This window comes from Fibrobacter sp. UWS1, from assembly GCF_002300445.1.
Classification (GTDB): Bacteria; Fibrobacterota; Fibrobacteria; order Fibrobacterales; family Fibrobacteraceae; genus Hallerella; species Hallerella intestinalis.
Genome location: NZ_NSGW01000002.1, coordinates 747333 through 802287 on the forward strand (window position 1 = coordinate 747333; position 54955 = coordinate 802287).

64 protein-coding genes (2 of these 64 only partly in view) are annotated in these 54955 nt (G+C 49.9%); 43 read left to right on the forward strand and 21 right to left on the reverse strand.

The genetic code is table 11. From position 1 onward, the window contains the following. The 10 genes from BGX14_RS13420 to BGX14_RS13465 all read left to right on the forward strand — a co-directional run. On the forward strand, window positions 1–1993 hold the 3' portion of the coding sequence (locus tag BGX14_RS13420) for a hypothetical protein (protein WP_095880150.1). Its footprint begins 692 nt before the window's first position; only the last 1993 of its 2685 coding nucleotides appear in the window; its start codon lies off the left edge, out of view; it ends in the stop codon at window positions 1991–1993. A gap of 15 nt (window positions 1994–2008) precedes the next feature. After that, complete coding sequence (locus BGX14_RS13425; RefSeq protein WP_095880151.1) at window positions 2009–5962, forward strand: hypothetical protein; 3954 nt, start codon at window positions 2009–2011, stop codon at window positions 5960–5962. 18 nt (window positions 5963–5980) lie between these two features. Beyond that, complete coding sequence (locus BGX14_RS13430; protein ID WP_073302545.1) at window positions 5981–6736, forward strand: geranylgeranylglyceryl/heptaprenylglyceryl phosphate synthase; 756 nt, start codon at window positions 5981–5983, stop codon at window positions 6734–6736. Window positions 6737–6866: 130 nt separating this feature from the next. Further along, entirely contained in the window at window positions 6867–7103 is a 237-nt protein-coding gene (locus BGX14_RS13435) for a hypothetical protein (RefSeq protein WP_095880152.1), read from the forward strand. Next, window positions 7100–8014, forward strand: a complete 915-nt coding sequence (locus BGX14_RS13440; protein WP_078775675.1) for an ABC transporter ATP-binding protein — start codon at window positions 7100–7102, stop codon at window positions 8012–8014. Before BGX14_RS13435 ends, BGX14_RS13440 begins: the two co-directional genes overlap by 4 nt. After that, window positions 8001–8804 carry an ABC transporter permease gene (locus tag BGX14_RS13445; RefSeq protein WP_095880153.1) on the forward strand — a complete coding sequence of 268 codons (804 nt, stop codon included), beginning with the start codon at window positions 8001–8003 and terminating at the stop codon, window positions 8802–8804. Before BGX14_RS13440 ends, BGX14_RS13445 begins: the two co-directional genes overlap by 14 nt. Then, window positions 8801–10372 (forward strand): ATPase, T2SS/T4P/T4SS family, encoded by a 1572-nt coding sequence (locus tag BGX14_RS13450; RefSeq protein WP_143394258.1) that lies wholly within the window; start codon window positions 8801–8803, stop codon window positions 10370–10372. Before BGX14_RS13445 ends, BGX14_RS13450 begins: the two co-directional genes overlap by 4 nt. Continuing rightward, window positions 10372–11388, forward strand: coding sequence for an ATPase, T2SS/T4P/T4SS family (locus BGX14_RS13455; protein ID WP_095880155.1), 1017 nt, complete (start codon window positions 10372–10374; stop codon window positions 11386–11388). Before BGX14_RS13450 ends, BGX14_RS13455 begins: the two co-directional genes overlap by 1 nt. Then, window positions 11357–13543 (forward strand): hypothetical protein, encoded by a 2187-nt coding sequence (locus BGX14_RS13460; RefSeq protein ID WP_095880156.1) that lies wholly within the window; start codon window positions 11357–11359, stop codon window positions 13541–13543. Before BGX14_RS13455 ends, BGX14_RS13460 begins: the two co-directional genes overlap by 32 nt. Before the next feature lie 57 nt (window positions 13544–13600). Continuing rightward, the gene (locus BGX14_RS13465; RefSeq protein ID WP_073302557.1) at window positions 13601–14644 is read left to right on the forward strand and encodes a DUF5683 domain-containing protein; all 1044 of its coding nucleotides are present in this window, start codon (window positions 13601–13603) and stop codon (window positions 14642–14644) included. Window positions 14645–14652: 8 nt separating this feature from the next. On the opposite strand, the gene BGX14_RS13470 is transcribed toward BGX14_RS13465, so the two are convergent. Next, window positions 14653–15297, reverse strand: a complete 645-nt coding sequence (locus tag BGX14_RS13470) for a histidine phosphatase family protein (protein WP_095880157.1) — start codon at window positions 15295–15297, stop codon at window positions 14653–14655. 368 nt (window positions 15298–15665) lie between these two features. On the opposite strand from BGX14_RS13470, the gene BGX14_RS13475 reads away from it, so the two are divergent. Next, entirely contained in the window at window positions 15666–20615 is a 4950-nt protein-coding gene (locus BGX14_RS13475) for a cadherin domain-containing protein (RefSeq protein WP_095880158.1), read from the forward strand. 4 nt (window positions 20616–20619) lie between these two features. Here BGX14_RS13475 and recQ read toward each other — a convergent pair whose 3' ends face one another. The 4 genes from recQ to BGX14_RS15645 all read right to left on the reverse strand — a co-directional run bounded on the left by recQ (window position 20620) and on the right by BGX14_RS15645 (window position 25634). Continuing rightward, window positions 20620–22428: a DNA helicase RecQ gene (recQ, locus tag BGX14_RS13480; RefSeq protein WP_095880375.1), complete on the reverse strand. Its 1809-nt coding sequence runs from the start codon at window positions 22426–22428 to the stop codon at window positions 20620–20622. A gap of 130 nt (window positions 22429–22558) precedes the next feature. Beyond that, a complete protein-coding gene (gene htpG, locus BGX14_RS13485) occupies window positions 22559–24442 on the reverse strand; it encodes a molecular chaperone HtpG (protein WP_073302563.1) in 1884 nt (627 codons plus the stop codon). Between the two features lie 356 nt (window positions 24443–24798). Continuing rightward, complete coding sequence (locus tag BGX14_RS13495; RefSeq protein ID WP_073302567.1) at window positions 24799–25464, reverse strand: MauE/DoxX family redox-associated membrane protein; 666 nt, start codon at window positions 25462–25464, stop codon at window positions 24799–24801. Further along, on the reverse strand, window positions 25464–25634 hold the full coding sequence (locus BGX14_RS15645; RefSeq protein ID WP_158222070.1) for a hypothetical protein: 171 nt from the start codon (window positions 25632–25634) through the stop codon (window positions 25464–25466). The genes BGX14_RS13495 and BGX14_RS15645 overlap by 1 nt, the downstream gene beginning before the upstream one ends. 226 nt (window positions 25635–25860) lie before the next feature. Between BGX14_RS15645 and ilvD the strand changes: the two genes are divergently transcribed. Both ilvD and BGX14_RS16215 read left to right on the forward strand, forming a co-directional pair. Next, window positions 25861–27708 (forward strand): dihydroxy-acid dehydratase, encoded by a 1848-nt coding sequence (ilvD, locus tag BGX14_RS13500; RefSeq protein ID WP_095880159.1) that lies wholly within the window; start codon window positions 25861–25863, stop codon window positions 27706–27708. Between the two features lie 266 nt (window positions 27709–27974). Further along, window positions 27975–28919: an AgmX/PglI C-terminal domain-containing protein gene (locus BGX14_RS16215; protein WP_233126556.1), complete on the forward strand. Its 945-nt coding sequence runs from the start codon at window positions 27975–27977 to the stop codon at window positions 28917–28919. 625 nt (window positions 28920–29544) lie between these two features. Here BGX14_RS16215 and BGX14_RS13510 read toward each other — a convergent pair. Genes BGX14_RS13510 through obgE form a run of 4 tightly spaced genes read right to left on the reverse strand, consistent with a single transcriptional unit; the run spans window position 29545 to window position 32665 of the window. Next, window positions 29545–30792, reverse strand: coding sequence for an N-acetylmuramoyl-L-alanine amidase (locus BGX14_RS13510; RefSeq protein WP_233126557.1), 1248 nt, complete (start codon window positions 30790–30792; stop codon window positions 29545–29547). Between the two features lie 50 nt (window positions 30793–30842). Continuing rightward, complete coding sequence (smpB, locus tag BGX14_RS13515; RefSeq protein WP_095880160.1) at window positions 30843–31325, reverse strand: SsrA-binding protein SmpB; 483 nt, start codon at window positions 31323–31325, stop codon at window positions 30843–30845. Further along, window positions 31315–31668: an HU family DNA-binding protein gene (locus BGX14_RS13520; RefSeq protein ID WP_095880161.1), complete on the reverse strand. Its 354-nt coding sequence runs from the start codon at window positions 31666–31668 to the stop codon at window positions 31315–31317. The genes smpB and BGX14_RS13520 overlap by 11 nt, the downstream gene beginning before the upstream one ends. Before the next feature lies 1 nt (window position 31669). Then, window positions 31670–32665 carry a GTPase ObgE gene (gene obgE, locus BGX14_RS13525; RefSeq protein ID WP_073306189.1) on the reverse strand — a complete coding sequence of 332 codons (996 nt, stop codon included), beginning with the start codon at window positions 32663–32665 and terminating at the stop codon, window positions 31670–31672. Between the two features lie 269 nt (window positions 32666–32934). On the opposite strand from obgE, the gene BGX14_RS13530 reads away from it, so the two are divergent. From BGX14_RS13530 to BGX14_RS13550, 5 genes are all read left to right on the forward strand, one after another. Next, window positions 32935–33354: an SPOR domain-containing protein gene (locus BGX14_RS13530; RefSeq protein ID WP_073306184.1), complete on the forward strand. Its 420-nt coding sequence runs from the start codon at window positions 32935–32937 to the stop codon at window positions 33352–33354. Between the two features lies 1 nt (window position 33355). Next, the gene (locus BGX14_RS13535) at window positions 33356–33598 is read left to right on the forward strand and encodes a hypothetical protein (protein WP_073306183.1); all 243 of its coding nucleotides are present in this window, start codon (window positions 33356–33358) and stop codon (window positions 33596–33598) included. Window positions 33599–33624: 26 nt separating this feature from the next. Continuing rightward, on the forward strand, window positions 33625–34350 hold the full coding sequence (locus BGX14_RS15380) for a hypothetical protein (protein WP_143394259.1): 726 nt from the start codon (window positions 33625–33627) through the stop codon (window positions 34348–34350). A 64-nt stretch (window positions 34351–34414) separates the two neighbouring features. Further along, window positions 34415–34753, forward strand: a complete 339-nt coding sequence (locus BGX14_RS13545) for a YARHG domain-containing protein (RefSeq protein ID WP_158223334.1) — start codon at window positions 34415–34417, stop codon at window positions 34751–34753. A gap of 103 nt (window positions 34754–34856) precedes the next feature. Then, window positions 34857–36569: a polysaccharide lyase family 1 protein gene (locus BGX14_RS13550; protein ID WP_158223335.1), complete on the forward strand. Its 1713-nt coding sequence runs from the start codon at window positions 34857–34859 to the stop codon at window positions 36567–36569. Between the two features lie 368 nt (window positions 36570–36937). Here BGX14_RS13550 and BGX14_RS13555 read toward each other — a convergent pair whose 3' ends face one another. Next, entirely contained in the window at window positions 36938–37774 is an 837-nt protein-coding gene (locus BGX14_RS13555) for an undecaprenyl-diphosphate phosphatase (RefSeq protein ID WP_073306188.1), read from the reverse strand. Window positions 37775–38425: 651 nt separating this feature from the next. Between BGX14_RS13555 and BGX14_RS13560 the strand changes: the two genes are divergently transcribed. Together BGX14_RS13560 and BGX14_RS13565 are read left to right on the forward strand one after the other, a co-directional pair. Next, a complete protein-coding gene (locus BGX14_RS13560) occupies window positions 38426–40033 on the forward strand; it encodes a minor capsid protein (RefSeq protein WP_095880164.1) in 1608 nt (535 codons plus the stop codon). Between the two features lie 112 nt (window positions 40034–40145). Then, window positions 40146–40412 (forward strand): hypothetical protein, encoded by a 267-nt coding sequence (locus BGX14_RS13565; RefSeq protein WP_073306177.1) that lies wholly within the window; start codon window positions 40146–40148, stop codon window positions 40410–40412. On the opposite strand, the gene BGX14_RS13570 is transcribed toward BGX14_RS13565, so the two are convergent. The 10 genes from BGX14_RS13570 to BGX14_RS13615 form a co-directional block, all read right to left on the reverse strand. After that, window positions 40366–40881, reverse strand: a complete 516-nt coding sequence (locus BGX14_RS13570) for a hypothetical protein (RefSeq protein WP_073306176.1) — start codon at window positions 40879–40881, stop codon at window positions 40366–40368. The two genes, BGX14_RS13565 and BGX14_RS13570, sit on opposite strands and share 47 nt — an antisense overlap. A gap of 222 nt (window positions 40882–41103) precedes the next feature. Next, window positions 41104–41412, reverse strand: coding sequence for a hypothetical protein (locus tag BGX14_RS13575; RefSeq protein ID WP_073306175.1), 309 nt, complete (start codon window positions 41410–41412; stop codon window positions 41104–41106). Then, window positions 41409–41627 (reverse strand): hypothetical protein, encoded by a 219-nt coding sequence (locus tag BGX14_RS13580; protein ID WP_073306174.1) that lies wholly within the window; start codon window positions 41625–41627, stop codon window positions 41409–41411. Before BGX14_RS13580 ends, BGX14_RS13575 begins: the two co-directional genes overlap by 4 nt. A gap of 135 nt (window positions 41628–41762) precedes the next feature. Beyond that, window positions 41763–42254, reverse strand: a complete 492-nt coding sequence (locus BGX14_RS13585; RefSeq protein WP_095880166.1) for a type II toxin-antitoxin system HicB family antitoxin — start codon at window positions 42252–42254, stop codon at window positions 41763–41765. Between the two features lie 40 nt (window positions 42255–42294). Beyond that, entirely contained in the window at window positions 42295–42693 is a 399-nt protein-coding gene (locus tag BGX14_RS13590) for a helix-turn-helix domain-containing protein (protein ID WP_073306172.1), read from the reverse strand. Continuing rightward, complete coding sequence (locus BGX14_RS13595; protein ID WP_073306171.1) at window positions 42653–42925, reverse strand: hypothetical protein; 273 nt, start codon at window positions 42923–42925, stop codon at window positions 42653–42655. Before BGX14_RS13595 ends, BGX14_RS13590 begins: the two co-directional genes overlap by 41 nt. Window positions 42926–43111: 186 nt before the next feature. Then, window positions 43112–43393 carry a hypothetical protein gene (locus tag BGX14_RS13600; RefSeq protein ID WP_073306170.1) on the reverse strand — a complete coding sequence of 94 codons (282 nt, stop codon included), beginning with the start codon at window positions 43391–43393 and terminating at the stop codon, window positions 43112–43114. A gap of 13 nt (window positions 43394–43406) precedes the next feature. Then, window positions 43407–43829: a DUF2442 domain-containing protein gene (locus tag BGX14_RS13605; protein ID WP_073306169.1), complete on the reverse strand. Its 423-nt coding sequence runs from the start codon at window positions 43827–43829 to the stop codon at window positions 43407–43409. A 2-nt stretch (window positions 43830–43831) separates the two neighbouring features. Continuing rightward, the gene (locus BGX14_RS13610; RefSeq protein WP_073306168.1) at window positions 43832–44077 is read right to left on the reverse strand and encodes a DUF4160 domain-containing protein; all 246 of its coding nucleotides are present in this window, start codon (window positions 44075–44077) and stop codon (window positions 43832–43834) included. A 293-nt stretch (window positions 44078–44370) separates the two neighbouring features. Further along, window positions 44371–44658, reverse strand: coding sequence for a helix-turn-helix transcriptional regulator (locus tag BGX14_RS13615; protein WP_143159507.1), 288 nt, complete (start codon window positions 44656–44658; stop codon window positions 44371–44373). Window positions 44659–44743: 85 nt separating this feature from the next. Here BGX14_RS13615 and BGX14_RS13620 point away from each other — a divergent pair, with 85 nt between their 5' ends. From BGX14_RS13620 to BGX14_RS13640, 5 genes are all read left to right on the forward strand, one after another. Then, window positions 44744–44956, forward strand: coding sequence for a hypothetical protein (locus BGX14_RS13620; RefSeq protein ID WP_095880167.1), 213 nt, complete (start codon window positions 44744–44746; stop codon window positions 44954–44956). Continuing rightward, the gene (locus tag BGX14_RS13625) at window positions 44910–45614 is read left to right on the forward strand and encodes a hypothetical protein (RefSeq protein ID WP_143394260.1); all 705 of its coding nucleotides are present in this window, start codon (window positions 44910–44912) and stop codon (window positions 45612–45614) included. Before BGX14_RS13620 ends, BGX14_RS13625 begins: the two co-directional genes overlap by 47 nt. 155 nt (window positions 45615–45769) lie before the next feature. Then, window positions 45770–46078 (forward strand): hypothetical protein, encoded by a 309-nt coding sequence (locus BGX14_RS13630; RefSeq protein ID WP_095880169.1) that lies wholly within the window; start codon window positions 45770–45772, stop codon window positions 46076–46078. Beyond that, window positions 46062–46289, forward strand: coding sequence for a hypothetical protein (locus BGX14_RS13635; RefSeq protein WP_095880170.1), 228 nt, complete (start codon window positions 46062–46064; stop codon window positions 46287–46289). Before BGX14_RS13630 ends, BGX14_RS13635 begins: the two co-directional genes overlap by 17 nt. 27 nt (window positions 46290–46316) lie before the next feature. After that, window positions 46317–46595, forward strand: coding sequence for a hypothetical protein (locus BGX14_RS13640; RefSeq protein ID WP_095880171.1), 279 nt, complete (start codon window positions 46317–46319; stop codon window positions 46593–46595). Here the strand turns inward: BGX14_RS13640 and BGX14_RS15385 are convergent. Further along, window positions 46566–47069, reverse strand: coding sequence for a hypothetical protein (locus tag BGX14_RS15385; protein ID WP_143394261.1), 504 nt, complete (start codon window positions 47067–47069; stop codon window positions 46566–46568). The two genes, BGX14_RS13640 and BGX14_RS15385, sit on opposite strands and share 30 nt — an antisense overlap. A 24-nt stretch (window positions 47070–47093) precedes the next feature. Here BGX14_RS15385 and BGX14_RS13650 point away from each other — a divergent pair, with 24 nt between their 5' ends. The 18 genes from BGX14_RS13650 to BGX14_RS13725 all read left to right on the forward strand — a co-directional run. Next, window positions 47094–47573 carry a hypothetical protein gene (locus tag BGX14_RS13650; RefSeq protein WP_143394262.1) on the forward strand — a complete coding sequence of 160 codons (480 nt, stop codon included), beginning with the start codon at window positions 47094–47096 and terminating at the stop codon, window positions 47571–47573. After that, window positions 47574–47783 carry a hypothetical protein gene (locus BGX14_RS13655; protein WP_095880174.1) on the forward strand — a complete coding sequence of 70 codons (210 nt, stop codon included), beginning with the start codon at window positions 47574–47576 and terminating at the stop codon, window positions 47781–47783. Between the two features lie 2 nt (window positions 47784–47785). Then, window positions 47786–48721 carry a hypothetical protein gene (locus BGX14_RS13660; RefSeq protein WP_095880175.1) on the forward strand — a complete coding sequence of 312 codons (936 nt, stop codon included), beginning with the start codon at window positions 47786–47788 and terminating at the stop codon, window positions 48719–48721. A gap of 123 nt (window positions 48722–48844) precedes the next feature. Further along, entirely contained in the window at window positions 48845–49138 is a 294-nt protein-coding gene (locus tag BGX14_RS13665) for a SpoVG family protein (protein WP_233126558.1), read from the forward strand. Next, window positions 49138–49626, forward strand: coding sequence for a hypothetical protein (locus tag BGX14_RS13670; RefSeq protein ID WP_095880176.1), 489 nt, complete (start codon window positions 49138–49140; stop codon window positions 49624–49626). Before BGX14_RS13665 ends, BGX14_RS13670 begins: the two co-directional genes overlap by 1 nt. An 11-nt stretch (window positions 49627–49637) precedes the next feature. After that, the gene (locus BGX14_RS13675; protein ID WP_095880177.1) at window positions 49638–50057 is read left to right on the forward strand and encodes a hypothetical protein; all 420 of its coding nucleotides are present in this window, start codon (window positions 49638–49640) and stop codon (window positions 50055–50057) included. Then, window positions 50057–50227, forward strand: coding sequence for a hypothetical protein (locus BGX14_RS15650; RefSeq protein WP_158223336.1), 171 nt, complete (start codon window positions 50057–50059; stop codon window positions 50225–50227). The genes BGX14_RS13675 and BGX14_RS15650 overlap by 1 nt, the downstream gene beginning before the upstream one ends. 90 nt (window positions 50228–50317) lie before the next feature. Further along, the gene (locus BGX14_RS13680) at window positions 50318–50728 is read left to right on the forward strand and encodes a hypothetical protein (protein ID WP_095880178.1); all 411 of its coding nucleotides are present in this window, start codon (window positions 50318–50320) and stop codon (window positions 50726–50728) included. A 299-nt stretch (window positions 50729–51027) separates the two neighbouring features. After that, the gene (locus tag BGX14_RS13690; protein ID WP_095880180.1) at window positions 51028–51405 is read left to right on the forward strand and encodes an ASCH domain-containing protein; all 378 of its coding nucleotides are present in this window, start codon (window positions 51028–51030) and stop codon (window positions 51403–51405) included. A 45-nt stretch (window positions 51406–51450) separates the two neighbouring features. Continuing rightward, on the forward strand, window positions 51451–51930 hold the full coding sequence (locus tag BGX14_RS13695; protein WP_095880181.1) for a hypothetical protein: 480 nt from the start codon (window positions 51451–51453) through the stop codon (window positions 51928–51930). Continuing rightward, on the forward strand, window positions 51927–52457 hold the full coding sequence (locus tag BGX14_RS13700) for a hypothetical protein (RefSeq protein ID WP_095880182.1): 531 nt from the start codon (window positions 51927–51929) through the stop codon (window positions 52455–52457). Before BGX14_RS13695 ends, BGX14_RS13700 begins: the two co-directional genes overlap by 4 nt. A gap of 2 nt (window positions 52458–52459) precedes the next feature. Next, window positions 52460–52687, forward strand: coding sequence for a hypothetical protein (locus BGX14_RS13705; RefSeq protein WP_095880183.1), 228 nt, complete (start codon window positions 52460–52462; stop codon window positions 52685–52687). Then, a complete protein-coding gene (locus BGX14_RS13710; protein WP_095880184.1) occupies window positions 52687–53007 on the forward strand; it encodes a hypothetical protein in 321 nt (106 codons plus the stop codon). Before BGX14_RS13705 ends, BGX14_RS13710 begins: the two co-directional genes overlap by 1 nt. Continuing rightward, window positions 53004–53177, forward strand: coding sequence for a hypothetical protein (locus tag BGX14_RS15655; RefSeq protein ID WP_158223337.1), 174 nt, complete (start codon window positions 53004–53006; stop codon window positions 53175–53177). The genes BGX14_RS13710 and BGX14_RS15655 overlap by 4 nt, the downstream gene beginning before the upstream one ends. After that, window positions 53174–53362 (forward strand): hypothetical protein, encoded by a 189-nt coding sequence (locus tag BGX14_RS15390; RefSeq protein ID WP_143394263.1) that lies wholly within the window; start codon window positions 53174–53176, stop codon window positions 53360–53362. Before BGX14_RS15655 ends, BGX14_RS15390 begins: the two co-directional genes overlap by 4 nt. After that, window positions 53359–53667: a hypothetical protein gene (locus tag BGX14_RS13715; protein ID WP_143394264.1), complete on the forward strand. Its 309-nt coding sequence runs from the start codon at window positions 53359–53361 to the stop codon at window positions 53665–53667. The genes BGX14_RS15390 and BGX14_RS13715 overlap by 4 nt, the downstream gene beginning before the upstream one ends. Before the next feature lie 4 nt (window positions 53668–53671). After that, window positions 53672–53881, forward strand: coding sequence for a hypothetical protein (locus tag BGX14_RS13720; protein ID WP_073306216.1), 210 nt, complete (start codon window positions 53672–53674; stop codon window positions 53879–53881). A gap of 22 nt (window positions 53882–53903) precedes the next feature. Beyond that, window positions 53904–54955: the 5' portion of a site-specific integrase gene (locus tag BGX14_RS13725; protein WP_073306215.1), read on the forward strand. 22 nt of this gene lie beyond the right edge of the window; only the first 1052 of its 1074 coding nucleotides appear in the window; the start codon lies at window positions 53904–53906; the stop codon falls past the right edge of the window.

The window sequence follows — 54955 nt, forward strand, 5'->3', positions numbered from 1 at the left end:
CGTTATTTTGGAAAAGGGTGTCGGGCATTTTTCTGTGCGTTCCACCTCTGCGGTTTCGGGAGCGCAGTTTACGGCGAGCGGACTTGTCAATCCCAGTGACAGTTCTTTTTTCGTCCATTCGACTTTTCCGGGAAATTTGACGTTTGAAAATCCGAATTTGCCCAAGTTGGACAGTGCTTTTATTTATGATGCCGACGGCGATGGTATAGGCGACAGCATTATCGCTTATTTTTCGGGCAAGACGGATTCTGTGTCTTGGGACAGTATTTTCTACAACTGGCCGAATGGCGGCTCATTGAAACAATTTGCGGGCGAATACAATCAGAATGCAAGCTCGACCATCATGGAATTGATGAATGTGAAGACTTCGCTCTCCAAGGATTCCGGCAAAGGCGATTTGAAAGTTTATGTGACGTCTAAACTCAGCGGGTCAAGCGCTCCTCTTTCTTCTCCGATTGTCGATAGAATCGGGCCTGTCATTCAAAAGGTCGCTCTGATTTCTGGAGCGGGCGGTGCGGATGATACGCTGGTTGTGGATTTTAATAAGGACCTGGATACGGCTTTTGAAAAAGGAGCCGCTTTACAGCTTGCCAATGGGGACAAGGTTTTTGTGAAGGCCGTTGCAAAAGACGGAAACCGCTGGACATTTACCGTGGAAAGCGGAACGGTCGCCGTTGGGGATTCGCTGTCCCTTGTGCGTGGACTGGGCGATGTCGGGCTGGTCGCTGCGGACGGGAATGTGCCGGGATTTAATCTGCCTGCCAAAGTCACCAATTCCGGGCGCGTGTATTTTTCAAATGAAAACAACGGCTTCTTTGATACGGATGCAGACGGCAAAATGGATTCGGTTTCGGTCGGTTTTGAAAATCCGATTTCCGAAGAGGATTTGGAGAATTTCCGTTTGCAGTTCTTCTGGAAGGATTCGGCGGGAAACGTCTTGATTATCCAGCCAGAAACAAAGGATTTGACTCTTTCCAAAGACGGCAAGGTGGTTTCGTATAAACTTACAGAAGAAGAAATTGCAAAAGTGCAGCCGAATTTGACATCTATCGATAATGAAGATGAATATGGCTATGCGGCTTTGGAGAATATCTCCGATGTGAATGGCGATACGGTTTCCCTGTATCAGTATTTGCAAATGAACGATCGAATGGCTCCTGTGATTACTTCTACGTTCCTTTCGCCGGAATCCAAGAATAAGAATTCGCCGGACAAATTGACTTTGCGCTTTTCGGAACCTGTGAATGTTTCGGCGATGACGAATCCGAATTTTATCGGATTTGTTGTGGGTGGCGATACGGTTTACTTTGATTTCTCTTTGGCGGATTGGAATGATTCCTGTACGCAGGTTTCTCTCCGTTTGGGATCCGAAGTCAGTCTGCTTTCTCGGGCAAATCCGAACGATTCCTTGTTTATCAATCCGGAGGCGAAGGTTTCGGATTTGAACGGAAATGCGGTCTCGGCGAATACGAAGACAACGAATATTGTCGGCGATCCTCGAGTCCTGATGGAGACCGTTTCGTTGGTCGGAGTGGACAGGGTGGCTTTAAGTGCCGATGGTTCCATTTTTACGGAACGCTTTTTCCCTGCGGGAACTTCGGCTGAAAAGGAAATGGGAAAATCGCTGGGTGTCATGCTGGATGTGGCTTTTGCGACGATTTTTGACGATTCAACGGGAGAATCTCTCGATTTGGAAAAGGTCGGATTGCGTTGGACCATGGACATTTACACGAATATGGGGACGTTTGTGGCTTCGGGCAGCGGTAAAGTGCGTTGCGATGATCCCGGTTTTGAAGGGAATTGCTTTGAAAATGCCAAGCGCCTTTATTTGCGCTGGAATCTGCTTTCCCATGATGGGCGGAAAGCGGGAGTCGGTGCTTATCTCGTGCAATTCTATGTCAAAGTGTATGGGAAAAAGCACTCGTTCACCTACGATAAAATTTTTAAATGGGGAGTTCACGGCGGCAAGCATGGCCTTACGCTGGAGGACTAACCGGAGGATACCGATATGAAAAAGATCGAAAAACTCTTCCTTTCCTTGACGGCGATTCTTTTGGGAACCGCTTTCGCTGTTGCTGCGGGCGATGTGGCTATCAACGAACCCTACAACCCGGCGACGGGCATCTGGATTCAGCAGGTGGGTGATCTTTATCCGTCGGCGAGTACCTATGAAACCGTGTACTATACGCGTTATAGTCTGCAGTTGAGCGCAAAGGCGGTGGATTATTATTACGACGGAAACGGTTATCTCAAGCTTTACAACCGTCGTTTGCTTTGTCGCACTCCTGGTGCGGATGGTATCATTCACCATCCCGATGGCGATTTGGTGGTGGCCGGGCAGGATCACAACCAGATTTATAAAATTGACAAGAATGCGGCGGATACTCTTGCCGACAAGTGCATCACGAAGAGGGTCGCTTCGAATGCTTCGTCTTCTACATATCATTTGATGATGAATCCGGACAATACCGTCCTTTGGTCGGCGGGTATTCCGGGAAATCTGATTAGTTATGCGACGGATTCCACAGGAAAACTGGAGAGAATTCGGCAGGTGAAAGTCTATGGCGATGTGAGTAATATTACGACGATTGTCTGGGACAATTCACAGCAGGCTTATTACACCCGTTCCACGAATATGGGCGAAGGTAAGGATGCTCAATTTGGAAAAATAGTGGACACCCTTTGCAATATCAATGCGAAACCTTGTCCGGCAAATCAGATTACCGGACTCAAAACGCAGGCTTTAATCAAAGGATTGAATGGTGCGCATGGGGCGAGTTTTGACGAGTACTCCAAGACGATTCTTTTGTTCGGCGGCACGCATATCGTGCAAATTGACCCGGCAAAACCGAATGAAGTGGCTGCGGATGTCGATTTGAACAAATATCTTTTCAGTTCTGCAATTCCCAATGCTGTCGGCTGGAATCGCTGGCTTTTGGACCAGGGAACGGCGGACCATAAGGGGCATATTTTTGTCGCATCCAATTCGGGACATTTGATTTTTGTGGATTACACGTCAAATCCGAATAAACTGATCGACAATAATATTTTGATTCATGTGCAATGGATTGATAATTATCTGGATGATGTGGCTCCGATGGCGGGTGCAGGTTCGGATCGCAAGCCGGCCAACTCGGAAGGGGAAATTCTCCAGTCTTCGGCGTCCCGTTCTTCGGCGACGGTCTATCATGAATCTTCCAGTTCTGGCGCAAAGCTCTCTTCCAGCTCTCAGGGCGGTAGCGGCGGAAAGTCGTCGAGTTCTCAAGGTGGTGGCGGAGGAAAATCCTCCAGCTCTCAAGGCAGTACGGGTGGTAATTCTTCCAGTTCCCAGGGTGGCAGTGGGGATGGTTCCTCCAGCTCTCAAGGAGGCATTGGCGATAATTCTTCGAGTTCCCAGAATGGCGGCGGAGGAAAATCCTCCAGTTCTCAGGGCGGTAGCGGTGAAAATCCCTCGGGCTCTTCTACATCCCAGGGAGGAGATCCGTCTTCTTCGGGTTCTCAAGGCGGTTCTAGTTCTTCCAGCGTGTCGGGTGGAAATGGGGATGATTGGGTTCCGCCTTGGGCTTCGGATTCTTCCTATTCGGGCTTTGAAGACGATGGTTCCGAAGATCAGGGTGGCTCTGACGCTTATCCGACAAATGACAAGCGCGACAAAGGCGACTCTCTGGTATCGAACGGTTCTATTTTGATTCCGTCCTCTTCGGCATCTTCTTCGGATCCGAACACGATTGTCATCAACGGCGGAACTTATGTGACGGATAGCACGACTCACTCCATTTCGCTGCCCAGTTATGGTTCGGACTCCTCTTCGGCTACGGGAAAAGAACCGGTCAATGTTGGCGATGTCATCCAGATTACTTTGGACGCCAATAAAATCAAGGACTATTTTGGCGATTCGGATTCCATCTATGTGTCGGGAACGGATGGACTTCTGTTTGTCGATCCCACCCATCCGAGTTCCCCCAATTCGAATATCTCTGTCGGCGTTTCGGATAAGGATATTTCCATTTGGGTGACGGCAGATACGACGGTTTCGGTGGGAAGCATTTACTTTACGGATAAGGACGGGCATTTGATTATCTTTGACGGCATCAATTTCTACGATCCGATCCCGGCTGCGGAAATCGGCTACATTCAGGATTCGGATGATGATGCGTTCTTGGATTCTCTCGAAATTATTTTGGCAAATTCCATTCCCGAAGGTTTGACGGCTACGGGACTTGCCATTCTCGTGAACGGAGATACTCTGGTGGTAAATAGCGCAATCACGGTATCGGGAAATCGCATCTTTGCCAGTGCGGATGGATTGAAACTCGAAACCGAAAAATTCCCCGATAATGCCGAAGTCCTGATTACTTATACGAGCGATGCGACAGGGGCAAATTATCTCCGTCGGGCGAATTTGTTGCAGCTGGGTTCTCATGTTATCCATCAAGCTTATGCCATCCGGAATAAATCCGGCAGAGATTCTCTCTTTATCGAGTTCAATATCGATATTATCCCGGCTGATTTGAAAAATCCGGAAATGGTCGCTTGGCTGAATGGGCAAGGCTTTAATTTGGACGAAGTGAATGTTTATCTGCCGACAAAGAATACGATTATTCTCGTTGGCGATTCGCTGAAATTGAATGGAGTCACGGATTATGTCACGCTGGCGCCGGGCGCATCCTTTAATAATCTTTCTTTCATCGCTTCGTCGGAATACGATCGTCAGGTTCCTGTGAAGGTCGTGGATCGTTATCCGTCTGCACAGACCGTTGAATATTATGATGTCGATGGCAACGGTGAATTGGATTCCATTGTTGTCCGCTTCTCTTCGGCGGTGACCGCTGAAGAAATGGAAAATTTCTACTTCTCCTTCCCATGGTATAGCTCTCGCGGCCTTCTTATCAATTTGCAGGCCCAACCGAAAAATCTGGTTTTGAGTGCGGACGGAAAGAGTGTCGGCTGGTCGGTGACGAGCAATGTCAAAGTGGCTCCTTATCTGACAAGCGTAAGCCCGGATTTGCCCGCAGCAACTCTTTATACCTATTACAATATCTTCGGCAATTCTTTTGTCTCTTCGGAAGCGATTGTCGTCAGCGATAAAATGGCTCCGGTCATTTCTTCGGCGACTCTCCATTATGGAGAGGATTCCAAGCGGGATACGCTGACGGTTTCTTTCTCGGAGAGCGTGGATTACGCATCGCTGTCGGGTAAGGATTTCTTTGCCTACATTCACAGCAAAGACACGATAGACCTGAATCCTGTGCAGATGATTTGGAATTCGGATGGGAAGAGCGTCCAGTTGATTCTCCGTGAATCGACAGATGGCATCGTTCCGGGCGATTCTCTGTTGATTGTCGCCGGAAAGGATTCCAGGATTGCGGATATTTATGGCAATGAATCCGTTGAAAACGCCTCTCCTGTAGTTATCGGAGGACTCTTGGGCAAAATTGTGGAATCTGTAAACATGGGCTTCTACGATCCGGAACAGTATGTGACGAATACGCTGAACTCGGTTTCGATTTCCTACGTTTCGAATCAGACGCGGACTTCGGATTTGCGCGACGAAGGAACGTTGGGGCACTTGATTTCTTTGGGCGAACGCTTTGTTCCGCAATTGATTGATGGCGCTAAAACGGATGCTGACGGCAATTATGACGAAGCTCTGCTAGACAGTATCGACCCTGCCGATGTGTTTGTAAATTTCAGCGTGAGCTACTTCGATAATCTGGGGCAGTATGTCACGGATACGACCTTTAACATCCCTTGCAACAGTGCCGCGTTCGGAACGGATCAGAACTGCTTGACGACCGACAAAAAAGTATTTGTCAACTGGAATTATAAAGATCACACGGGCCGTCTTGTCGGTTCGGGCGTGTATCTGGTTCAGTTCAAACTGGTCGTGCGTTACAAGCAGAAGAAAATTCAAGAAGAAATGCGTGACAAATGGGGCGTTCGTCGCAAGAAGTCGAAATAATCTAGCTACATTTGCTTTATGCAAATCGGAAAAACAGAAGCCAGACTGAATGCGGAGATCGAAAGGCGCGGCGCACTTTTTGCCGTGCTGCTCGATCCGGACACCTCTGATGATCAAGCATTGTTGCGAGCTGGAAAGTTGGCACTGGAGAATGGAGCCGACCTTCTTCTCGTTGGCGGCTCGTTTATGGGAAACATCAATTTGCCTGCTCAAGTGGCCGCCTTGAAAAAGGAAGTATCTTTGCCGGTGATACTTTTTCCGGGGGGCGCTTCTCAGGTTGTTCCTGGGTTCGACGCGATTCTTTTTACGACTTTGGTCACGGGAAGAAATCCAAATTATCTGATTGATGAACAGGTGCGTGGTGGCGTGCTGGTCCGTTCTTTTGGTCTGGAAGCCATTCCGACTGCCTATGAACTTATCAATAGTGGAAAACGGACCGCTGTGGAGTACATCAGCAATACGGTCCCCGTCCCTGCCGACAAACCGAAACTTTCGATGGTGCATTCTATTGCTGCGGAGCTGATGGGAATGCGTTATGTGTATCTGGAAGCGGGTTCGGGAGCGGAAACCCCTGTTCCTGTCGAGCACATCGCCTACACGCGCAAATCGACGCAGATGAAAATCATTACGGGTGGTGGCATTCGCGAGCCGGAAACGGCGGCGGTTCGGGTTGCCGCCGGTGCGCAAATCATCGTGACCGGAACGCTTTGGGAAAAAGTCAAGGATCCGGTGCTGTTGAAAGAATTTGCTGCGGCTATCCACACCAAAGCCTGAAATGGGCCATGGAATTTTACGGCCCGAAAAGGAATCGTTTGGGGCTGTTTTTTCAGTCTCTCATCGCAGAAATGACTTTTGATTGAAGAAAAAAGTATTTTTGAGTGGAAAGTTTTTTCGGAGATTCTTTATGGATAAGAAAATCATTGCGACCTACATCCTCCGCTTATTTGGCGTTGTCTTTGTTTTGATGTACTTTTTTGGACATCCTCTTTTGAATCGTCTTTTTCCGGGTTTTCCTGTTTCGTCTTTAAATTATTTCTTTTACGCCGGACTTTTGATTTATTTGGTTGGAGCGGTGCTCTATTATTTCTTCAACCGCAAACTTTTGAAGAAAATCGCAAAGGACGACGAGGATTTTAAATGATTCAAGTAGAAAATTTGCAGAAAACGTATCGCTCTGGTTTTTGGATGCGTCCGAAAAAAGCGATTGATGGCGTATCTTTCCACGTTCCGAAAGGTGTTGTCTATGGGTTTATCGGACCCAATGGCGCAGGCAAATCGACGACCATCAAATTATTGACGGGGCTTCTTCGCAAGGATTCCGGGAAAATTCTGGTAGCGGGGCATGAACCGTCCGCTGCGGAATGTCGAAAGCATTTGGGCTATTCACCGGAGCAGCCTTATTTTTACGACTATTTGACGGGGCGCGAATTGATGCGTTTTTACGGGCGGCTTTGCGGTTTGGAAGGAAAACTTTTGGAAGAGCGCATCGCCTGGTCGCTTTCACTGCTGAATGCGGATAAAGACTGGGTGGACAGGCGGCTTCGTACATATTCTAAAGGAATGATGCAGCGGATAGGGATTGCGCAAGCGATTCTTTCTAAACCGGAGCTCCTTGTTCTTGACGAACCGATGAGCGGGCTTGACCCTGTGGGGCGCCGGGATGTTCGGGAAGCGATCCTTTCTCTGAACAAAGAGGGCGTTACGGTTTTTTATTCCAGCCATTTGCTTTCGGATGTGGAATCGATCAGCCATCGGGTTGCCATGATTATCGGGGGCAAAATCGTCCGGGAAGGAACGGTGGACGAAATTACGTCAAATGCGTCGGCAGAGTATCACGTTCATGTCGCCGCCGATATTCCGGATTCGGATTTGCCGGAAGCCGTTTTGCCGCAAGGAACGACTCCGCGGGAATGGATTTGCAAAAATGCAGAAGCTCGCGACCGTTTTTTGGATTTCTGTTTAAAATCGGGACTTGCTGTGGAACGGATTGAACACCAGCGCCCGAATTTGGAAGATGTATTGACCGAGGAGATTGCCCGTGCAGAACATTAGAAATGTGGGAATTATTGCGCTAAATACTTTTCGCGAATCGGTGCGCAATAAAGTGCTGTATAATATTGTCTTTTTGGCGATTGCGCTCGCTTTTTTCAGCATCATTTTAGGAGAATGGTCTGTTTTTGATCGCTCTTACGTCATCAAGTCCACGACGCTCAGCATCATGTCCCTTTCGGGGCTTTTGATTTCCGTGTTTGTCGGGATTAGTCTTGTGCAAAAGGAAATTCAAGGTCGCACGGTCTTGACGCTGCTTTCCAAGCCCATCAGTCGTGGGGTATTTCTTGTAGGCAAGTATTTAGGGCTTCTCGCTGTGATTGCGATTCATCTGGCGTTGCTCACCGTCGTTTATTACATTATCCTCGCTTTGACGCATTCGCATCCGACTCTGTCGCTTTTGTGGGCGGTTTATTTGATTTTCTGTGAAATGGCGATTGTCGTGGCCGTGGCCCTTTTATTTTCCACTTTTTCCAGTCCGGTCCTTTCTACCCTGTTTACCATCGGCATTTATGTCGCTGGAAGGCTTTCGAACGAATTGATGGAACAGGTTTCCTTTGTGCGGCGAATGGGCGAAATTCAGGGAAGCGAAGGCGTGCTGATGGAAAAGGTGGCCAGTGTGATTCATGCTGTTTTTCCAGGTCTTTACCGCTTTGATATTGCGGCGTATGTTGTTCACAATGTGGCGCTTCCGCCGAATTACATTTTTTGGAATAGTCTTTACGCCTTAGGTTATATCGGCGTATTTCTGGCGATTGCCGTTTGGTGGTTTGGGCGGAGGGACTTTGTATGATGACCAAAAATCAAATCATGGCAAAAGTGCTGTTTGCCAATAAATTGGTGACGGAATCGCAGATTCAGGAATACTGGAATAAAGTAGATGCCTCTCACGATTTGGGACAGCTTCTGCTCGCCGCCGGAAAGATTGACCAGAAAACGTATCAGGTTGTTTTGCAGTATGTGCAGCAGCTGGAATCCAAGATGCAGGCCAAGGAGGATGCGAAGCCTGCGCCTGTGTCGTCGGAAACGTCCCGAAAATCCGTATCGCCTGCGCCGCAGACCGAAGAAAAACCTTTGGCCATCGAGGGGAATAATCCTTATGGACAAACGGCTTCGGCGGATGTGCAGATAGAAAAGGTCGCAGGCTTGGAATCGACCAGTATCGCTCCGGTTTTAATGACGTCTGCCGCGGAAAACGAAACGTCGGAAAAGCAGGAGGACGCTCTTCCGAAAAGCTTTGAAATCGAAAACGGGGAAGGAAATGTATCGGTTCCTGAACAGCTGGATGAAAATTGCTCTCTTGTTCAGATTTTAGCGTTCGCAAGAAAATATGGGGCGACCGATGTCTATCTTTCTCCGGCGGCACCGATTGCTATGCGCATTTGCGGCGTGCTGGGCTATGTGGGCGACAAAGCGTGTGAAACGTCCCAACTGTCCGCTTTTCTTTTGGAAGCCAAAAAAGGATTTTCCGATGGATACGAACCTGTTGTCGGGTTGGATTTCAGCAAATTGGTCGTGCTTCCCGGAGCTGGTCGCAACCGTTTGACGGTGACATGGAATGAAACCGTACCGAGTTTGGCTTTTCGGGTTTTCTCGGCGGATTCTGTTCCTTTGGACTCTCTTTATTTGCCGGAATTTTGCAAAAATTTTTTGAATTTGCGTCAGGGCTTGGTTTTGATTGCGGGACCTTCGGGAAGTGGGCGTTCAACAACTCTTTCCGCTTTTGGAGAGGCGATCGCTAAAAGCCGTTCCGTGTTGATGGAATCCATCGAAAAGCCCATTGAACGGGTTCTTGCAAATACAAACGGCATTACGGTTCAAAAAGAAATCGGGCTTCATGTTTCTTCAGGGGTTTCTGCCATTAGAGAGGCGATTCATTCTGGAGTGCAGGTCATTCTTTTTGATCGCTTGGAAACCATCGAAGAACTCTTGGCTCTTTTGCACGCTTCGTCTTCGGGGGCTCTGGTATTTGTCGTTTCGGTGGGAAATTCCATCCACGCTTTGCTTTCCCGATTGCTTTCTGTTTCGGGGGAAAAGGGCTTTGAATTGGCGAATGCGCTTTCTAAAGAACTTCGCGGAATCGTTGTCCAGCATTTGATTCCCGTGATAGACAATCAAGGGTGGGTCCTTGCTGTAGAAGCTTTGCAGGTCTCGCCGTCTGTTGCCGATTTGATTCGGCGCAAGGATTTGACGAAGCTTCCGTCGGCGCTCGCTTCGGCGGGAAACCAAGCGGTTTCTTTGGACGATTCGTTGCAGAATTTGGTGGAATCCGGCTATATTCGCGGCGAAGACGCTTGGATGCGCTCCGTGAATCGTCGGCGTTTTGCCGCTTATCAACCCGCAATTTCCAAGAAGGGATAATGATGGTGAATATCTTGGACAACTGTTTGAACTACGCGCTGCAATCTGGTGCTTCGGATGTTGTTTTGGCGGATGGCTACGTTCCCTCCGTTCGCATTGCCGGTTCCCTTTCTCCTGTCCCCGAAATGGGCAAAATGGCTTTTGGGGATTTGGAAAGCATGCTGGGCTCATTGGAAGGAGAAGGTGGAGTCTTTTGTGGAGGCCCTTGGCAAAATGTGGAATGGCGCGTGCGCTATTCTCGGGAAGCTTTTGGAAAAATGGCGGTTTTGCGTCCGATCGGGGCGGAATCTCCGAATTTGAAATCTTTAAATGCGCCGGCGTCTGTGCAAAGTTTAGTGGGCTGCGAATCCGGCCTGGTACTTTTTGCAGGACCTTCCTGTTGCGGAAAAACGACGACGGCTTCCGCTTACGTTTCGGAAGTTTGCAACAGCCGCGTTTTACGGGCGAGTTTTTTGGACGCGCTTCCCGAATACAAACTTTATTCGGGAGAAAGCCTTGTGCGTCAAAGACGCGCTCGTGTTCCGCTTTCGGAAGAAATTTCCCAATGCGTGCGTTCCGGCTCGGATTTGCTTTGGCTGGGCGACTTGCCTTGCGGGGAATCCTGCATTCCGATGCTTCGCGCAGCAGAGTCCGGCGCTTTGGTTGTCGGCGTATTGGGTGCGGGTTCTGCCGATGACGCTTTAACTTATCTGTTGGCTCAAGAAAATGCCGAAAATCGGGAATTGGCTCGGATTCTTCTTTCGGCAAATCTCAAAGCGATTGTTTCTCAAAGGCTTTTGCTTTCGGCGGATAAAAAATCTTTTGTGCCGGCTTGGGAAGTCGTCTATAACGATGTGAATATCGCCGCCTTGATTGAATCTGGGGAATATTATAAAATACCGCAAGCGATGAGTTCTGCGGTTTCCGAGGGTTCGCTGACTTTGGACGATTCTCTTTTATCGCTGGTTCAATCGCAGAAAATCACCAAGGAAGAAGCGCGCTTGCATGCGGTGGATTCTTCGCTGTTTTTGGATTGATCCGTTGAAACGCCTCTTTGTCGTCCTGCTGCTTTTTCCGCTGGCGATTCTATTTGCCCAATCGGAAAAGGATTCGCTATCGACTCCTAAAGTGGTTCTTTATTTGGGCGGAGGAGTTTATTCCCCTTGGTATTCTTTAGGCGTGCTTTATGCTATTCGGGATTATAAACTTCCGGTAGATAGCGTTGTCGCCGTTTCGTGGGGGGCGTATGTCGGTGCATTGTGGAGCGCTGGCTATGAACTTGATGCGATTCAACGGATTTTAACGGACTCTTCTTTTGTTTCCCGGATTCTGATCAAGAATAGCGAAGAGGAATCCTTGGCTTCTTTGCCCGTTTCTTTGTCGGGAGAACCTTCGCTGGCAGTTCGCTATTCTTTTTTTGGGGATTCTTTGGGGTATGCGCATTTCCGTCCCAAAAAGATAGATCCGGATTTTTCATCGGTGGCGCGGATGTTGTTTCGATTGAAAATAGATGAAACACTGAACCGGACGGATTCCAATGTGGTGCCGTTTACCGCCTTGGCCTGCAAAGAGGGACGTTTGCGACCGGCTAGAGTTCAGGAAAGTCTTCCTTTTTCGGTGACTTCCGCTGAAAATTGTCCTACATTCGTCCCTGCCGATTCTTTTTTTGCCGTCTATGTGGCCGCTTATCCGTTGCGAAAAGGGAAGAATGCGGATTCTCCGCAGACAATTGCCGCGTTTGAAAACGAATTGGAACAAATTCGAGTGCAAAAGGAAAATCCGAAAAGGAAGTTGGTATTGCTGCGCCCGCACGCTTTTGCCGATGATTCGCCGCTGACATTAATGCAGACCGGTTATTCGGATGTCGAAAAGAAAATGGGGGAGTTGTCGCCGCTTTTTGCTTGGAGCAAGGAACGCCCTGCCGCACCGGATTCTATCCTTCCCCGATTTCAAATGGATCCATCGTTTGAAAATATCCCGTCGGCTTATTATTCCCATGTTTCGTCTTTGTGGAATGCTGCTGATACGGGAATGGCCGCGGCCTCCCATTTCCTAGAGCGCATTGCCGAGTCTCCGTTTTATGATTCAGTGCGAATCGAAATGGATTCTGTCGGGGTCGCTCGGGTATCGGCGCAAGCGACTCCGATTCTTGAATTTCGCTTAGGGGGATTCGGTTCGAATATTTTAGGGCCTCTTGCTTATGCCGGGATGGATTTCCGCTATGTGGACCAGTTTGAATATTTGTTCGGCATCGATGGTTTTGTCGGGGAGCATTCGTATGCGGTGCGTCCTTCTTTTCAGCTTCGGGGCTTGTTTGGAGGGCGGGCCGATTTTTCTATCTTTGGAAATGTTTCTAAAATCCGACCGTTGAAAAGTTATTTTTCGGATGAAGAAAAAATTCTCCTTCTCAACGAGATTGAAAGCAATGATCTGACCTTGGCTTTTTCCTTGCAAAATTCTGTAGCCGATTTGGATGTTCGCATTTTGCTGGGAGAGTCGTCGTTCAGAACGGCATTGGATGATGCCGAAAAATTACAGGTGCATTCGCTCTTGCCGGATGTTTCGCTAACGCGTGAACGGGGCGATTTTGAAGAATGGTTTGGGCATAGCGGTTATCGTTTACGGGGCAATTTCGGATGGCGCTCGGTGAATTTGACTGCGGTTGGGTTCGGAGACGCGCCGCTTTACGTTTCTTCGACTCTAGATGCGCAAATGGAATTTGCTCCGCTTCGGTTTTTGGCGTTGGGTTTCGGAGCTTCTGCAGGAATGAATATCCGGCGGGAATCGGGGCATGGCTATGTTTATCCCAAAGAACTGGAAGAATCACCGGAAAACGTCGCCGTTGCGGTGGACAACTGGTACCGCTTGCATCCGGAACTTTCGCCGTGGACGTCTTCTTGGAATTTCGCTTCGACGAGTTCTCATCATTATGCGGCGGTCAGAATGAATGCGGGATTGCATCGCGGAATTTTCGGGGCTTGGATTTTTGCCGCCTACATGCGGGACTTTGAAGAAAATCCTTATATCGATTTGAAAGCGGATCGCTTGCTCTTGGAACCGCTGCTTCGGATTTCTTACCGGTCTATAAATGTTCGATTCGGCATGAGCAGACTGGTTTCTTTTTCGGATTTTCGGATGCTGAAAAATTTTGACGACTATCATTATTTTTTTCAGGTTGGTACGCGCTGGTAAGGAAAATCCGTTTTCCCTAAAGCCGACGTTCTTCGCTTCTTTGTTACATTTGCTGCAATGCATTTTTTGGGTTCCATTCAAATTTTCCTGCTGCTATTGTCGCTGGTTTTTGCTGGTCGGCTATTTGCTGCGGAGTCCGAAAATGCAGTGGCAGAGAAATTTCAAGACGATGTGCATGTTGAAGAAATTTTGCAGGAGGATCCGCCTCCAAACCGGATCGCGGAAAAAGGTAAAACCGGAGTGCAAAGCATTGACTCGTTGCCGACTTACGAATGGGATTTGGAAACCGATCATAATTCGCTCGCTTTAACCCTTTTGTTCGGTATTTTTCCGGGGGGCGGGCAGTATTATACGGGGCATTATATCCGCGGAGGATTTCTGACGGCGGTCGAGCTGGCTCTCTCTTACGAAGTTTTTGTAAACAAGAAGGTGCAAAAAAGAAGGCGTTTTAGGCAGGCGAAGGAATTTCAGGATTCCGTTCGGGTCTATACGGATAAAATTTTGAATCGCCGGGACAGTCTTTCTTACTTTCAGGACAAGCGCAATCAGTTTGCAGAAAAAATTCGCACATTCAGCGACCATAAGATCGAAGAGGAGGATCTTCGAAAATCGGAGCTGGCGTGGCTGATAGGTGTTCATGTTTACGGATTGTTCGACGCTTACGGAATTTGGAAGCACAATCAAGGTCGCGATGTGGGCTATCGTCCCGTATCGGGCGCGCTGCTCCGTTCTCTGGTGCCGGGCTGGGGGCAGCTTTACAATGGGGAATATGGTAAGGCGGGACTTTTGTACATGGGACTTTTCGGGGCGTCGGTCAGCCTTTTTTCTCGGCAGCACGTGATTAATTATTATCTCGACCGCAAGCACGCGTTGGAACAGGAAGATCCTGGACATGCGGACCTTGACGGAATTAACGAACAGATTCTGTATTACCGGAAAAATCGGAACCAGTATATTTGGGGACTCGTTTTAATTTATCTCTATTCGATTGGAGACGCCGTTGTCGATGCGATGATGAGCGATTTCGACAGTCCCGCGCATTTTGCCGTAGGGCCCGATTTCAAAGGCGGACTCGAAGCTTCGTTCACTTTTGACTTTTAACAGAAAATCTAGAGCTTCTGGATGATTTCTGCTAGGGAGTTTTGAGTAATGCCGCCGTAAAGGGTGCGAAAGGTGCCTTGCGGTTTTCCGTTTTCCAAGTGGATTTCAAAGCGGGTGATCATCGCGTAGGGGAATGCTCCTTCGATAAAATTGGAATCCGGTACGCCGCATATCGAATGCTCCATCGAGGCGATAACGCCGGCGTGGGTCACAAAAAGGATTTCAGATTCGGATCCAGAAGAACTTTCTTCATCGAGGAGTTGGCGGAGGAATTGATTCACCCGAACATCCATGTCGTGAAAAGATTCGCCTTCTGGAAAGCGGTATCCGCGCAAGTCGGCTTTCCATGCCCGCATTTCTTCTTTGGGAACGGCATCTAGTCGAACATTTTCCCAAGTGCCAAAATTCAATTCATAAAGCGCGTCGGCATATTGAACGGGGAGTTTTATCGCTTCGGCGACTTTTTCGGCGAGTTTTCGGCAACGCTGCAAAGGGCTGGAATAAATCCTCTGCGCTCGACAATTTTCACGGAGAACTTGAACTGCCGGAGGATATTCCTCTGTGAATGAGGGAGCCACCTCAAAGTCCGAGCGACCGTAACAGACTTCTTTCGGGTTGTAGGGTTTGGTATGTCGCAAGGTCCAAAGAATCATTATAAAGAGAAATTCCGTTTGATGCCGAAGCTTGGCACAATAAAAGGGAGAAAATAAAAATCCCTAGACTGCCCTTTCACATAAAAATTCACAAGTCCGTTGCTGCTTTCGCCCTGGCGGGGTGCCCGCAAACAATCATTGATAGGGGTCTAGGGATTACAAAACATAGAAAATTTTTCGGATTTTGGGGGAATAAAAGGGAAGTTTTTCAAACTAGCGTAAAATAGCGCACATTAAATCCCGCTTTAACGCGATGAGGTGTTAGATGGCTTTGTTCTTGCCAGAGAGACCTTGAATGTTTACAAAAATTATATATATTTTTTTATTTATACTGAAAAATTCTTCAATTTTTCTAGGGTGGATGTGTTATGGTGAAGAAAACTTGGAAAATTTGGGTGTTGGGACTGGTCTTGCTGGTCTGTGGAGCGAATGCGGAAACGACATTCGGTAAAACGATATTTCCGCTGCGGTTCTATTCGGTGAAGAATCCCGGAGATTCCGCTCTTCAGCTGGATGCTTGGAATTTGCTGGTCAAGTATAAGCTGTTTGCCCGTGGTGTCAATGGCGATGGCATCATCTTCAAAGGGCAGAACGTTTTCATTACGGACTCTGTCGGCTATTCGGGCAGCGCAACCGGCAACTTTAAAATGGGCGGAAACACGAGACATTTTCTCGGCGGCCCGGCGCTTTTTGGCGGCTTTTTTTCTAACGGAGATGGATCGGATACCTTGACGGGACCGGTTCGGTTTTTGAAGTCTTTTGATGTTTCTCCCAATGGGCGTGAACAGAACGCCTTTTATGGAAATCTCTGTTTGGACGGCGGTTATAATTCAAATACGGAGGCAGGGCTCAAAGGCAAAATTTTAAGTGCTGCGGAATGCCAATCGACGGATCTCGTTCCTGCTGTGGATACGACGTTGGACGTTCCTACACTGGATTCCAACGTTCAGAAAACCACAGTCTATCATTCTCCTTTGAATGCGACAAATTCCCAGACTTCGTATATCCATGTCCCGCCTTATTCGGCGACGGATTCCAATTCTTTTAATTACTTTGTCCAATCGATAAATTTTTCCAATAACGGAAAACTTGTCGTCGTTATGCCTCCGGGCGGGCGTCTGACCAAAATTTTTGTCAAAGAATCGATTGTAGGTCTTGGTGGAACCGACCATAACAATATATCTGTTGCAGAAGCGTCTTCGTTAGATGATTGGAACGCATCGAATTCGACTTGGAATACGACAAATTTGGTCAGCGTTTCTAATTCCGAGTATCAGGGCAATCTGCTTTTCTATACGCCCAACGACATTAATTTTGGCGCGGGGCAAAAAGCAATTCAGGGAACTTTCATTTCGGGCGGCACGATCAATTTTGCTCAGCATACCAATTTTGCGGGGCAGTTGCTTGCCAAAGTCATTTATATTGATGCGGATTTTTCGGCAAAAGATTTTCGCTATGTGCCCTTTGATCCGCCTGTATTGGATATCGATCCGACGGCGATGGGTTCTGGCGTCTTTTTGGAAAACGGTGTCGCTCAGAATGCTCGAATCACCTTGTCGGATGCCCCGATTACTGCAGTCGTTTTCAATTATTGCTTTGTCCTAAGCGATGTTGCGAACAGCAATGCGTCCCTTTTGGCGAACAAAGCGGATTTTGAAACTGCGGGAATGCCGATTTGTACGGTGACAAACGGCGTTGTTTCGGGGGATTCTGGAATTGTGGAGTTCAGTTCGGGAAAAACCGAACCTCGAAAACAGGTTTTGGTGACGCCGAAAAAAGACAATCTGATTGAAGGAAACGAGACTTTTAAATTGTATGTATTCAATATGAGCGGAGCTGTTTTGAAAGGAAACAAACGCGCCGGGTATTTTTCATTGACAGTCAAAGATGCCGATGCCAATACCGCTCCGCAATTCGATACATCCTCGTATGAATTTAAGGAAGATGAACACAGTCCCAAGGGAGATTCTATCGGAGTTGTTCATGCTACGGACAAGCAACCCGCCGATGTGGTGCATTATTATATAGCTTCGGGCGATACGTCGCTTTTTGGCTTGGATGCGGTGACGGGAAAAATCACCTTGAAGAAAAATGTTCTGGATTACGAATCTAAAAAAATCGAATATACCATTTATGTGTATGCAACGGATGGTTCGTTGAATTCGGACACGATTCCTGTTGTGATTCGCGTGCAGGATGTGAACGAAAAGCCGACCGCGGTTGACACGGTATTCACGGTGGCGGAAACGGCGGCGAAAGGTTTTGCTTTCGGTGTTATTCAGGCATCGGATCCTGACACGTTGAACAAGGCAAAATTTGGGAATCTCACTTATAAATTGCTGAACGAGACGGGCGCATTTGCCATCGAATCCAAGAGCGGCAAATTCACTTTGAACAGCGCGCTCGATTACGAAGCGAAAAATTCTTATACGGTTTTGGTCGAAGTTTCGGATGCCGGCGGACTTAAGGATACGGCAAAGGTCGTCGTTCGCGTGCAGGATGTGAACGAAAAGCCGACAGCGGTTGACACGGTATTCACGGTGGCGGAAACGGCGGCGAAAGGTTTTGCTTTCGGTGTGATTCTGGCGTCAGATCCAGATATTTCCACTTCGTCTTTTGGTACGCTCTCCTATAAATTGCTGAACGAGACCGCGACTTTTGCGATAAATTCCAAGAGCGGCAAATTCACTTTGAACAGCGCGCTCGATTACGAAGCGAAAAATTCTTATACGGTTTTGGTCGAAGTTTCGGATGCCGGCGGACTCAAGGATACGGCAAAGGTCGTCGTTCGCGTGCAGGATGTGAACGAAAAGCCGACGGTAGCGGATACGACGTTCACGATTGCGGAAAATGCGAAAAAAGGCGATGTTCTGGGCGAAATAGAAGCTTCCGACCCGGATGTGCTGAATCCTGCTTTCGGGACGATTTCCTATAAAATTTTGACGGAATCCGCTACTTTTGCGGTAGATGCCCAAACGGGAATTGTGACACTGAAAGGCTCTTTGGATTATGAAACGAAAAATTCTTATACGGTTTTGGTCGAAGTTTCGGATGGGGAACTTTCGGATACGGCAACGGTCACTGTCCAGGTGCAGAATGTCAATGAAAAGCCTGTGATTCAAGATGTGACGGTTTCCATCGACGAAGAATGTCGCGGCTGTGCCGCTTCGACAAATGGGTCTGCCGCCGATCCGGACGGCGATCCTTTGCATTTCTCTGTGCAAAAGGACACCAGCGGCCTCTTCCAAATCGACTCTGTAACGGGAAGAATTTCTTTGAAAAAAGATGAAATTCTGGATTACGAAAAGGATTCGGTATATTCCATTTCAGTTGTTGTTTCGGATCCGGATGGACTCAAAGATACGGCTTCTGTAACGATTCGGGTTCGCAATGTCTTGGAAACAGTGGAAATCACTTATGCGGAATCGGGGGATTCCTGTTGGGTTAAACCGGACACGATTTATACGAATAATCCGAAGACTTACATCAAATGGACGACTCCGAGCGGAGAATTGGACAGCACGGTTGTTGCTAGCGAAGGCAAGAATGTGGTGAACGTTTCTTATCAGGATGGTTCCGCGCAAGTCGTCATTTTCTTGAGTACGAAAATTCCGGAAGTCTCGGTAAGTGCCTCCAATGATAAAACGGGCGACCCAAGCGGCGTGACCATTGTGGAACTCAAAGATGCCGATGATACGGCCAGTTACATCCGTTCCAATACGGCTCTTGTCACCGTTGTCGTTTCGGATTCTTCGGAAGGCAAGGTTGTTCAAAGCGAGTCCTCCTTTAAGGTGGAATTGGGCACAGCGACAGTCACAAAATCGCAAATCGAAACTGCGGAAAAAACGGTGGGAAAAGTCATTCTTGTCGATGAATCGGATTTGTCGCCGAGCGTGCCTGTAAAACATTCCGTTGTTGGCGAAGATCGTATCCAGGTCAGTTATTGGGATACTACTTCAAATGGGACGATTGTCAAAGTGTCGTATTGGACGGATGCCGATGGCAAGCGTCTGGTCGATGAAAATGGCGAAGAATTTTACGAAGTCGCCTACACTTACAAAGATATCGATGGAAAACAGGTGACGCTTTCCTATACGGTTGACGCTTTGGGAACAGTGAAAACGGATTCTGATGGAAATGTACTTTACTCGGTCAGCTATACGAAAACGGCAATGGGAGCCGATGTGCATTCTTCTTATGAAGTGGTCATTTCTTATCAGGTTAATTCAAAAGGCGTTCATGTGACGGATTCTGACGGCAATATGATTTACAATGTCGCTTATACGTTCACGAATTCTTACGGCAATTCGGCTACGGCGACTACAGCGATTATTGTGGATACAAATCCGCCAAAGGTTAAAATCCTTTCTCCGGAGAATCTGCTTGTAACGAGCAATGTTTCTGTTGCTGTCAAGTGGGTTGTCAATGATATTGAACAAGACACATTGCAGTATCAGGGGTTAAACGAAGGAAAGAATCTCATTGTTCGGACTTATCGCGATAAGGCTGGAAATGAAACCTCGGACACGGTTGTGGTGATTTTGAAAGCGGGTAAATTGATTAACGTGGAAATGGAAAACACTCTTGTTTCTTCGGATCCGAAGCGGGTCGATAAATTTACGGCAGCTTCAAACAGTGAGCCGGGAACTTCTTTCGCTTTGAGTGTTGTGAATGTGAAAACCGGAAAAGAAGAAGAGACTCAGGCGGGTTCTAAAGGCGGAGTTTCTCCGGGTTCATTTAAAGAACCTTATGAGGGACTTTCGGGTGAGCATTTGGGTTCGACACTTCACATTACGGCGCAAGCTCCAGCTGTAGATCAGACGGGAACATCTTCGACTCTTTCGAGTATTTTGGAAAACGGGTATGTTTCTTTGGATAGCGGTGGCGGCTGGAACCGTAAAAAAATAGAAGTCCATGATTTTATAGAAAACCATTGTTCTGTGGATTTCCAAAAAGCCTATGATTCTTTAGGAGCCGCTGCCAGTCTTTATACGACGACAATCCATCTTCGGATTTGGTTCTTCACGACTTTAGGTGACTACGTAAGCGATTACAGCTTTAAACAAAACATTTCTACGGAGCATATCGATGCGACGGGAGGAATCCAGCTGTATTTTGAATTGAAACCGGATGAAGAGGGCTATTTAAAAGCCCAGGATGGACGTAAACTTGGTACGGGAACATACATCTATAAATCGGATGTTAAAATCCGTTCGGTTTTGCAATGCGACTTGCCCGATTTGAAACGCGGCTCTATCCGTCGGGATGACGACAATATCCTCACAAAATGGGGCTATCGACGCCCAGACGTCAAGTAACGTTTTATAACAGCTGGCAGATTTTCTGAACGAAAATCTGCCCGTATTTTTTGAGCTTGAACGAACCGATTCCGGGAATATCGGCAAATTCTTCCATGCAGATGGGCTTTTGGCGTACGATTTCTGAAAGGACTTTGTCGTTGAAAATCATATATGCCGGAACATCTTCTTTTTGGGCCAGCTCCATGCGGAGCTGACGCAGTTCTTGAAAAAGAAAATCGTCTTTGCTGGAAGGTCTGGATTTTTCGACGAGAAACGGCTTGGAAAGTTCTTCTTGTTCGCGAACCAATGCCAGTTCAATTTTCCTCTTGCCAAAAAGGATGTCCTTTCCGAAAGGCGTAATGGACAAATGCTGGCTGGGTGCGTAGCTTTTTTCAATGGCACCCAAATGAATGAGCTGCATCAGATAGGCAGCCCACTTGGCGGTCGGAGTCGTTTTTCCAACTCCAAAAGTTTTTAATGCGTCGTAGTGCTTTTCTAGAATTGCCGCGTGGCGTTTTCCGCAGAGGATATCGATGATGGTTTGAGAGTTCTCTTTTTCGTGGGTGCGAAAAATGGCGGACAAGGCTTTTTGGGCAAGGATGCTTCCGTCAAAACGCTTGGGCGGGTGCTCGCAAATGTCGCAGTTGTTGCAGTCGTGGTCAAAAGTTTCCCCGAAATAGCTCAAGAGAATGCGCCGACGGCAAATGGGGCTTGTCGCATAATGTTCTATGCGGTGCAATTTTTCAATTTGAAGTTCTTGTTCTCCGCTTTCTTCCGCAAATTTGGCCAGCTGAACCATATCGCTGTCGGAATAAAAAAGGAGAGTGTCCGAAGGCATTCCGTCCCGTCCGGCTCTTCCGATTTCCTGGTAATAGCCTTCCATATTTTTGGGAGTGTTGAAGTGGATAACAAAGCGGATGTCGGGCTTGTCGATTCCCATTCCAAAAGCCGTTGTTGCACAGATGATTTGGATGCGGTCGTGCAAAAAATCTTCTTGTATGCGGATGCGTTCTTCGGTTTCCAGGCCGGCGTGGTATGCGGCAACCCGAAAGCCGTTTTGCGAAAGTTCTTTGGCTACGGATTCCGTTCCTCGTCGAGAAAGGCAATAGATGATTCCGGATTCCCTTTTGTGGTTTTGAATGAAACGGATGATTTGCTGTATTTTTTCGCGCTTGCGGTAATTGACCTTTACCGCTAAATGGAGATTGGGCCTGTTAAAGCTGGAAAGAATCGTATTTTCTTTAGGGATGGAAAGCTGTTCGAGAATATCATTGCGCGTTGCAGAATCGGCGGTGGCGGTTAGGGCGAGCAGCGGAATCTGGGGAAATTGTGTACGCAGGGCATGCAATTCGGCATATTCGGGGCGAAAATCATGTCCCCATTGAGAAATGCAATGCGCTTCGTCGATGGCGAATAGCGAAATTTTCATTTTGGGCAGCATCTGGTGCATTTCAAAATGAATGCGTTCTGGTGAGAGGTAAAGCAATTTTAGCTTGCCTTGTATGGCTTCGCTTCGAATCCGTGCGCTCTCTTCTTTGGAAAGTTGGCTGTTGAGCGCTGCGGCGGCAACTCCGTTTTCTCGCAGGTTGTCCACCTGGTCTTTCATAAGGGCGAGCAAGGGAGAAACCACGATGCAAGTTCCCGGATTTACCAGCGCGGGAATCTGGTAGCAAATCGATTTTCCACCGCCGGTTGGCAAGAGGGCTAGCGTGTCTTTATTTTCAAAAATCTGGCGAATAACGGCTTCTTGCGCAGGACGGAAAGAGGTGAAGCCAAAGATTTCTTTGAGTTGCTTTTGTGCTAAAATCCAACGGTTTTCAGAACGGGTCATTTCAGTTGCCATAAGGTATGTTGAAAGGAGGTGCTTTATTTCTGCCATTTTGCGCAATGGCGGTCTGCTTAAAAAAATGCCGCCTTATATAGAAATATAAGACGGCATTGTGTGTTTGTATTTTTGACGATTAGTGAATTTGGGCGGAAAGCAGCTTTGTGATGGCTTGAACGTATTCTCCCGGATTTTCCAGTTGGGAACCTTCGGCAAGAACCGCTTGTCCATAAAGGGCTTTCGGCCAGTCTTCCAGGGCTTCCTTATTGGCTGTTTTGTCCTTGAGCATTTTGCAAATCGGATGATTCGGATTGATTTCCAGAATGCGCTTGGACTTGGTGACTCCCTGTCCCATGGCGGCCATCATGCGTTCCATGTGGTGGCTCATTGCGGCTTCGTCGGTGACGAGGCAGCAGGGGCTGTCTTTCAGACGGCTGGACACCCGGACTTCCTTGATGTTTGCGTCCAAGATTTTTTGCAATTCGCTGCAAAGATCCTTGTATTCCGCTTTGGAAGCTTCTTCCGACTTTTTTTCCTCTTCGGTCTTTTCGAAATCCACGTCTCCCCGGCTGATGTCGTGGAATTTTTTCCCTTCAAATTCGGTGAGGGCGTTCATCATAAATTCGTCAATCGGATCGGAAAGGAGCAGGACTTCAAAATTCTTGTTCTTGTAGGCTTCGAGAATCGGGCTTGCCGAAATCGCTTCTTTGTTTTCGCCGATGAGGAAGTAGATTTCCTTCTGTTCCTTCGGCATATTTTTCACGTATTCTTCAAGGCTTGTGAACTTGTCGCCGGATTTTGTCGATTTGAAAAGCGTAAGCTTTTTGAGTTCGTCCAAGTGTTCCCAGTTCATGTAGAAGCCTTCCTTGAGAACCATGCCGAGCTCTTTCCACCAGGCTTCGTATTTTTCCCGATTCTGGGTCTGCATTTCGGAAAGTTTGTCGAGAACGTCCTTGATGACGCGTTTGCGAATCGTCGTGATGATTTTGTTCGACTGGAGAATTTCACGGGAGACGTTCAGCGGCAGATCTTCGGAATCGACGACGCCGCGCACAAAGCGGAGCCACGGCGGGAGCAAATCCTTGCAGTCGTCCATGATGAAGACTTTCTTGACGTAAAGCTTCAAGCCGTTGATGCGGTCGTTCTGCCAGATGTTGAACGGTGCTTTGGAAGGAATATAAGTCAGCGTCCAGAATTCCTGGGAGCCTTCGGCGTGGGAGTGCTTCCAGGCCAGAGGCTCGCCGCCTTCGTGGGAAACCGTCGCGTAAAAATCCTTGTATTGCTGTTCGGAAATTTCTTTTTCGCTTTGACGCCAAAGAGCGGGCTTGTCGTTCAGGCGCGTCGGTTCTTTTGTCTCCATTTCGCCTTTGTCGTTTTTCGTCGGCTCGTGGTGCAGGAAAATGCCGTAGGAAACGAACTCGCTGTATTTGCGGACGATGGATTCCACGCTCCATTCCGAGGAAAATTCCTGGAAGTCTTCGCCGTCTTTCAAGTAGAGGGTGATTTTTGTGCCGACTTCCTGCTTGGGCATATCGGAAATTTCGTAGGAACCCGTTCCGTCCGAACTCCAAAGATAGCCGGATTCTTCGCCGGCTTTGCGTGAAAGCACTTCGACTTTGTTTGCGACCATAAAGGCGGAATAAAAGCCGACGCCGAACTGTCCGATTAAATCCACGCTGGATTTGTCGGCGTCTTTCAGATTTTGCACAAAGTGCTTGGTGCCGCTGCGGGCGATGGTGCCGAGGCAGCTTATCAGATCTTCCTTGTTCATGCCGATTCCGTTGTCTTCGACGGTCAGCGTTTTGTTGGTGCTGTTTACGGAAAGATCGATTTGCAGCTGGGTGCCGACGGGGAGCAAACTCGCATCGGAAAGGGAGAGGAAGCGGCGTTTGTCAAGGGCGTCCGCGGCGTTGGAAATCAGCTCGCGGAGAAAGATTTCCTTGTTGCTGTACAAGGAATGGATCATCAAATGTAGCAGGTCTTGAACTTCGGTTTGAAATTCTTTTTTTTCGGTTGCCATGTTCTAGTGTCTCCATTTTATACGGTGCAGTGTTTCAAAATGAGACGTTGCGCCGGGTTCTTGTTGATTTCGCGAACAAATATGCAATAACCGTGCCAATCATATTGTTGCTTGAGAGGGCGATTCCCCGGCTTTTCCGTTTTGAAAGTCTGCGCGGGAAAATATTTTTTTGCTTTATCGCGTGAGGCATGCGGAGGGTGGCGCGGGATTTGCCTTGGAAAATTTCGCGCCAGTGCGAAGCACCGACTGGAAGCTAGCCCGTAGCTCGCCGACCCGCAAGGCGGGGCACGCCCAAGTTTTTTTCAAATTTTCATTTCGCCCGATTTTCACCTTGGCAAAAGAATCCATTTGGGAACTTATTTTTTCCAGATGCCGATGATGCTCCGGTTCGGGCGGAGCGTCAGCCAGAATGTCGGGCCGATGAGAATCAGATCGCGGATGAGGGCGGTCCACGCTTCGCTTTTGCTTTGCGCGCCTTCCAGTTCAAAGCAGCCGCAGGTGATTCCTAAATCCAGGGCGAGCGCCCAGGTCAGCGCGATGATGAACGAGACGAACATCCAGAAAATGGCCAGGGCGGATTCCTTGATGAATGGCGTAAAAATCATGGCGAGCCCGAACCACAATTCAAATTGCGGATAGACCAGGCCGAAAAAATTGTTGATGAAGTCCGGCAAGAACTGATATTGCGCGACCAGGGTGGCGAATTGCTTGGGATCCTGGATTTTGAAAATGCTCGCGAAGACGAACATGCCGCCGATGCCGATTCGGAACAGGGTTTCCAGACCTTTGATGGTAAAATCCTTGTCCTTTCTGTAGGCGGGGACGACGAGCAATATGCCGAGCGCCAGCGAAGCCAATCCAACGTGGATGTTGTATTTCCAGATTTTGGGGAATTTTTCAATGAGAAATTCTTTATCGGTAAAAGTCAAAAAGGATTCCGGGAATGCGACTTCGGCGACGGAAACGGCGACAAGAAAAGTGGCAATCAGCAGGAGAGCGGCGGCAAAAATGTGCTTGCGCATTAAAAGCCCTCCGGTTTTTCCATGACTTTCTGCGTGCCAATCCATTCGACGGAGCGATCTTCGCCGACTCGGAAATTGTTGATGATGGCTAGGAGGATGCAGGCGGCTGCAAATATGAAAAGCAGTTTCCAGTTGAAACTTTTGATGTATTGCAGAATTTTTTCTTTCATAGTGTATAATCTATAAAAAGGCGGCCTCTAAAAAATTGCTTTGGAGAAGAAATAGTGATTCGTGTGCTTCGACAGGCTCAGCAACCGTTTGTCGAACTAATCGAAGGGCTGCAACCGATTGGAAAATGAATTTTTAGAGACGCCAAAATAGGCGTGAAAAATCTGTATCAAAGATTTGTTCTATCAAGTTTTCTATAATTTCTGCGGAATCTACAAGAGGTAAAACATGAAAGATTTGCGTTCTAAAAAGACGATTGATGGTCGCGAAATGGCTGGCGCTCGTGCGCTCTGGATTGCGACAGGCACAAAGCCCGAAGAATTTGGAAGACCTGTAATCGCTATTGTAAACAGCTTCACGGAATTTGTTCCGGGGCATGTCCACCTGCGCGAAGTCGGCAAGATTGTCGCCGAGGAGATTCGCAAGGCGGGAGGCATTCCCAAAGAAATGAATACGATAGCCGTGGATGACGGCATTGCAATGGGTCACGGCGGAATGCTCTACAGCCTTCCTTCTCGCGAATTGATTGCGGACAGCGTGGAATACATGGCGAACGCCCACTGTGCGGATGGCCTGGTTTGCATTAGCAACTGCGACAAGGTGACTCCGGGAATGCTGATGGCTTCGATGCGTTTGAATATCCCGGCGGTGTTTGTTTCGGGTGGTCCGATGGAAGCCGGGCATGTCACGCAAAAGGATGGCTCGGACAGGGCTTTGGATTTGATTGACGCCATGATCGATTCTGCGGACGATTCCATTTCCGACGAGGATTCCGCGGCGATTGAAAAAGCGGCTTGCCCCACTTGCGGCAGCTGCTCCGGGATGTTTACCGCCAACTCGATGAATTCCCTGACGGAAGCGATTGGACTTAGCCTGCCCGGAAACGGGACGATTGTGGCGACCAACGCGGAACGGAAAAAGCTCTTTGAAATGGCGGGCCGCCGCATTGTGGAACTTTGCCATCGCTATTACGACGAAGACGATGAATCCGTATTGCCACGTTCCATTGCGACAAAGAAGGCGTTTGAAAATGCGATGCGCTTGGATATTGCGATGGGCGGCAGCTCGAACACCGTGCTCCATTTGCTCGCCGTGGCTCAGGAAGCGCAGGTGGATTTTACCATGAAGGATATCGACCGCCTTTCCCGCAACACGCCGTGCATTTGCAAGGTGGCACCGACCGTGCACAATATTCACGTGGAAAACGTGAACCGCGCTGGCGGTATTTTGGGAATTCTGGCGGAACTGGATCGCATGGGACTGATACATCGCGACGCGCTTACGGTGCATGCCAAAACGATTGGCGACGCTATTGATCAAAATGACGTGATGAAAAATCCTTCGGAAGAGGTGAAAAATCGCTATCTCGCGGGACCGGGCCGGAAGTTTAACATTTCGGCGTTCTCGCAAAATTTCCATTACGACTCGCTGGATTTGGATAGGGAACATGGCGCCATCCGCGATGGGGCGCACGCTTATTCCAAAGATGGCGGACTTGCGGTTCTTTACGGCAATTTGGCGATTGACGGCTGCATTGTGAAAACCGCGGGAGTTGATGAATCCATTTTGAAGTTTACCGGCCCGGCTATCGTTTTTGAAAGCCAGGAAGAAGCGGTCGAAGGGATTCTCGGGAACAAGGTGAAAGCGGGCGATGTTGTCGTGATCCGTTACGAAGGTCCCAAAGGCGGCCCCGGAATGCAGGAAATGCTTTATCCGACGAGCTATTTGAAAAGTCGCCATTTGGGAAAGAGCTGTGCGCTTTTGACCGATGGGCGTTTTTCGGGCGGAACGAGCGGCCTCTCCATTGGGCATGCTTCTCCCGAAGCGGCGAATAAGGGCAATATCGGGCTTGTCCGGACGGGCGATATGATCGAAATCGATATTCCGAATCGCACGATCAATGTGGGTCTTACCGATGCGGAACTTGCTGACCGCCGAAAAGAAATGGAAGCCCGCGGGGCCAACGCCTGGAAGCCGGAAAAGCGAAACCGCCTTGTATCCAAAGCATTGCAGGCTTATGCGAAGATGGCGTCCAGCGCAGACAAAGGAGCCGTTCGCGACCTCTCTGGCATTTAGCTTGGCAAAGAATGTGGAAATCGCCCCGTTTTTAACGGGGCGATTTTTATGTTTTGAAAATTGTGTTTTGGGGGTTCGGTTTTGTCGGGCTTATTGAATTGTTCAAAAGCCGCATTCTACGTCTTCGTTCCAGCGGGTATGCGCTGCTTGATTTATTTTTCAGGCTGCCACGCGGAACGGTGAAATACGGGTTTAGAAAATACGGCAAAACGTAAGAAAATGGTTATATTATAGGAATGAAATGCCTAATCCCTTCAATTTTTTGTTTGATTTCCCTGGTTTTTGCTTCGGAGCCGATTTATTATGAACTTGATGATTTTGTGAAGTCCACGGGAGGCGTTCCCAATCAGTGCGTTTCCAAAGGGGTAACCTATAAATGTATTGGATATGAGGATCTCGACGGAGTGATATTTAATACGAAATCCATGCGTCAATATATTTATAGTCGAGAACTATTGAGCGAGCGGTATGCTGAACGCCAGTGTTCTGCTTTTTATGTAGAAGAGGATTCTGACGGGAACGAGATCATTCTATGCGGCGATGTAATTCTGATGAAACAAATAGCATGCATACCCGGTCGGTCTTTAGCGATAATTTCAGAGTACGATGAATTGGGAATTCTTGTTGATGAAAAGAACGTGAAAGATGCGAATGGCTCGATGTGTCGCAATTCTTTCCATGAGCAGTTTGGAAATGACAAGGTGAAACCTTATGATGGCAGGAAACTCCCGAAGACGAAAATCCGGAAAACTTCGGATGGTTTGATGGAGGGGAAAAACTCTTTGAGCGATAGCCGTCACGCGACTGACGATGGTTACGATGGGCTTGGTGTACTTCTCGGTGGAGGCGGTGGCGGCATAGCTACACGTGCCAAGGGCAATATCAAGACGCCGTCGGCTCGTGATATTGATATGGGTTCTGGAGGCTCTCGTTCTGTGGCGGATATTATGAAAGTTGTCCGTCAGCGTACGCCGGGCCTTCGTCATATCTACAACAAGTACTTGAAAAAACAGCCGGGTTTCTCGGGCAAGGTGACGCTTCGCTTCACGATTGCTTCGGGCGGCGATATTATCAGCATCTCCGTCGCCTCTTCGTCGACAGGCTTTGCTGAATTCGACAAGGCGGTGAAGAATACGGTAAAGCACTGGACCTTTAGCAAGGTCAAGTCGGGAAATACGACGGTAACGATTCCGTTTACGTTCTCGGAATAATTCTAGAACAGATGGAATTGAATGAGCTTCAGCGGGGGCGACTTTTTAATAGGTGAGAGCAGCCTGTGAAAAAAATTCACTTTGCGAAAAGTTTCTGCTCTAGAATGTCGTTCCCTTTGAAAAAGATTGCTTTTCCACGCAGTGGATCACGTCTTTTGGACTACAAGTGGCCAAGTGTCGTAATCGCAACGTTCGCAATGACGATGATGGGGATTACTTTACCCAAATAAAGCGAGAAATTGCGCTGGAACGTACAAACAAGAAAAGTGTTTGGATCGCGAAATATCGTTTCTTGAAGGTCTCTGAACTTGTCAAAGGGCAGCTAGTTGGTTAGTTCGACTTCGCTCACTAACCGCGGTTGCCAAACGTATTTTAATTCGGTTTCTGAGCGTAGCCGAAAGCACACAAACCAGTTGCTGCCGTTGCCGAGTGGCTCCGAAGCAAGCGAAGCCGAAGCGAACTAACCGGCATCGAGGAAAAAGTATTTGGTGATTAGTCACAAATGATTAGGAAATAGCGTGCCCCTTAAACACAGAGCACTAACTGCAGGCAACTAGCCTTTCCATTTTGGTCAGAAGGAGAGGCTTTCTTGTTCGTGAGCGCACCTCCACCGCTTCGCAGACGATTATCGCGATAGCGTTTTCAGATATTCGTCGATCGCTTTTTTATAGGCTTCGACGCCTTGGGCCAGTCGCTTTGCCATTTCCTGCTGGCCTTTTTCGGAATTCATGTATTTTTCTTCTTCGGGGTTGCTGATAAATCCCAGTTCGACAAGAGTGGCTGGCATGAATGCCCCGACCAGAACCATAAATCCCGCACCGCCGGCACCCGAACCCATTTTAGAAATTTTCCCGCTTTCGTAAGTGTGAATCGCTTTTTCGGTAAAGATGTAGCTTGCGTGTTTGTACTGCTCCAAGCGGGCCTGGATTTTCAGCCAGTCGAGGGGCGAAAGTTCGTCTTTGGTATTTTTATCGCCGTAGGTCTTGGCGACTTTGTTTTCCCGCCGGGCGATGGCGCGGTCTTCTTCGCTTTCTGGGTCGCGCAGCACGTAAATTCGGAATCCCTTTGTTTTTTTCTTGCGTTCCTTGTTGCCGTCGATGGCGTTGCAGTGCAAGCTGATGAAAAGGTCGCCGTTCCATTTGTTCGCCAGTTGCGGACGTTCGGAGAGCTGGATGAATACGTCGGTGCTCCGGGTCAGTTTGACGCTGAATCCTTTGGCGGAAAGTTCTTTTTTCAGTTTTAGGGCGACGGCTAGAACGATGTCCTTTTCCTTTGAAATCAGCCCGATGGCTCCGGGGTCCTTTCCACCGTGTCCGGGATCGATGATGATGGTCTTGACTTCGCGGGATCCGGCGGGTGCGTTCTTTTTCGGGGCGACGGACGTGGATTTGGAGGGCGATTCCGTTTTTGTTTTTGGCGTTGGCGAGGCATTTGCCTTGGCTTGGGCCTCAGGCACTTGCGCTTTTGGGGGCGGCTCGGGTTTTGAAAGAACTTGCTCGGTTTGCGGAGCCGCGGCGGAAGGCGTCTGGACCACTACGCTAGAATTTTCGACGGTTTCTTGGACCGGAATTTTCAGAATTTGATTGGCGGTGTCAAGAAGATAGGCTTTGGAAAAAGCCGCGCTAAAAATGTCGGCGGTTTCTTTGGCCGGAGTCCATACGGCGTCTTCTTCATAAGTGGAAGCTTCGCTCAGCCGGAGCGCTTTCCCGTTGGCGTAGATGTAGGAAAATCCGAGAACGAACGAGCATGAAAAATCTTTGCCTTCGGCTTTGAATCGGCGCAAGGTCGGGTCCAGCGTGGCCGTAAGCCCTTCCGCTTTGGAAAGCTCTTCGATGGCGAGCATCCAGACGCCGTTCTTTTTGGCAAGGCGCACGCTGCCGTCCTCTCCGTAAGAGAAGCCTAAAAGAACGAACAGGGCGAGGACTAGTGCCTTCCACCGGCTTTGACGATTCTCGCGATGGCGAGCTTTTCGTCCCGGGCGATGACGTCCGCACGCTTGTCTCTTTGATCTTTGCCTCGGCATATTCCTATTTCGAGTTTGGCGTATCGTTGTTTAAAATAGAGTTTCAAAGGAATCAGAGTGAGCCCTTTCAGTTCCGTCGCTTTGCGCATCTTTTGGATTTCGGAGACGTGCGCGAGCAATTTGCGCTTGCGCTGGGGTTCGTGCCCGAATCTTTTCGCGAAAAAATATTCGTCGATATGCGCGCCGACCAGCCAGAGTTCGTTTTTGTCTTTGGAAACTTCGACCCAGGCTTCGCTGAAGCTGCATTTGCCAGCCCGGATGGATTTGATTTCGGAACCGACGAGTACAATGCCGACTTCAAAGCGGCTTTCGATAAAGTAGAGGTGCTGCGCTTTGCGATTGACTATCGTAGGCGTTTTGGAAATATTCTGATTATTGGCCATATCCGTCTTCGTTCTCTATTTTTTCGATAAATTCGCTGTCGGAAGACTTGGAATCGAAAATTTTGTTCAGTTCCCGGCTGGCTTCAAAAACGGGGCGAATCTGGGCTTTGACATCGACGGGTTCGCCTGTTCGCGGGTTTCGCGCTTTCCGCGCTCCACGCATCCGGAGTTTGAATCGGCCAAAACCGCGCAGTTCGATATTTTCCCCGTTGATGAGAGCCTGTGAAATCGCATCCAAAAAATTTTCCACGATGACTTTCGTATCGACTTGTGCAAGCCCGGCGCGGGAGGCGATCTCTTCCACGATGTCTTTCTTGGTCAAATTGTTTTTGGACGCTTTCATTTTATTTTCCCCAGCCGAACGATTTTTTGCGCTTGTCGGGAACAAGTTGGGAAAGTATCCGTTTCAGTTCCGAAATGCCGTCGCCGGTGATTGCCGAAGTCGAAATGAATTTTTCTTTTTTGGCGGAGAATGCTTTTTCCGCTTTTTCAATTCCCAGGTCGGATTTGTTCAGGGCGATGGCGTAGGGCTTTTCGACAAGTTTGGGGTGGAACTTTTTGAGTTCCTTGCGCAGGGTCTGGAAATTTTTCCAGGCGTTTTCGTCAAAGGCGTCGATGACGAAGAGGAGCGCGTAGGTTCTTTCGATGTGTTTCAAAAATTCGTGCCCGAGTCCCTTACCTTCGCTGGCGCCTTCGATAAGGCCCGGAATATCGGCGACGACAAAGCTTCGGGAATTTTCGGCGATGATGCCGAGAATCGGTTCCAGAGTGGTAAAGGGGTAGTCGCCGACTTTGGGGCGGGCACTGGAAATCTTGTTTACCAAGGAGGATTTTCCGGCGTTGGGAAAGCCGACCAGTCCGACATCCGCGACGAGTTTGAGTTCCAGATGGAGTTCCCGACGTTCGCCTCGTTGCCCTTGGGTCGCTTTTTCGGGCCCCTGGAGTGCGGGAGTTACAAAATGGACATTGCCGAGTCCGCCACGCCCGCCCTTGGCGGCAATCCAGCGCTGGTTCGGTTCTGTAAGGTCCGCTAGAATGTGCCCGTCGCCGTCCTTGACGAGGGTTCCGCAGGGAACATCGACAATCAGATCTTTGGCGGATTTTCCAGTGCTTTTGGATGGGCCGCCGTCTTCGCCGTTTTTGGCTTTATAGACGTGCAGGTTGCCCATGTCCAAAAGGGTGGTGTATTGCTCGTTCGCCCGCAGGATGACGCTTCCGCCTTTGCCGCCGTCGCCGCCGTCCGGCCCGCCGAGGGGAACGAATTTTTCACGTCGAAAACTGCTGAGCCCGTTTCCGCCCTTGCCGGAACGCACTTCGATGGTCTTTTCGTCTAAAAACATAGGGTAAATGTAGAAAAAGAAAAGGCGTGCGTGCGGCGAATGTCGCCTTTCCGGGATTCCGGACGGCGATGCGTTCAAAACGCAATGAAAATAAAATTTTTCAAAATATCTTGACAATCTGTTTTTTTTTTACGTTTTTGGGTTGTGAAAATATCGAAAAGCATTTTTGAACTTTCTAGAAAGATTACTTTTGCTGCTGGCTGCAAAACGGCGTTTCGGGGAATGCGGCAGATTATTTGTGCAGGTTTTGTTTTGGGCGTATTGGCGGGGTGCTTCGAAATCGAAAAGGTCTCGGAAAAAAGCCCTATGCTGTTTCGGTCAAAAAGGAACGCTCTTATTATCAGGCGCAAAAGATAGTCGAACATCTGGCCGATTTGGGAATCCCTTCCTATGTGGTCGAAAAAGGCGAGGACAAGGACCGGTATTTCCATGTTGTCTCAAAACCTTTCCAAACCGAGGACGAAGCCGAAAATTTCCGGGAGCATCTCGCATCTATGGAAATGGAAAAGGGCGAGATATTTTCTTTTGACGATCTGTCCGAGGAGGAACGGAAAAATCTGGCCAATCGGAAGATCTATATGCAAGAGGAACGCCAACGCATCCCGGCGGAAACCCCGGACGTTCCCCGGTCTATCCTATCCACCATTCGGAAAGTTCCCGGTTCAAACGCATTCTACATTTCGCAATAGCGTGGAAGCCGTTGTAAAAAAGATTTACGGCGAACAAAATTTAGAAAAGAGAACAAATGATTTTATTGACGGACTAGAGATTGAATATCGATTGGTTGAGCACGACAAACTGGATAGTGAAGAAACGAAGGAAATTGGGGGAACTTATCTCCGCATTTTCAACCAACAGCATAATGGGGGAAATGACCTAAGAAAAAAGTATGGTATCACCCAAAAAATGACTGATCTTAGGGGTGAAATTTAAACCATCTTCCAAAGGAGATATGATTTATGATGTGGGTTAAATACCAAATTGATGCTTCCATTCCAATGTATGAACAACTGCCTGTTAACAATGAATCGAAAGCTCGTGAAATCTTTCTAGCGAGAAACCCAGGAATAAAACATTGTTCTATAAACAGAACGTTTACAGGGATAAATCCGCCAGAATGGTGGCCAGGTGAAAAAGAAAAAAAAGAAGCGAAACGTCAAGAAGAAAATAGAAGGCGGGAAGATGAGCGAAGGGCAAGGCGTGACGAGGAGCAACGCAGAGAAGCGAAACGTCAGGAAGAGAACAGAAGACGTGAAGATGAGCGGAGGACAAGGCGTGACGAGGAGCAACGCAGAGAAGCGAAACGTCAAGAAGAAAATAGAAGACGTGAAGCCGAGCGTAGTGCTCGCCGTGCGGAAGAACGGCATAAGTCTGAAAATGATAAGCTTCGCCGGGAAATGGAAAATCTCCGTAAAGAAAATAGGGACATAGCAAGAAAGTCACGTCAATCCTCTGGGGAATTTTGGAGTGAAAGTCAATATGAAAATTTTACAGACAGGGCTCGCGAGCAAAAGGATGGCATGTATGAGAAAATCATGAATTGCCAAACTAATATTTTGACTGCTCCATTAAAATTGATATGTTGGCTTCTCCACGAAATATTCAATCCACATTCGTTCTTTAGGAGGCCATGTCTTTTCTGTCGTGAACATAATTCTTGTACTTGCGGGTTGCCTTGCGTATAAGAATGAATTGATGATGTTCGTTATTTTATGTACAGTTTCTGTGGTAGTCAATTGCATTATAGGAATGAAAACGGATCGTTCCGGTATTGCCTTGCTGGTTGTATTTATAGAGGCCGCGATATTTGGTGTTGCTATTTGGATGACTCAACCGCAAATATCTTCGTTTGTACATTTAAATAGAATAGGTTATATAAATCAAGAGCGAACAGTTGCAACGAAATCGCAACAAGGGATTGATAAAAATCTCTTTAAAAAGTTGTCTTCACGCCAATTTGATGAATCTGAATTATCCAGCTATACGAAAAGTGAATTGCGAATGATGAGAAATTCAATCTTTGCTCGTTATGGTTACAGATTCAAAAGTGAAAAAATTTATTGCGCCTCTTTGGAGGAGCGTATATAATTCCTAAAATTTTGAAGAGTTGTCAGCGGACAACTGAAAATAGAAGGGAGTTTTCTGGTGTTTGTTGTTGAAAATAATTTATGGGAAAATGCGGAGATTTTTTATGTTTTGGAAATTTATCGTTTTACTTGCCTTCTTTTGTACATTTGCGATGGCGACGCCGCAGATTCGCTTAGAGGGAATGGTTGCAGATTTGGCGGGCTTTCCCATTGAAAACGCCCAAGTTCGTTTAGTGAAAAATCATTTGAATGCTTATACGGATTCCAATGGCTACTTTTTGCTCTTTCAAGAAGAAACGGATGTCTTGCGTCAAAGTAATTTTGCGGTAGAAAATCCTCGTTTAAAACCCGTTTTCAAAGATGGTTTTGTTCGTCTGGGAAATTTTGATTTAAAAGGGCGTTTTGTGCGTTCGTCGTTGGAAATGAAGTCTTTGAACGCCTCCTCCGAATCTTTGCCGCGCTTGTTTTTGAAAACCTCTATTTTTGAAGATTCGCTTGTGGTTTCTAAAGAGGGATTTTTGTCGCAGTCGTTTGTCGTGTCGCAACCGGTGGATTCGCTTTCCATTGTTTTGGATTCTTTGCCGCTGGCGGCTATTTTAAAACGTGGAGCAGGAAGTTCTAATCAAATTGTGGAACAGGGAGCGCCAATTACGGAATATTTTTTTGATTGCCCCAATGCTAAAGAAATAAAAATTACCGGTGTGCCCGCGGGTATTTTGGCCGTCACGGATTCGGTAAAATCGACAATATCGTTTTCGGGAAAAGCGGAAGCGGACACGGGCCTATATGTTTATACGATTCGAGTTGTCGGCGAATATAATGCGGTAGAGCGGCAGGGTTCTTTTCGCATTGTCCAAAAAACAATTCCGAAAATCGTACCGGATGGTTATGCTATGGTGAACGGCGTGACTACAGGCGGCGAGGGAGGGGACACGGTTGAAGTTTCTTCTTTTGCGGATTTCAAAAAGGCGGTTCAGGCGGCGGAAGCCAAGGTCGTTGTCGTCAAGGGAACGGTTAAAACTACAGATGGAGACGGTTACGGTTTGCGCATCGCAGCGAATAAAACCATTATGGGAAAAGACAGTTCGGCAACTATTTATGGCGGGCTGGCCATCACGGGAGTTTCTAATGTCATCATTTACAATTTGAATATTCACGGTACTTACCCGAATCCGGGACCAAGCGATGGCATTGCCGTGAATAATTCGCATCATGTTTTTCTTTCGCACTTGAATATCTGGGATGCGGAAGATGGCAATTTGGATATTACAAATCAATCCAGTTATGTCACAGTCTCTTGGGTGAAATTTTGGTACACCGACAAAAATCATCCGCACCGGTTGAACGCTTTGATTGGCAGCGGTGCCGCCGACCATCCAGAAGATTATGGCAAGTTGAAAGTCACTTATCACCACAACTGGTTCAGCACTCTGGTGAACGAGCGTATGCCGCGCGTGATGTACGGGAACGCCCATGTTTTCAATAATTATTATCATGCGCCTGGCAATTTATATTGTATCGGTGTCGGTTCTTACGCATCGGTTCTCATCGAAGGAAATTATTTTAAAGAGGTACAGAGTCCGCATTTGTTTATGTACAATATCTACGCAAATATTGTGGCTCGAAATAATGAATACGACAATGTGACGGGAAATAAAGATGTCGGAGCCTTAGGAGAACGCTACATTACCACGGATCCCTATACTTTGATAGCTACTCCTGTTACTTTGGATTCGGTGCCTTACGAATATGAATTAGACAAAGCCGAAGATGTGCCGCAAAAAGTGATGCAAGGTGCGGGGCCGCATTCGTTGTAATGATTTTGCCGTCGCTAGAATTCAGAGGAATTTCTGCAAAAAAATGACTAGCGCTTGCTTCTTATGTTTTTCGCTCTGACGTTCTGGGCTGGGATATTTTCAAGGCTGCATAAATCCAAGAGTTCTGAAAGATTTATATCCAGCGCATTGGCGATTTCGATAGGCGTGATAAGCCGGGGATTTCTCGACTCGTTGATGGCATGTGTGATGGTGGATTTTGTAAAGCCGTTTCGGGGCTAGCATATTTTTTTTACGAGCGTTGAAATTCTGGCTGCCGTTTGGTTTTCAAGATGGCAAAACAGATGGATAAGAAAATTCAATGAGCTTGCAAATTCGCAACGAAAAGAATATTTAGATCTTGAAGAATTTTACCCGATAAAGAAAAGTCCGAGAATGCCCACCGTCCAAAGGTAGTAGGCGAAAACGTGGAACTTGCCTTTTTGTACAAAGTTCATTAGCCATTTGAGGGCGATGATGCCAAAGAGGAACGAAACCAGCATTCCGACGAGCAGAGCGAGAGTGAACTCTCCGCTGTTGGCGCATTTTTCCACCAGCGCGGGATTTTCAATAGGGTTGAAAGTCTGGCATTTGAACCATTTTACAAGATCCAGCAGGGCGGCTCCACCGACTGCCGGAATGCTCATGAGAAAGCTGAACTCGCCCGCATATTTTCGATTCACGCCTTGGAATAGCATAGCGCTAATTGTGGAACCGCTGCGGCTGATGCCGGGAATGCAAGCGATGCCTTGAACCGTTCCCGTGACAAGCGCTCGCCACCAGTTCATTTGTACGCCCGTTTCTTCGGGGTGGTTGGCTCCTGTCTTTGCCCATTTGGAGGCGAAGAGAAGCGTTCCTGTAAAAAGAATCGCCACACAAACTGCCCTAGGGTTTTCGAAGAGCGATTCTAGGGCGTCCTTAAATCCAAGACCGATGGCAGCCGTTGGGATAGACGCGAGAACGATGTAGCCCGCTTCCCGGAGCTGCGCAGGATTCCGACGAAGGCAGCCGAGTAGAATGCCGAGAATTTTTTTGCGGAATACGACAAAAATGGACAGCAGGGTTCCCGCGTGAAGCATAATGTCGAAGAACATGCCCGCTTCGTGCATTCCCAGCAGATGTTTGCCGAGAACGAGGTGCCCGGAACTGGAAATAGGAAGAAATTCGGCAAGACCTTGGAGAAGACCTAAAAGAATGGATTCTATCATGGGGACAAAAGTAGAAAATCCGAAATTGCATATTGCAATTTTATCCGAAAAACGCCAAAAATGAAAGCAGCCATTTATTATCAAGGCGTCACGCAAAAACTAACAAATGCACTGAAAAGCACCGAAACGCACTAAAAAGAATAAAAACTCTCCGGAAAAATGCCAAAAAGTGCCCACCTGCGCAAAGCTGGAATGCATCGCGTCTGAAATCCGGGAGAACGGCGGGAAATTCTCGTCATCCCGGATGCTGGACGACACGAAGGACTGCCTGCAGGCATTGAAAGACCTGCGGAAGTTCTCGATGCTTCCGGCGAAGTAGGGATTCTACGGATTGCGGATGCCGCCCGGAATAATCCGGGCGTTTTTTGCAGGAACCTCCGGCGCGCCGCCGGCGGCTTTTTTGGTGTTTTTTGGTGTTTTATGATTTTTTACAGGAAAGCCGCTATTTTTTTTTCACGATGAATTTTCAGGACTTTGCGATTTTTCCGCCAAACGTACTCCGCCGTACCAGCGAGGGCTACCTCGAAGGGCGCATCCGCGTCACGGGTGCGGGAGTATTCACGTACATGGGCGAAACAGGAAAAGTACGCCGCCTCCGGATACGAGAACGGCCACTCGTTCGAACTCTCTGTGGACGCGGAGGGCTGACGGATGGGAGCATTCCAGGAATACGCACGGGCCGCCATGGCGGCTGGAAAGAAGCGAGGACGCAGGCCGACTATGAACGCCCAGCAGTTCTACCCAAGGGGGCTGGAACGGGAGCTGCAGCAGAAGACCGTGGCCGAGTTCATGCGCATATACGGGCAATTCCTGGAGGCGGCCCTGTCCGGGTTCTCCACCTTCGCCGACGAACAGCTCGACCTCTTCGAGAGCCAGCCGGAGCTGTCAGAGAAATTCAAAACCGAACTGATGGAAATCGCCCGACGGACGGACAGCAAGGCGCACGAGAACTTCAGCAGGCAGTCCGAGATGATCATCGGCGCGCCGTATTACCCGCCGGGAACGGCGGAAAGCGTCCTGAACGAGTGGCACGCCACGTTCCAGGACCTCTGCAAGTCGGCCTGCGCGCAGAAGAAGACGCGGATGGCCGTCATCGTCGCCGGTGCGAAACAGGCGGGCTGGAACAAGCACCAGCTGGAAAAGGCGATCGAAAAAGAGCTGCCGTCTCAATTCAAGCACCGGGCGGAACTCATCGCCCGTACGGAGCTGGGGAAGCTCAACAGCCGCGTGACGCTGGAGACATACAAGAGCACGGGCATCCAGTACTACAAGTGGCTGACGACGATAGACGGGCGGGAGCGGGAGAGCCACGCCGAGATGAACGACCGCATCTGCTCCGTCTCTGACGGGGGCGTATATTTCGACCAGAACCCGGAACGGCCATTGCACCCCGTGGAGCACCAGCGCACTGGGTCGATGTACCACGGCCATCCGGGAACGGACTTCCAGTGCCGCTGTTCCATGGTCATGTGGGACCCGGAGATAGACGGCGACTACGAAGTGAAGGACTCCGACCTTCTGGAGGAGCGCAAGGCAGCCGAGAAGGCAGAAAAGGAGGCGCAGGAACGCGCGGAAGCCGAAAGGATAGCAAGTGAACAGGCCGAACGCGAAAAGGCCGCAGAGGCACTGAAAAACGCCAAGGAAGAGGCTCGCAGGGCGGAGGCGGAACGTAACGATGTGAAGTCAATAAAATTAAATGCGGTTGTCGAAAAGCAAAACAAACAGATAGAAGCATTGAACCGAAGACTTTCTTCGCTTTTCGCGAATGAGAGATTCCCAAATGAGACATGGAAACAAGAACGTGGCGTATTCGTCTCCAAAAGACGAAAAGAAGAGGCGTTGCAAGGAAACGGAGAAGGAATTTTAAGAAAAGAACTGCTGACCGCTTCCATATTTGCAGCATCTGGCCATTCCGTATATTTGATTCCTGAAAGAGATACGAACAAATTTGGAGAGAAACATCCCGATGCCGTCATCGATGGAGAGTTTGGCGAGTTGAAGTTTATTACAGGGAAAATAAAACAGATTTGGGAAAGATTGAAAGATGCTAGCGAGAAGAAGGCTAAAATCGCCGTATTGGAGACTTCCAGGGATTACACTGTATCGGATGTGTTAAAAATGATGAAAGGGAAATTCATAATGGCAAAAAAAGCAAACACAAAATATCGGTATCCTTTTTTGTTTGACGGATTTTATTTCATATCGAACGACAAGGAAGTCCATTATATCAGCATTAAACGCATTTGGGAAGCGTTATGAATTAAGGGAGCCGACAATAAAATGCCGGCTACCAGTTACTCCGGGCACTTTTCAGCCCAGTGCATAGACAAATCTATACAATATTTTTGCAAAAGTCAAGAGCGACTACGAGGTGAAGGACTCCGACCTGCTGGAGGAGCGCAAGGCAGCCGAAAAGGCCGAAAAGGAAGCGCAGGAACGCGCGGAAGCCGAAAGGATAGCAAGGGAACAGGCCGAACGCGAAAATGCCGCAGAGGCACTGAAAAACGCCAAGGAAGAGGCTCGCAGGGCAGAGGCCGAAAGGATTGCGGCGGAAAAGGCGGCAAGAAGGGCCGCAGAGGAGGCAAGGAAGGCTAGGTTTCGGAAAGGAAACGGGAGTATTCGGCACCGTATCCGCTAAGCCCCCTGTATTCGTTCTCGTCTTGGAAATGGTTTTCTGGCTGCTTGTCATAGGTCATATCCGGAACGTCGCCAATCTTGTGGAAGCAGACCTGCGCGAGCGGGTTTCCTGCCTCCAGCTTGACGGTCCTATCGCCAAGATTCGTAATACGGATGAAGCACGATCCACGGAATCCCGGCTTGAGCGGCGATGAGCCAGAAATGGAAAGCCCTGTCCTAAAAACAGACGTTCTTTCGTGAACGAAGGCCACACAATCCTTTGGAACAGAAAATGTTTCTGCGGTTTTTACAATTGCGGATGTCCCCGGAAGCAGATCGAACCAGTTAAGGCTCTTCGATTCCGTTGAAATGGAGCCGACGGTCATATCGACGAATACGTCCTTGACGTTGTCCGGATTGTATCCATCAACAATGAGAGGATGATCGGAATGTTGAAGCTCCTTGATGTCCTTGTCCGTGAGTATTCCCATTTTAAACACCTCGGTAAAAAAATACTTAAAATTTTTGCGACTGGTCACTTTTTGGCATCGTCTATGCGAGTTTTTATAGCCTTTTGGCGATTTCCTGTGCGTCTGCGTGCGTGTTCTGAATTCTGATTGGTTGTGAATTGCTTTCGGATTTCATCAAAATTCCCCACTTTTCAAGCAGAACCGTGTCGCCCGCCTGGCGACATTTCCGGATTTACAGCTAACCTACGCAAACGCGGCCTTGAGTACGTTTCTGGCTACCGTCTGATACGGCATTCCCATCTCATCGGCCTTGGCCTTCATTCTGCTTATAGTCTCTTCGTCGAGCCTAAGAGACACCATCCTCATTCGCTTGCGTCCTGTGGATAGAGCGGACTTCGCTCTTGCGGCGAGTTCGGCCATGCGCTCGTCGTCGATTCCTACGGTATCGTCAAGCTCGCGTTCGACGTCTTCCAGTTCATCCTTTGACAGGTTGTCTTTGACAACGGAATGGCCTGCAGCAAGCAAACCTAATTTGAGTTCATCCTTCGTCATGCTTCACCTCCGTGCGACCGTCTCACGGTGACCACCGTGTACATGTCTGATTCGACTATGAGTGTCCACGAAACACCGTCCACGACACCGACCATCTTGTAGCGTCCGTCGTTGGCGGCGAGCACCCTGTAGCCGGATGCGAGGAACTTCCCAAGCATTTCGGGAGTAAATCCTCTTTCAAACATTCTGTCAAGTGCGTGTTCCGTGATGTTCATGCACTTAATATACAAACGTATTACTAAATTGTCAATACGTTTTTTTATTTCTATACCCCCCTCTTTCTCTTTCCCCCTCGTATCCAACAGAAAAAGCCCGCCAATCCGACGGGCTAGTAAATCCGCGTAAGCGCACTACACAAGCCGCACTTCCAGATTTTTTCCCAGCGCTTCCGCGAGCTTGATGAGCGTGGAGACGCTGAGGCTGGACTTCGGGTCCTCCAAGCGCTGGTACGCCTGTCTGGAAATGCCCATGCGGCGGCTGATTTCGGCGGCGGACTTGCCCCGGCGAGCCTCGAACACGGAGTAGGCGATTGCCAGGCGCTCGTCCACGAACACGGGGAAAAGCCGCCTTTTCGGGTCTGCCTTGGTCTTTGCTTCCGGGAGAGGGTCGCGCCTGTCCAGCATTACGGAAAGCACCCCGTCGAGGCATTCCTTTGCCATCTGCTTGGCCTCTTCCATGCTGTCGGCGCAGGTGAAAGCCCCCGGAACGTCCGGAAACTCCACGCCGATGCCATCGCCGTCCTTGAAGAATCTTGCAACGTAGTTCATGATGACTCCTTTTTTAGGGAAGAAAGGGCGGGGACTGGCGATTTCCTTTTCCTTGTCAGAGAGTCCCTCGTACATGGTCTACCTCCTCGGATAGCAGGTGATGAGCGTCGCCATCCTACACGAACCTGAAGTACGCAGCCGGGTCGGTATCGAACACCTCGGCGAGCTTCGCGGCCATCTTCCTGGACACGGGACGCACGTCGCGTTCGATCTCGGAGAGGTTCTGCACGGAGATTCCGAGTTTCTGCGCGAGCACCTTCTGGGTCCATCCGCGCAGTCCCCGGTCGGCCTTGACGGTGTCGCCCGCGGTCATGGAGGCCTTGATATCCCTGTACCATTCCGTCTGCTCGAACGGCACGGCCACGTCGTCGTCATCGTCGGAGACCTCGACCTTCAGCGCCTTGTTGAAGGCGGATTCCAGGAACATGACGACGAACTTGGGCACCTTCCCCTCGATCCTGAAGGAAGCGGCCTCAGTGCCTTGCGTACGGGGCTGATTCACGACTGCCAGCATAGTATACCTCGATAGTTAGGGTTCCGTTCTCGTTCTTCCAGCAGGCCACCCACTTGCGAGAAAGATGGCAGTGGTAGTCGCCTTCGCCAAGTTTCGAGTAGTTCATGAAGGAAGGCTGCACCGGGCCGGACTGTTTCAGCGCGAGCATGAGCTGCGCGAGCTTCGCCTGTTCGGCCATCGGCATCTTCTTCGCGGACTTCTCGGCGGACTTCTTGAGGGTGACTTCGAACATGTCTATAATATAACCAATTTTTGGCTACTTGTCAATACTTTTTGTGATTTTTTCAAAAAAAGCATATATCCAAGCCCCTCGGCTCCGCTCCCAAAAGAAAGAACCAAAGAAAAACCCTCTCCGCCGGGGTAGGGCGGGAAGAGGTCAAAACAGCGTTCCGGCTGCTTTGCCTTCCCGGACGGGATTTTAGAACTGCTCGTTGAAAGTGATCCCGCCGTTCACGTATCGGTGGATGATGCTGTTGATGAGCGTCTGGTATGGCATCCCGGCGGCCTTCGCCATTTCCCGGATTCCCCGTAGGTCGTCCCCCTGCATCCTGATGGAAATGACCTTGGCGGCTTCCTGTAGCGAACTCTTGATGCGCCTTTCCTCTTCTTCTGGAAAGCGGACATCGGGGGAATTTTCCACGGCTTCCATGAGTTGCCGTTCTTCTTCGTCGAACGGTTCGTCGATAAATCTACTTTCCATTTTTCATCCTCCGTCACCCGGCGACCGCAGCGATTTCACGCCCGATTTTCGCTATCTCGTCCAGGATTTTCCTTTGTCTTGCCGCCGACGGCTTCTTTGCGCCCGACACGTAGGCGGCGAACAGCGGCTGCGGAATGGAGAACCTCCTTGCAACTGCGGAAGCGTTCAGCATCGGGAACTCGCAAAACACCCTGCCTATCGGGTTGTTCTTCTTGGGCGCGAAGAATCCGGAAAGTTCCAGCCCGTCCCCGATCCTGTCAAACCACACCCCGTCGAAATCCAGACGAAAATCAGCCCTGTCTTCATCGGAAGCGTTACGCAGCGGTGCGTAGTCCTTGAAAAATTCCTTGCCTATTCGCCCGTCGTTGAGTTCCACGCAGACGGCATCCTTTTCCAGCCATACGCGCTTCACGTCCTTTTCCGTAATCGTTTCCATGGTCAGTTCTCCTTTCCGAAAGTTTCATTCCATTTCGCCACGATTTCGGCTTTCCTCTCCGAAGCGATTTTTTCCGCTTTCTTCAAGTCGGCCTTCTTCATGCCGCTGTTTGCAACGAGGGCGGCACCATCGACGGACACCTCGAACTTCGCTATTTTTCCGCCGTTCGACACGTGCACGTGTATCGGGTCGTGTTCGTTCATGTAGAAGAAAAACGAAAACCCGTCCTGTTCAAAAACCTTTGGCATATCCTAAATATAGGTTATTGTTTTATAACTGTCAAGCATTTTTTCCAAAAAACTATTTCTATACCCACCCCCCCTCTTTCTCTTTCCCCCCGTCCCTTTACCCCTGTGTGTAAACACCCCTCGGCTCTGCTCTTTTTGCTCCGGCAAAAGAAAGAACCAAAGAAAAAGAGAGTAGAGGGGCTTATATACAGAATTCTACTTAATGGAGAGAGTGGTTTTCTGTAATGAAATGTAATGGAATGAAATGGAGTGATATGGCAAGTCCGGCGGTTATGCGGCGCATATACACCGCATTATTTCCCGGCAAGTATCCGAGCAAGTCCCTCGCGCACAATCTGTTCCGAATCAACGGAGCCTGTAAAAGGCGCACAGCCTAGCGACTTTCTAACTGCTTCGGCTGTTTCTTCGTCAAAAAGTTCTTCCAATTGCATTCCAAGAAGAAGTAATTCACGGCAATAGGGATGCTTCGGAGTTGAGTTTCCCCGCGACCATTCGTTCACTGTAACGACGGAAACCCCTATTTCCTGCGCGAGCTGGGTTTGGGTCCGCCCTGTTCGATAAAGAAATGTTTGTAAATCCATTCCCCAAAAATAAACCAAAATTAAAGGAAAATTAAAATTTACAAAGAAAAATTAAAACAAGTCTTGCGATTACAAAGATTTCTTTATGGATTATAAAGGAAAGTTAAAAGAGGTAAGAGAAATGGCAAAATTGATAAGCGTGACTGATGTTGCCTATAATCACCTTCGAGATATTGTCGCAGCCGAAAGAAAAGCCGGTTATTCGGCAACAATGGCATCGGAAGCTTCAAAGGCAATCTTGGCGGTGAATAATGGTAATCAACAAAGTGCAACTTCCGATTCGAGAGTTCGGGGCTGACGTGTATCAGGTGCTTGGCAATGCGGAAAAAGCGCAGGAGTGGCTTCGGAACTTCCACGACGGGCTTGTCTATGGCATCCGCGGAAAATCATCCTTCGCGGACAAGTTGATGGATGAAGCCAAGGCCTATTCCGAATCGCAGTCAGAGCGAGCGAAGTCTCGTTGGAGTAAAGCTGCCAACGGCGCAAAGGGCGGCCGCCCGCGCAAGAATTTCCCCGACACGCGGGGAGGCTCGGCAAGCCCGGCGGGGTGCGCAGCTGGTAAGCGCATCCCGCCACAGGAATCCACAACCGCCGCGGGTGAATCCGCAGACCCTATCCTCGATGGCGGTTCCGCGGCAAGCGACGGTTCCCATTACGGCGTCGGGGAGGCTGACATCTCCCCGGAAATTTCGGAAAGCGGCGACGCCGCTAATCGCTGCTTCGCAAGCCCGGCGGAGAGCTCGGCGGCTAGGAGCCTTCCGCCCACCACGGCGGAGCTGTACGACTTCGCCGAGGCCGCAAGGCTCTCCGAGGCCGACGCCCGCGAGTGGTGGGAACTCTGCACCGAACGCGGCTGGAAGGACCGTTACGGAAAGCCCATCAGGGACTGGAAAAAGGCCTGCGAGAGGTATTGCGCAAGGCGCGCCATCAACCGAATGGCAAAGGGAGAAACGTGAATGTACCCGAGGCTAGCACGCCCTCGCCCTGCCGGGAGGCGCAAAACCCCGGCGAAATCTAATACTTCGAGGCTCGCCAAGGCCCTAGCACGCCGTCCTACCGGGCGTTAAACGGTAGGGAAATTTTGAACCCTGAACCAAAAGGAAAAACTGAAATGGAAAACGAAAAGAAGAATGCTGTATACGTAATCTGCCGCGGCTACTACTGCGGAGTTCACGCAGGCTACATCAAGGAAAGGGAAGGCAACCACGTCGTCCTGAACGAAGCCCGCCGCCTCTGGAAGTGGAAGGCTGCCAAGGGAATCAGCCTCTCCGAGGTCGCGAAGTATGGAATCGACGCTTCCGGTTCCAGAGTCTGTACCAAGTGCGGAGAAATCTGGCTCGGCGACGTGTACGAGGTGATTCCGTGCACAGGCGCCGCTCGGAAAACAATCGAGGAGGCAGCCGATGCAGACGTCGGTTAGCGGCAACGGCGACGGCGAAGGCTATGGCGACGGCTATGGCGAAGGCTATGGCGACGGCGAAGGCTACGGCGACGGCGAAGGCTATGGCGACGGCTATGGCGACGGCTATGGCGAAGGCGATGGCTATGGCTATGGCGAAGGCTATGGCTATGGCTACGGCTGTGGCTACGACAGCGACAGATTATACAAAGAAGAAAAAATCAAGGAATAACCATTAGAACCAAAAGGAAAAACGGAAATGGAAAACGAAAAGAAGAAACTCGAAGACATTATGGACTCGCTCGCCGAATTGGCGGGATCCGCGGAGAAGGTCGCCGACATGGAAAAGCGGCTCTCCAAGGCCGCCGATAACGCGGCGCAAATGGCGAAGAGGATAGCCTCGCTGGAGACAGAGAACGAAGCCCTCCGCAATGACCGGGCAATGCTGCGCAAATTCCGTGGCGAAGCCAACGCCATGCTCAACGGAATTCTGTTGGCGATCGCCAAGTTAAAGTGCCGGAACGCGTCCATCAACTAACGAGGAGAACGAAATGAAGAACGAAAAGCAAGGCATCATCAGCGTGAAGCTGTCCACCGGCTGGGAGCCGTGGGGCATCGGCACGTTCATGGACGGCATCGCCGCCCAGCGGGATTCGGGGGCGACGGCGTTCGCATTCTGCCCGCTCACGCTCCGCAAGGAAGAAAAGGCGGGGGCGGCGCGATGAACGACATCTCCCTCTCCGTCAGGGTGAAGCCGGTACGCACCATGGGCGACGTGCTTGGATTCGCCACCGCCGACGTGGGCGGAATCGTCCGTCTGCGCTCCATCCGAGTCCGGCAGACACCGAACGGGCGCATCTACGCCGAGTTCCCTCACGTCCCCGGAGGACGGAACGGCGACTACTACCACACAATAGACTCCCGCTTCGCGTTCCGGCTCGACCGCGCGTGCGCAGCGGCATACCGGCAGGCCGTCGCAGAAGAGGCGGAAAGAAAGAACTACACCGATCAACCGTAAAAAAAAAAGGAAATGGAAATGGCGACTAACTACATGACCGTACTGGAACACGAAATGGACAACCTGAACGCCCGACTCTGGCGGATCAAGCAGGCCATCGACTGCAAAAGAAAGACGCTGGGATGCCCAGAACTGGACCGGGACATAATGCGATACCGCTACAAGGTGACGAAGCACCTTCTGGACGTCCTCTTCATGCAGCACTACGTGTGGGAATGCGCCGCCGACGAAGAATACAGGAAGTGGAACGAAAACACCCCGAAGCCGGAGGAACTCGTGAAGGATTTCGACTTCCCGGTGGACGAGGAAATGGCGAAAGGGCAGTACGCGGAAGAACTCGAGACTTGCGACGACATACCGGGCCCCGACATGAACTACCTCGACATCTACGACCCTATGGACTGGTGGAAGGATTTGTCGAAAGAACGGAGGAAGGAATTCAACGAGAATGCGAAGAAGGCCTTGGCCGGTATACGTTCAATGATCAAGGAGACGTGAATGGAAGAAGGGAAATTCAAGGTAGGCGACCGCATCCGCATCGTCCGGATGGAGGGTGAGCCGGAATACTCCGGGCGCGAAGGCGTCATCGAGCACGTCTCGACCGCATACGAACCCGCAGGCATTCTGGAACAGCTCCACGGCACGTGGGGCGGGCTGGCAGTCCAGCCGGAACGCGACACAATCGAAATGATTCAACAAGGAGAATAGAAATGGCAAACGAAGTAATGGTACCCCTCGAACAGATAGGAATGATGGCGAAGGCGGTGAGCGACTCCGGCCTGTTCGGCATCAAGTCCGAAGCCGCCGCCTTCTCGCTGATGTGCATCGCCCAGGCGGACGGCATCCCGCCCATCAAGGCGGCGGTGCAGTACCACATCATCGACGGCAAGCCGTCCCTCAAGTCGGAGGCCATGCTCGCCCGCTTCCAGGCGTCCGGCGGCAGCATCCGCTGGAAGGAACGCACCCCGCAACGCTGCACGCTGTGGCTCGAACACCCGAAGGCAGGCGAAATCGAGGTGACGTGGGACATCGAGCGCGCCAAGGCGGCGGGACTCGCCGGGCGGAACACGTGGAAGGCCTACCCCGCCCAGATGATGTCCGCCCGCTGCATCTCCGAGGGCATCCGCGCCCTATACCCCGCGTGCGTCGGCGGGTTCTACACCCCCGAGGAGGTCCGCGACTTCGACGCGCCGCCTCCCGCGCCGCAGCCTGAAAGCCCGAAGCCCGCACAGGCCGCCAAGGCCGCAATGCCGAAGCCCAAGGCCGCGAATCCAGCCCCGCAGGAGGCCGAAATCGTCGAGGACGGCTACTCCGAACCGCCGGTGCATACCGACGCCTTCGCCGAGCCGCCGAAGCCCGAAACCAAGGAACCCGCCCCGAATCCAGAAAAGCCCGCCAAGGCGGCGGAAAAGCAAAGGGACGTGAAGCTCACCCGCACGCCGGAGGTGATGAAGGCGAACTTCATGAACTGGGCGGAAGCGGCGTGCCTCACCAAGGACCGCCAGAAGGTCATGGACGCAATAGGCGCGATGGGCTACGATAGCTTCGACCAGGTGCCGCCCGAAAAGGACGTGCTGCGGGAGGTCACCAAGGCCATCTCCGCCGTCCCCGACATCCCCCTGGACAAGGCGGCATCCCCGTTCTGACACGAAATGGGGGCCGGCCGGTTTTCGCATCAAAACGTTGATGTTTGATAACTACAGTTTACACCCGGTCGGCCCATTTTTTCTCCACGAAACGACAACAAAAAACAAGAAGGAAATGAAATAATGGATCAGCATAAAATAGAAGTGACAAAGGTGGACGTGTACCCGTTCAAAGAAGTGGCGTACATTGGAAACGTGAAGGCAATCGCCAACATCGTCCTCAACGACCAGATTCAAGTACGGGGCCTCCGCGTGATGGATGGCAAAAACGGTCTGTTTGTCGGTTATCCTGTTGACCCGTTCTACAAGGGTGAGGGTTTCAGAAACATCGTATTCCCGATAACGGCGGAACTCCGGCAGCACATCGAAAAAAGCGTTTTGGAAAAATACGACGAAGCAACGAAGGAGACCAAATAATGGCAAAGACAGTAGCGACACTCACGGAAGAAAGCATCATCGCCAACATCGACGGCGACCGGCTGAAGGCGGCTTTCCGCACGGCGTGCGCCGTGGCGAAGAAGGAACGTCCCGCCGGGGAACTCGCGGCGAACGCCGAAGCCGTCCACGATTTGCAGGAGTTCGCCGACAAGCTAGCCGACCTCTCGAAGGCAATCTCCACCAGCATCAAGAACGCCGAGGGCGTCTTCTTCGACGAGCACGGCGACGTGACCGAGGGCTTCAAGCTCAAGAACACGGGCAGCACGACGACCGTCAAGGACGTGGCGGGGCTTCTCGCCGAGGCCGCCCTGCTTGGCTACAACGATGGCGCAATCCGAAGCAGGATGACCGTCTCCGCGAAGGACGCCATGGAGGCCATGGGCATCGACAAGGCCCGATTCGAGGCCGAATTCGCAGACTTCATCGAAATCAAGAAGAAGGCAGACTCGCTGGTGCGGGCATACTAGGGGGGTGAGGCATGGTGACCAAGGAACAGCTGAAGGACGCCAAAATGATCATCCGGGAATACGAGCGGGAACGCCGACGCGATGAACGCAGAAAGACGCTATTCCGACCGTGCGCATCCGTCGCCTACGCATACCTTTCCGTAAAGAACGACGGCTACGGCTACGAGTCGTGGGACGATAAGGACAGGAAGTTCTACCGGAAAATCCTGTCCACGGAAACCGCGGAAGTCCGCCGCATCTCTCGACGGATCGGCTCCGCGCAGACGGAGCTGGATTTCGAGCGCAGACGGAAGCACCGGTGGACTCCCGCCATGGTGGACGCACTTCAGAAGGGGGACTCCGCATTCCTCGAACAGTGCGGAATCACGGAAGCTGCGGCCAACGCCATGCGCTGGAGGCTGAAATCCGCATCGGTTCGGGAAGCCGGGTGATGGAATACGACTGCACGGCCTGCCCCGTCGAGGGCTGCGCCCGTCGCCTTATGGCACTCAAGGTAGGCGGCAGGCCTAGGCGTTGGTGGCGTGAATGCCGCCTTGCGGCTGCCGTGCACAAAAGGCCCGTGGACGGGCGGAATCCTGTACCGGCGACGGACAGGACGTGAACAATTAAACAGCTTGAACGCTCGACATTCCGCCCATCCACTTTTTTTTTTGACACGAACTGACAACCAAAAACAAAAAGGAAAATTGAAATGAAATACAAAGGAATCGAACTCAAGGAATTTGAAAGCGAAAAGCCAGTGCTTTTCGACCCGCCAAGGAAAATGCTGGTTTGGGATTACGATGACGAAACACCAACTGAAGTAGACGTTATCGCTTTTATCCCGAATCGGTATCACAAAGCAATTGAACAAATGTCTGTATACATACACTGCGCCGAAATACCGGAAGTCATGTGCCGTCGTGCGACAAACCGCGAACTCGCTAAATGGCTTGTGCTGGGAAACGGTCAATACCAGGTGAGTGGCGGTAGGATATGGACAGAGCATCATTACGACATTGGACAGGATGATGATGCTTGTTCAAACTTCATTAAGGTGCGCAAGTGGGGCGACAAGGAATGGCACAAGCCTACACTGGAATATCTTGGTTTGGAGGATTAAGTATGTGTGAATTTTGTGAGCCAGACAAGAAAAACAAATGCAAACCTCTTGTTAAGTGTATTGACAGGCTCAACGGATATGAGGAAATAAAACTTCACCATTCTCGTCCGTGCAAAGCTTTGCCCAATCGTGACGAATGGCATTTACAGGCAGGAAAGTTTGGCGTATTTCTTTATGCACAAATAAATTATTGCCCAATGTGCGGTCGAAAACTTGGAGATACGGACAAATGAAGCCCGAAAAACTGAACAAATTCATCGCCCAGATGAAAATCGAGCATTGCTTTAACGAGGCTGAAAATGACTGAAATCCTGATGAGCATCCACCACAAATGGGCTGAACTGATTTACAGCGGCGAAAAGACCGTCGAGCTACGAAAGAGCGCCCCGAAAGCATTGGACGGCGACGGTTTGAAGGTTTATCTCTACGAAACCGACCTGAAAAGCATTACTGGTGTGGTTTTCGTGAACTTTTGCCACGAAATAACCGAAATAAGCCCCAATTTGGTCGAAAATTCGTGCGTTCCGCCCGAAGAAATCGAGGCCTACAGGGCAAAAGGCAGGAGAAAACTCTACGCCTGGGAGATTATAGGAGTAGATGAATACGGCCACGACTGGCTCCAGCTGGAAGACCTGCACGTCAAAAAGGCCCCGCAATCCTGGCAATATCTGAGGTAAACACACTATGGAAATGCTGGAAAACGAAATAGAGGAGAAAGAACCATGACAAATTACATGACCGTAAACGAAGCCGAAATATACGAATTGAACGTACGTCTTTGGCGCATCAAACAGGCAATCGAAAAGCCTACAAAGGATTTGGGGTGTCCTAAACTGGATGCCGAAATCATGAAGCTGCGTTACAAGGCGACAAAATTTCTTCGGGACGTTCTTTTTATGCAGCAATACGTTTGGGAATGCGCTTCGGAAGAAGAAAAAAAATCTTGGAACGACAGTACGCCAGACCCGAAAGAACTTGTCAAAGATTTCGATTTGCCCGTCGATGAAAAGCTGGCGGAAAGTATGTATAAGGACGAACTCGATGTCTGCGGAGAATTTGGACCCGATAATTATTGCTTGTCGATCTATGATCCTATGGATTGGTGGAAAGATTTGCCGGAGGAACGCAAAAAGGAATTTCACGAAAACGCTAAAGAGTTTCTTGAAAAAGTTAGAAAGATGATTGCGGAGGGCGCGAAATGACAGCAATAAAAACCGAAGAGGAACGCGCACGGCTGGACGAGCTGTACGCGCTCGTGGAAGCGGAAATGGACCATTCCGCCGGAGCTGTCGAAACGCCCGAAAAAGCGGAAGACGAAAAAGGGCAGGAGCCGTTCGACAACACCCGCAGCGACGAAGGAATCAGGCGGTTCAAAAACAGCTTCCCGGACAACCCGCCGAAGGATGTCGCCGTGAACGTCCGCTGCTTCATCCACAATGGACTGCTCGTGGGACGCCGCGAAAAGTATCTCGCCGCCCATTACCTGAAACTCTACGAGGACGTGTTCCGCGGCGTAATGGGCGAGAAACGGGAAATCCGCGAGGAGCTGAACCGGCTTTCCAATTTCGCCACGTCCGTAATCAACAGGCTGGAAAATGCGGAAAGGGCGGCGCGCGAACAGGACAACCACCACTACTACAAGATTTTCGCGGATTCCGTCCGGAAGCTCGCCGACAAATTGCAGGGGGTAGCCGATGTCGAGCTCATCGGCAACGTGGGAAAGGACTGACGATGGCCACTTTCGAATACCTGCTCGGCTACCGCGCTGCGCTACGGCACCTCATCGAGGCGTCGGACGCGCCAGGGAACCAGCTTAAAAAAATGAAAATCACTGCGAAGAAGACCGCCGAATGGTTGAAGCTCTACCACGAACACGCATTCGAGCTCGTGGAAGGCGAAGCCCTCGAACTCTGGCAGACGCCCGAAGGCAAGCTCTTCTTCAAGAAGGAGGACCGCTGATGTCGAAAACTGACGACTTCTACAAACTTGCCGCATTGCGGGCGGCGGAAGGATTCACTGAGAAAGCACCGGTAAAAACGAAAGACCAACGCTACTATGCATCGCACAAGGAACAGTGCAAAGCGAAAGCGAAAGCGTACCGCGCCGCAAACAAGGAAAAGGAACGGGAACGCCAGAGGAAATGGAAAAAGGCGAACCCCGAAAAATTTAAGGAAATACAAAGGAGATATATCCGTAAACACCGCGATAAATGGAACGCCTACATGAGGGAATGGCGACGCAAGAAAAAGGAAGCCGCCAAGGCGCAGGAGGCCGAATGACCGAAATCACCATCCAACAGGCGTCGGCGTTCTTCGCTGCATTTGCCATCATAGCCGTCGCGTTCGCAGTCGGCGAAATCGTCCGCAGGAAGGCCGACAGAAGGAACGGCAAGCAGTCCATCTACGACGAGTGGGAACGCCGCCAAAAGGCGACGAGGGGGAGCAAATGATACACGAGGAAAATTCATTTCAGGCCGAAAAGAGACGGACTGCCTACAACAACGCCGTACGCCGCCTGATGGATCGTTTCCCGTGCTGGGACTGCTCAAGATTGGGGCATTCCAACGGCGGGCTTGCCGAATGCGCAAAGGCCGGGAAGTGCCTACGCAATTTCCCAGAGAGGAAGACCAAATGAGCGACTACGGATTCACCGGCGCGGGCGGCTACCCGCTGAACCACGAGCCGTACGCCGTCACCATCCCGCTGTCGGACTACGACGCGACTATGGAAGAGCTGCGGAAGCTCCGCAAAGAGGCCGAGGAACTGCGGTGCTGCGCCAACTGTCGGCATTCAGGGAAGAACCTCCCCGACATTCCGGGGCACCGGTGCGCAGAATGCCACGGCGGCGAGGCGTTCTGCATCGTGGACGGAGAATTCCACGACTGGGGCGACAGGTGCATAAACTGGGAAATGAAAAACAATGGATTTTCAAAGGAGTAAGGAAATGCAAAAGGACGAAGTAGTGATCAACGGGCACGAATACATGACGCGCACAGGGGCGGCCAAAAAGCTGCTGGTGTCCGCGTCCACCATAGACAGGCTGGCGACGCTCAAGAAAATCGAGTATTTCAGGCATCCGAGCTTCGGGAAGCTGTTCCTTCCGGAAAACATCGAAGGCTACATCCTCCGGCAGACGGTCCCCGCAAAACGCTAGCCCGGAAATTACATAGAACGAAATGAACAAAAACGGCGGACGGGTTTCCGCCGATAAAAAAGGAAATGCGAAGGAGGCAAAAATGAACGGCATCACGGTGACCGTGGTTCAACGCCACAAGAAAGAGGGCAGCCAAGTCTGGTACGCGCGGGTCAAGAACACGAAGACGGGGAGCGTACGCTACGTCTCGCTCAAGACGACGAGGCGCACCGAGGCGCAGCTGCTCGCGAACGACATGCTGCGGGAAGGCGAGTTCGACGAGAAGGACGAAAAGTCCGCAATTACGCTTGGCGAAGGTCTCGAACAATACGAGAAGTACCTGCGCAACAAGGGGACTGCTGAAATAAGCATCGAAACTTACAGAAACGTCTTCCGTCGTTTTTCGGGCATGTACGGAGTCCCAATCGCTGAAATAAAGGCGGAGGACGTACTGGATACGTTCAACGAGCAGTTCTCGGAATTTTCCGCCAACTTCTACAACAACGCCCGCGTCGCGATAAAATCAGCGTTTAACTACTTTCTAAACGTACTCGAAATTGTCCCAAGAAACACGGCAAGGAAAATCCCGAAAAGGAAGGTGCAGAAAAAGGAAAAGAAGTTCTGGACGATGGAGCAGATAGCGGCCATTTTGGACAAGGCTCCTAATAGCAATTACAGGCTTCTGTGGGCGTTCATGGCGTACGAAGGGCTTCGCATCCACGAGGCGTTGAAAGTGAAGCCAGAGGACATCCGTGACGGATTCCTGCACGTGATAGGCAAGGGCGCAAAATACGCCAAGATTCCGATTGGCTCCATAATGAAGTCGGAACTCGACCGTGCTGGATGGGCTTGGGATTTTTCTAGATTCAGCAGGCAGTCTTGCATTTCGGCGGTGCATTCCTGCGCAAAGAAGGCGCTCGGCGATGCTTTCGACGGCGAGGCGACGAACCACCGCTTCCGCCACTCCTTCGCCAGCAACCTCGTCAGGGCTGGAGCTAACATCCTCGTCGTCCAGAAGCTGATGAGGCACGCGACCATCACGATGACGCTAGGCACATATTCGCACCTGATGGACGGAGACCTGGAATCCGGGAT

Excerpts from the sequence above, each read along its gene's own strand:
- BGX14_RS13455 (WP_095880155.1), top strand. The coding sequence starts at position 10,372 with ATGATGGTGAATATCTTGGACAACTGTTTGAACTACGCGCTGCAATCT.
- BGX14_RS13695 (WP_095880181.1), top strand. The coding sequence starts at position 51,451 with ATGACAAATTACATGACCGTAAACGAAGCCGAAATATACGAATTGAAC.
- BGX14_RS13605 (WP_073306169.1), bottom strand. The coding sequence starts at position 43,829 with ATGGAAACGATTACGGAAAAGGACGTGAAGCGCGTATGGCTGGAAAAG.
- BGX14_RS15655 (WP_158223337.1), top strand. The coding sequence starts at position 53,004 with ATGACCGAAATCACCATCCAACAGGCGTCGGCGTTCTTCGCTGCATTT.
- BGX14_RS13690 (WP_095880180.1), top strand. The coding sequence starts at position 51,028 with ATGACTGAAATCCTGATGAGCATCCACCACAAATGGGCTGAACTGATT.
- BGX14_RS13450 (WP_143394258.1), top strand. The coding sequence starts at position 8,801 with ATGATGACCAAAAATCAAATCATGGCAAAAGTGCTGTTTGCCAATAAA.
- BGX14_RS13595 (WP_073306171.1), bottom strand. The coding sequence starts at position 42,925 with ATGTTCGAAGTCACCCTCAAGAAGTCCGCCGAGAAGTCCGCGAAGAAG.
- BGX14_RS15650 (WP_158223336.1), top strand. The coding sequence starts at position 50,057 with ATGGAATACGACTGCACGGCCTGCCCCGTCGAGGGCTGCGCCCGTCGC.
- BGX14_RS13475 (WP_095880158.1), top strand. The coding sequence starts at position 15,666 with ATGGTGAAGAAAACTTGGAAAATTTGGGTGTTGGGACTGGTCTTGCTG.
- BGX14_RS13680 (WP_095880178.1), top strand. The coding sequence starts at position 50,318 with ATGAAATACAAAGGAATCGAACTCAAGGAATTTGAAAGCGAAAAGCCA.
- BGX14_RS13665 (WP_233126558.1), top strand. The coding sequence starts at position 48,845 with ATGGATCAGCATAAAATAGAAGTGACAAAGGTGGACGTGTACCCGTTC.
- BGX14_RS13570 (WP_073306176.1), bottom strand. The coding sequence starts at position 40,881 with ATGGGAATACTCACGGACAAGGACATCAAGGAGCTTCAACATTCCGAT.
- BGX14_RS13580 (WP_073306174.1), bottom strand. The coding sequence starts at position 41,627 with ATGAACATCACGGAACACGCACTTGACAGAATGTTTGAAAGAGGATTT.
- recQ (WP_095880375.1), bottom strand. The coding sequence starts at position 22,428 with ATGACCCGTTCTGAAAACCGTTGGATTTTAGCACAAAAGCAACTCAAA.
- BGX14_RS13600 (WP_073306170.1), bottom strand. The coding sequence starts at position 43,393 with ATGGAAAGTAGATTTATCGACGAACCGTTCGACGAAGAAGAACGGCAA.
- htpG (WP_073302563.1), bottom strand. The coding sequence starts at position 24,442 with ATGGCAACCGAAAAAAAAGAATTTCAAACCGAAGTTCAAGACCTGCTA.
- BGX14_RS13545 (WP_158223334.1), top strand. The coding sequence starts at position 34,415 with ATGAAAACGGATCGTTCCGGTATTGCCTTGCTGGTTGTATTTATAGAG.
- BGX14_RS13460 (WP_095880156.1), top strand. The coding sequence starts at position 11,357 with ATGCGGTGGATTCTTCGCTGTTTTTGGATTGATCCGTTGAAACGCCTC.
- BGX14_RS13590 (WP_073306172.1), bottom strand. The coding sequence starts at position 42,693 with ATGCTGGCAGTCGTGAATCAGCCCCGTACGCAAGGCACTGAGGCCGCT.
- BGX14_RS13700 (WP_095880182.1), top strand. The coding sequence starts at position 51,927 with ATGACAGCAATAAAAACCGAAGAGGAACGCGCACGGCTGGACGAGCTG.
- BGX14_RS13720 (WP_073306216.1), top strand. The coding sequence starts at position 53,672 with ATGCAAAAGGACGAAGTAGTGATCAACGGGCACGAATACATGACGCGC.
- BGX14_RS13550 (WP_158223335.1), top strand. The coding sequence starts at position 34,857 with ATGTTTTGGAAATTTATCGTTTTACTTGCCTTCTTTTGTACATTTGCG.
- BGX14_RS13520 (WP_095880161.1), bottom strand. The coding sequence starts at position 31,668 with ATGAAAGCGTCCAAAAACAATTTGACCAAGAAAGACATCGTGGAAGAG.
- BGX14_RS13615 (WP_143159507.1), bottom strand. The coding sequence starts at position 44,658 with ATGGATTTACAAACATTTCTTTATCGAACAGGGCGGACCCAAACCCAG.
- BGX14_RS13650 (WP_143394262.1), top strand. The coding sequence starts at position 47,094 with ATGGCGACTAACTACATGACCGTACTGGAACACGAAATGGACAACCTG.
- BGX14_RS13715 (WP_143394264.1), top strand. The coding sequence starts at position 53,359 with ATGAGCGACTACGGATTCACCGGCGCGGGCGGCTACCCGCTGAACCAC.
- BGX14_RS13670 (WP_095880176.1), top strand. The coding sequence starts at position 49,138 with ATGGCAAAGACAGTAGCGACACTCACGGAAGAAAGCATCATCGCCAAC.
- BGX14_RS15380 (WP_143394259.1), top strand. The coding sequence starts at position 33,625 with ATGATGTGGGTTAAATACCAAATTGATGCTTCCATTCCAATGTATGAA.
- BGX14_RS13705 (WP_095880183.1), top strand. The coding sequence starts at position 52,460 with ATGGCCACTTTCGAATACCTGCTCGGCTACCGCGCTGCGCTACGGCAC.
- BGX14_RS13440 (WP_078775675.1), top strand. The coding sequence starts at position 7,100 with ATGATTCAAGTAGAAAATTTGCAGAAAACGTATCGCTCTGGTTTTTGG.
- BGX14_RS13710 (WP_095880184.1), top strand. The coding sequence starts at position 52,687 with ATGTCGAAAACTGACGACTTCTACAAACTTGCCGCATTGCGGGCGGCG.
- BGX14_RS13495 (WP_073302567.1), bottom strand. The coding sequence starts at position 25,464 with ATGCGCAAGCACATTTTTGCCGCCGCTCTCCTGCTGATTGCCACTTTT.
- BGX14_RS13640 (WP_095880171.1), top strand. The coding sequence starts at position 46,317 with ATGGAAAACGAAAAGAAGAAACTCGAAGACATTATGGACTCGCTCGCC.
- BGX14_RS13660 (WP_095880175.1), top strand. The coding sequence starts at position 47,786 with ATGGCAAACGAAGTAATGGTACCCCTCGAACAGATAGGAATGATGGCG.
- BGX14_RS13625 (WP_143394260.1), top strand. The coding sequence starts at position 44,910 with ATGGTAATCAACAAAGTGCAACTTCCGATTCGAGAGTTCGGGGCTGAC.
- BGX14_RS13435 (WP_095880152.1), top strand. The coding sequence starts at position 6,867 with ATGGATAAGAAAATCATTGCGACCTACATCCTCCGCTTATTTGGCGTT.
- BGX14_RS15390 (WP_143394263.1), top strand. The coding sequence starts at position 53,174 with ATGATACACGAGGAAAATTCATTTCAGGCCGAAAAGAGACGGACTGCC.
- BGX14_RS13585 (WP_095880166.1), bottom strand. The coding sequence starts at position 42,254 with ATGTACGAGGGACTCTCTGACAAGGAAAAGGAAATCGCCAGTCCCCGC.
- BGX14_RS13430 (WP_073302545.1), top strand. The coding sequence starts at position 5,981 with ATGCAAATCGGAAAAACAGAAGCCAGACTGAATGCGGAGATCGAAAGG.
- BGX14_RS13620 (WP_095880167.1), top strand. The coding sequence starts at position 44,744 with ATGGATTATAAAGGAAAGTTAAAAGAGGTAAGAGAAATGGCAAAATTG.
- BGX14_RS13610 (WP_073306168.1), bottom strand. The coding sequence starts at position 44,077 with ATGCCAAAGGTTTTTGAACAGGACGGGTTTTCGTTTTTCTTCTACATG.
- BGX14_RS13575 (WP_073306175.1), bottom strand. The coding sequence starts at position 41,412 with ATGACGAAGGATGAACTCAAATTAGGTTTGCTTGCTGCAGGCCATTCC.
- BGX14_RS13560 (WP_095880164.1), top strand. The coding sequence starts at position 38,426 with ATGGGAGCATTCCAGGAATACGCACGGGCCGCCATGGCGGCTGGAAAG.
- BGX14_RS13630 (WP_095880169.1), top strand. The coding sequence starts at position 45,770 with ATGGAAAACGAAAAGAAGAATGCTGTATACGTAATCTGCCGCGGCTAC.
- BGX14_RS13675 (WP_095880177.1), top strand. The coding sequence starts at position 49,638 with ATGGTGACCAAGGAACAGCTGAAGGACGCCAAAATGATCATCCGGGAA.
- smpB (WP_095880160.1), bottom strand. The coding sequence starts at position 31,325 with ATGGCCAATAATCAGAATATTTCCAAAACGCCTACGATAGTCAATCGC.
- obgE (WP_073306189.1), bottom strand. The coding sequence starts at position 32,665 with ATGTTTTTAGACGAAAAGACCATCGAAGTGCGTTCCGGCAAGGGCGGA.
- ilvD (WP_095880159.1), top strand. The coding sequence starts at position 25,861 with ATGAAAGATTTGCGTTCTAAAAAGACGATTGATGGTCGCGAAATGGCT.
- BGX14_RS15645 (WP_158222070.1), bottom strand. The coding sequence starts at position 25,634 with ATGAAAGAAAAAATTCTGCAATACATCAAAAGTTTCAACTGGAAACTG.
- BGX14_RS13555 (WP_073306188.1), bottom strand. The coding sequence starts at position 37,774 with ATGATAGAATCCATTCTTTTAGGTCTTCTCCAAGGTCTTGCCGAATTT.
- BGX14_RS13655 (WP_095880174.1), top strand. The coding sequence starts at position 47,574 with ATGGAAGAAGGGAAATTCAAGGTAGGCGACCGCATCCGCATCGTCCGG.
- BGX14_RS13470 (WP_095880157.1), bottom strand. The coding sequence starts at position 15,297 with ATGATTCTTTGGACCTTGCGACATACCAAACCCTACAACCCGAAAGAA.
- BGX14_RS13635 (WP_095880170.1), top strand. The coding sequence starts at position 46,062 with ATGCAGACGTCGGTTAGCGGCAACGGCGACGGCGAAGGCTATGGCGAC.
- BGX14_RS13465 (WP_073302557.1), top strand. The coding sequence starts at position 13,601 with ATGCATTTTTTGGGTTCCATTCAAATTTTCCTGCTGCTATTGTCGCTG.
- BGX14_RS13425 (WP_095880151.1), top strand. The coding sequence starts at position 2,009 with ATGAAAAAGATCGAAAAACTCTTCCTTTCCTTGACGGCGATTCTTTTG.